Origin of the sequence: Holdemania sp. Marseille-P2844, assembly GCF_900120005.1 — a bacterium.
Taxonomy (GTDB): Bacteria; Bacillota_I; Bacilli_A; order Erysipelotrichales; family Erysipelotrichaceae; genus Holdemania.
In genome coordinates, this window is sequence record NZ_LT635453.1 from 115344 (window position 1) to 173014 (window position 57671).

Below are 57671 nucleotides of genomic sequence, written 5' to 3' on the forward strand. Positions count from 1 at the left end.
CCAGCGACTGGCTGCGGACGTAATAAAGCGTCTTCACGCCTTTCTCCCAAGCCAGAATCATCAGGTTCAACAGATCCCGCAGGGAATAATCGGTCGTAATATAAAGATTGACGGACTGCGCCTGGTCGATATGCCGCTGCCGCACGCCCGCGGCCCGGACAACCCAGGTCTGGTCGATCTGATGAGCTTTCTTGTAATACCAATAGGTTTTTTCATCCAGCTCAGGAGCGACGCGCGCGATGATGCTGCCCTTTTTCTCTTCAAGGAAAAACTTGTTCATGATCGGATCAACGCCCGCGCTGGTGCCGGCAATGACCGAGGTCGAGCTGGTCGGCGCGATTGCGAGCAGCCAGCCGTTGCGTAAACCATCCCGCGCTACTTCTTTAGCCAGCGACTGCCAGGCGTCGGAGGTGTAGCCGCGCTTGGTAAAATAAGCGCCGGTTTGCCAGTCGGAGCCTTCAAAATAGGCATACCGGCCTTTTTCCTGAGCCAGCCGCAGACTGGCACGGATCGCATTGTAATTGATTGCTTCAAACAGAGCGTCGGCCGCTTTCAAATGTTCGTCAGACTCGAAGAAGATCGAACGCTTCGCCAGCCAGTGATGCAGGCCGCTGACGCCCAAGCCGATCGCCCGGCTGAGCTTGGCTGTATGCTGCGCTTGGGGCAGCGGGTAGGCGTTGAGATTGATCACATTGTCAAGCGCCCGCACGGTCACTTCGATGACCGATCGCAGTTCTTCTTCATCTTCGGTATTCAGCCGGCCAAGATTAAGGGAGGCGAGGTTACAGACGACCATCTCTCCAGCTTTCGCCTGTTCGAGGATCACCGTTTCCCCATTGACCTCCGTCAGCCGGGTTTCAATTTCTCCAGCCGGCGCGATGTTCTGTGCGATTTCCGTGCATAAATTGGAACAGTAAATCACACCGCGATGAGGATTGGGATTCATCGCGTTGACAAGATCGCGGTTAAAGACAAATGGCGTGCCGGTTTCAGCAGCTGATTTCAGAATCAGCCTGACGAGGTCCTTTAATAAGATCACGCGTTTTTCGATCCGCGGATCGGCAATGCATTCCTGATAGCGCTGTTCCCACAACTCGCCAGTGCAACCTTCCAGCGCATAGCCTTTCACCTGCTGGATTTGATGCGGGTCGAGCAAATACCAGTTCTGATCCAGATTTTCCTTTGCCATCCGCCAGAACAGATCCGGATAGCACACTGCCGGGAAGACATCGTGCGCCTTCATGCGATCGTCGCCATTGTTGGTTCGGATTTGAAGGAATTCCGGCAGATCCCGATGCCAGCAGTCAAGGTAAACCGCGACGGCCCCCTGACGCACGCCCAGCTGATCGACCGCCACCGCGGTATCATTGACCAGCCGGATCCAGCGCAGCACACCGCCCGCGGCGCCCTGAAATCCCCGGATATCACTGCCGGAAGCGCGGACCTTGCCAAAGTACAGGCCCATGCCGCCGCCCTGCTTGGAAATTTGCGCAAAGCTGTCAAGCGACTTGTAAATTCCCTTCAGAGAATCCGCAACGACGTCGATAAAGCACGAAGCCAGCTGTGCTTTCGGCTTGCGGGCGTTGGCCAGCGTCGGCGTCGCCATCGTGACTTTCAGCTGACTTAAGACATCGTAGATTTTGATCGCCCATTCGACGCGTTTTTTTCCTTCCGGAATCGCCAGATGCATCGCGATCCCCATGAACATCTCCTGCGGCAGTTCCAGAACTTCACCCTGATGATTGCGGATCAGATAGCGTTTGATCAACAATTCCAGACCGCTGGCGTTGAACAGCTGGTCGCGGTCGTAGTCGATCGCCTGTTCCAGACGGTTTAAATCGTTATAGCTGTAATGCTCGGCTAAGCTCGCGTTGATCAAACCCTGCGATTCCAGATATAACAGCTTCTGGGCCAATGTGCGGATCCCCTGTTGCTGCATCCGCTGGCTGACGGAGCGGCGCAGCTTGATCATCATAAACCGGGCCGCGGCCATTTCCCATTGCGGCGTGTGCGGACTGATCAGCTCGATGCAGGCGCGGATCAGATTGTCAAGCTGCTGGGAGCATTTCATCTTCTCCTTGGAAAAAGCCTGGACTTTCTGAATCAAAGCGTCAAGCGACATCGCCGGCTGAGGAAAATCACGCTGCAGCTGACGGCAGGCGGCCAGAATTTCCGGATCCGGAATGATCCGGCGCAGCTGATCAATCTGATCGCGCAGCCTGGCATGTTCCTGACGGTACAGGATATAGTGGCGGGCTTCTTCATAACAATCCTGACGCATTAACGCCTGTTCCACCCAGTCCTGAATTTGTTCGACGCTGACCGGGGCCGTTTCCGCCGCAGTGCAGATCTGGACTTCTACCTGATCGAGAATGGCTTCCTTCTTCATGTCCGGCAGCGGATGGCCCACGCTGTCAAAAGCCGCGCTCACCGCCCGGCTGATTTTCCGGCGATCATAGGCTTGAACGCTTTGATCTCGTTTGATGATCTCCATTTTGATTCTCCTTTTGCATGATCTCTTGTCCCGGTTTCCGTTTCAAATGTTTCCGGGCGTTGGTGTGCTTATTATACAAAAGTTGTCCGCGCAAAGGAAAAGATATGCCCGCGATTTTCGAAGCGGGGCTAAGAGGAAAAACAGAAGGTTGAATCGGAGGCAGGGCCGGGAATCGAAAAAGAAGGTTCTATATCTTGTAATTTCATAAATTTTAACGTCGGTGGAAACCAGTGCCTTTTTTATCGGTTCTATAAATTCTGATGTTGGTGGAAACCAGTGCCTTTTTTATCTTGAACATAAAAAAAGACATAGATAAGAATTCCCGTTACAATAAAGTTACCACACCATACAGAAAGGAAATCTCACTATGTCCGTTACTTATTTTATCTTATCTGCGCAAAAATTAAAAGACCCGTATCTTCATTTCTCGAATGATGGCTTCTTTTCCCAATCCATTCGCAGCGTGGATTCCCCTGTCTTTTCCGGTTCGCTTTTCCAGACTTCACCTCCTTTCTGACCTCACGCTTTCACCAGTGACAACGTAAGGCCCACAGGCACAAAACCGTATTCTTTGGCTTTTTTCGCATGAAAAAAACACCGGGACATTACCCCAGTGTAAATTCAGATTTTTCTCTTGTGATCGCCGATTATTTTGTCTCGATCATCAGTTCCTGAAGATTTTCCAGCTCCTGACTGACCCGCTGCGCATTTTCTGCGGCGGGCTGGAACAGTGAATTGTAGCTGAAGATGGAGAAGCCGGCCACATCCGCATGATCGCGCAGCTCCAGAATCTGCCGTTTCAGGATATCGTTGTGCTGCTGCCACTCAAACTTGCCGTCCTTGGCATAATTGTCCACGGTATTGATCTTATAGGCGGCCAGCCCGACGATCAGTTCGGTCGAAGTGCCCTGAGTAAGGTCTTCCCATTGTTTCAGGCATTGATCAAACGGCAGCGTGCCGTGCTCATAGCCGAAATAGATCTGCGGAAGAATGTAGTCAAGATAGCCGTCGTGGCGGACCCATTCCCGGACATCGCCATAAATGCTTTCCACCGAGTATTCCAGATTGCCAGCCGGACTGATGCCGACCTGAATCGTTTCATCAACCTGTTTCACCGTGGCGTACAGACTGGCCACCATCTCATTGATGTTCTGCCGCCGCCAGTCGCCCAGCGACAGCTCCCCGCCGGTTTGCCGGTATGCCTGATAAGCGGGGTGATCAAAGCTTTCGCTGACACCGTCGGGATAGAAATAATCGTCCAGATGCAAACCGTCGATCGGATAGTTCTGCGCCAGTTCTTTCGCCACCGCGCAGATCAGTTCGCGGACCTCGGGATAGGCTGGATTGAGATACCAGCGCTCGCCTTCCGCAACGATCCGGGTGCCGCGCATCGCGGTGTCGTTAAGCCACTGGCCGATCACGGAGCTGGCAGGAATCTGACTTTCCTGATCTGTGCGGAACGAACGCATCGGATTGATCCATGCCTCGATGTGAAAACCCACTTCATGGGCCTGCTTGACAAACAGCCCGAACGGATCATAATTCACATTCTGTCCGATCTGACCGGCGACATATTGCGCCGCCGGATAGTATTGCGAGGGATAATAGGCATCGGTGAAGGCAGATGCGTGAACGTAGACCGTGTTGAAGTTCATGGTTTTCAAGTTTTCCAGCATTGTCTTGACGCCCTGGATGTACTCAGCTTCACTGCGGTTGTCCAGAATTGATGATAATTCGATGTAGGAAATCCAGGCGGCCCGGACTTCGCCCATTTCTCCGGTTTTTTTGTGCGGATGACAGCCGGCAAAGATCAGCAGGATCACGAAGACGGCGATCAGGATTCGTTTTATGTGCATAAACTCGCTCTCCTTCAACCTTACTTTATGCGCGGCCGGGTATCCTTATGAAACGGTTCAGGCCGTCTTGCCGGTAATGAACTCGCTGTACGGCAGCGTTTCGATCCAGGCGCAGAAGGCCCGCCATTCCGGCAGCCGGTGCGTGCGGCGCTGCAGATAGATCGTTTTGAGCTGACGGTAGTTGGTCGTCATGCGGGCGGTAAGACGGAAGCCGCAGGGATTGGAATAGAGAATCTGCAAGTAGCGTTCGTTCAGCTCCGCCTGCAGCGTCTGCTTTTCCGCCGGATCTTCCGTTTCCTTCATCCGGGCCTGCAGGTCGTTGTAAGCCTGGACTTTTTCCTTCATGATCTGAACCATCCGCGGATCGACGTAATCAATATAGGCGCTGTCCAGATCAAATTTCGTAATCCGGTGCATCGTCGACTGACTCGATACGAAGTCGAGGAAATGGTAGCGCTCGGCTTCCACCCAGGCTTTGTTGGTCAGCGTCAGATCCATCTGCACGATGATGCCGTTCATAAAATTATCGTGGCCTTCGCCCTGCTTGCTGGTGGCGAGCTTGACGACGGTCGGGGTGACGTCCTCGCTGACCTTGCCCAGATCGGTCGCCATCGGGTATTTGCTTCCGCGCACGCTTTCTTCCAAGCCGTAAACGTGGACGCGGGAAATTACTTCTTCATAGTTCATATTTTCTGTTCCTTTCTGTGACGTTGTTCCAGAACCATCGCGAGCATCGCAATGTCGGCCGGCGACACGCCGGAGATGCGGGAAGCCTGGCCCAGAGTGTGCGGCTGGATCGCCTTGAGCTTCTGGCGGCCTTCCAGCGAAAGATGCTGCACCTGATCGTAGTCCAGATCTTCCGGCAGGACCACATGATCCATCGCCATCATCTTCTCCGCTTCCTTGCGGGCTTTGTTGATATAGCCTTCATATTTCAGTTCGATTTCCGTCTGTGCGGCGGCAGCGGCGTCGAATTCAAAATCCAGCGCCGGTTTCAGCATCGCCACGGTGATGTGCGGCCGGCGGACGAGTTCCTCGGCGCTCACCCCATCGGTCAGCGCGGCATAGCCGACCGCTTCTAAAGCATCCTGAATCGGACTTTTCGGCGTCAGCCGGCAGGTCTTCAGCTGTTCCTTGAGTTGTTCGACCTGAGCACGGCGGCGTTGATAATCCTGCCAGCGCTGCTCGCTGATGCTGCCAAGTTTGTAGCCGTAGTGCATCAGGCGCTGATCGGCGTTGTCGTGGCGCAATAGCAGGCGGAATTCGGCCCGGGAGGTCAACAGCCGGTAGGGTTCCTGCGTGCCTTTGGTGACCAGATCGTCGATCATCACGCCGATGTAGGCTTCATCCCGCCGCAGCACCAGCGGCGGTTGATTGCGCAGCTTGAGCACGGCGTTGATTCCGGCCATCAATCCCTGCGCGGCGGCTTCCTCATACCCGGATGTGCCGTTGATCTGACCGGCCGTAAACAAATTCTCCACAACCAGCGTTTCCAACGATGGTTTTAACTGAAGAGGGTCGATTGCGTCATATTCGATTGCGTAGGCGTATTTGCGGATGACAGCGTGTTCCAGTCCCGGCAGTGAATAGACCATCTGTTCCTGCAGATCACGCGGCAGCGAGGTGGAAAAGCCCTGGACATACGTGGTATCCAGCGATTCCGATTCCGGCTCCAGAAAGATCTGATGGCGTGGTTTATCGGAAAACCGCACGAGCTTGTCCTCAATCGAAGGACAATAGCGCGGGCCAACGCCTTTGACGACGCCGGAATACATGCTCGACTTTTTCAGATTCGTCAGAATCAGTTCATGGGTCTGGGGTGTCGTATAGGTCAGATAACAGAGCTTCTGATCTTCCGGCCGGCGGATGGTGCGGGTCGTCGTGGAAAAGGCGACGAACTGATCGGTGCCGGGCTGCGGTGTGGTCTTGGAAAAATCAATGGATTCCGTCAGCACCCGCGGCGGCGTTCCGGTCTTTAACCGGAAGGTTTTTAAGCCGGCCTGACGCAGCGATTCGGAGAGCTTGTTGGTGGTTGGTTCCCCATCCGGACCGCTGGGCGTCACTTCGCTGCTGATCATGACCGAGGAACTCATGTATGTGCCGGTGGTCAGAATAACAGCCCGGGCGTCTATTGTCTGACCGTCCTCCATGGTAATGCCGGTAATTTTCCCGTTTTCAACAAGGATCCCGGTACAGATTCCCAAAATCAGCTGCAGGTGCTCCTGATGCAGAATTTCTTCCTGCATCTGTCGGGCATAAGCAAGCTTATCCGACTGCACCCGCAGCGACTGCACCCCCGGGCCTTTGGTCGTATTTAACATCTTAAACTGCAAGGCTGTCTGATCGGCAGTGATGCCCATCTGACCGCCCAGCGCGTCGATCTCCCGGACGACGATGCCCTTGGCCGGGCCGCCGACGGAGGGATTGCACGGCATCTTGCCGATATTTTCCAAACTTAACGAAATCAGCGCCGTTTCACATCCCAGACGAGCCGCGATCAGCGCCGCTTCAATTCCGGCATGGCCGCCGCCCACAACGATGACATCCAGCATGTTTGATCAAATCCTTTCTTCTCCCTGATTTAAAGCGTCGATTGCCCGCGTAACCTCATCAGGCAGCGGTTCTTCACCGACGATCTCAAAATGCAGCGGAATGTGATATTCACTCCACCGGGAAAACTCCAGCTTCATCAGCGCGCAGTGGCCGATCAGATACTGCAGCTTCCGGTAGAAGTCTTTTGAAGTATAGACGAATGGGATCAGGATTTCAATCCTTTCACCCGTATAACAGACAAGTTCGGTTTTACTGCCCTTGATCAGCTCGATAATCTTTTTTTCTTCCGCTTTCTGATCCATCGTCTGACGGGCTAAGCGGCGCAGCCGCTTTTTCTCACTTTCGGTGTAGAAGGAGTCGCCGGCCTTTTCGATGATCTGCGACAGCTGGTGCTTGATCTGTTCTTCCTCGAGGTCGAAGTTCTGGCCGAGTGTCTCACTCATCGCTGCCATCCACATATCGACGCCGGTTTCCTTGGCTTTGTTCAGCACCTTGGAGGTCGCCTGCGGATCTTCCTTATCCAGATAGATATAGCTCTCCACTTTATTGGAGATGGCGACGCCAATCTCGCTTAAATAAATCGGCGCCTGAAAAAACACAACATCGGTGAGATACAGGCAATTCATCAGTTTTGGCATTTTCTTATTTTTGGAAACCTTGACGATCGCGTCATACAGTTCATCTTCGCTGGCATAGCCGTTTTCTGTGCCATAGACGTTCCACATCTGACGAAAACTGAGGGTATGGGCTTTTTGAAACCTACCGTAGCCCACAATTCCTTTCTCGCGATGACGTCCGCGCTCGCTGCCTTTGGCCAGAAAAAACAACAGGTCGCCCGGTTTGAAATCAGTAAATTTTTTGGAATTGCTGGGACGCCAGAAATTCATCTTCCGGTTTCCGTTCAGGCGATGAAATTCGATCATATTCCGGTCTGTAATGTATGCGATGGATGCCATGAAAACTCACCTCTATGCCTATTATTTTACCATTTTCCTGAGCCTGTGAAAAGAAAACAAAGTTGAACAAGCCCGGAAGTTGCAGGAATTTTTCAACGGTTTTCATATCCAGAAATCACAGATTCCTAAATATCCTGTTTTATTCTCATTTTAATCAATTTATTCGTGCCGCATTGCTTTGTAAAAAAGTTTAGATGAATATTATTCAAGTTCATTTGTTTGTTTTTGATGATCCTGGCAAAAAAAGATGAAGCTATTTTTAACGGCTTCATCTTGATTGAAATTCAATTTTATCCGAGGTTTCCGGTATTTCTGACCGCCTATTTTAAGACTTAGAAAATACCGTAGGAAATACCCTTTTCGTTGATCCCCATGTGCAGTGCTGCCGGATCCTTCGGCAGACCTGGCATCGTCATGATGTTTCCCGTCAAAACAACGACAAAGCCCGCGCCGGCGGAAATCCGCAGTTCCTGAACGTGAATATCAAACCCTGTCGGACGGCCGACGATTTTCGCGTCGTCTGTCAGAGAGTTCGGGGTTTTCGCCATGCAGACCGGCAGCTTATCCCAGCCTGCCCGTTTGTATTCTTCCAGCTGAGCTTTAGCCCGATCGCTGAAGATGACAGACCGCCCGCCGTAAATCTTTCGAACGATCGTGTCGATCTTTTCTTCCAGTGACAGATCGAGATCGTATAACGGTTCAAATTTGGAGTCTTCTTCACACATTCTGACAACTTCCTGCGCCAGATCGACAGCGCCCGCTCCGCCGCTGGCCCAGGCGTCGGATAAGACAACGCGGTGGCCATTGTCTTTGCACCAATTCAGAATCGCATTGACTTCCGCCTGCGTATCGGCGCTGAACTTGTTGATCGCGACGATATACGGCACGCGGTACTGCCTGATGGATTCGATATGCTTTTCCAGATTTTTAATTCCTTCCAGAATTGCCGGAACATTCTCTTCTTTCAGCTGATCTGCCGGCACGCCGCCATGCAGCTTCAGCGCTCTGGCCGTTGCGACAATGACGACGGCGTTCGGTTTCAGTTCGCCGTAGCGGCATTTGATATCAAAGAATTTTTCGGCCCCCAAATCTGCGCCGAAGCCTGCTTCAGTAACAACATAGTCTGAAAGCTTCAGTGCCATGCGGGTCGCGATCAGACTGTTGCATCCATGCGCGATATTCGCAAACGGACCGCCGTGGATGAATACCGGCGTTTTTTCCAGAGTCTGAACCAGATTTGGTTTCAGCGCTTCCTTCATCACCAGCGTGACCGCGCCTTCGACCTTGAGATCGCCGACCGTGACCGGCTGATCGTCATAGGTATAGGCAACGACCGCCCGGCTGACGCGTTTTTCAAAGTCCTGCAGGTCTTTGGACAGACACATGATCGCCATGATCTCCGTTGCCACGGTGATGATGAATCCATCTTTGCGTTCTACGCCGTTTGTTTTTTTATCCTGAGCGATCGTTATGCTGCGCAGCGTCCGATCGTTCATATCCAGACAGCGCTTCCAGACGACCTTCGTCGGATCAATGTTCAATTCGTTCCCCTGATAGATGTGATTATCCAGCACCGCGCTGATCAGATTGTTTGCCGCGGTGATCGCATGCATATCGCCGGTAAAATGCAGGTTGATTTCCTCCATCGGCACCACCTGGGCATATCCGCCGCCGGTCGCACCGCCCTTTAAACCGAAAACCGGGCCCAGAGAAGGCTCACGCAGACAGCCGATGACCATTTTGTTGATCTGAGCCAGACCGTCGACTAAGCCGATCGTCGTTGTCGACTTGCCCTCGCCGGCTTTGGTCGGATTGATCGCCGTGACCAGAATCAGCTTGCCGTTGCGGTTATCCGCAATCTTGTCCATGATTTTCAAATCGATCTTCGCTTTGTTTTTGCCGTACACTTCAAGGTAATCAGAATCAATCTTGGCCTTTCTTGCAATTTTTTCAATATTGTCCATCGTGTTTTCCTGTGCGATTTGTAAATCTGTTTTCATGTTAATCCCTTCTCTCTTATTTAAGACTTTTGCGTCCTTCGAACGCTTTGATCAGCGTCAGTTCGTCGGCATAGTCCAGATGGCCGCCCATCGGCAGACCGTGCGCGATGCGGGTGACAAGCACCCCTTTTCCGGAAAGCAGCTTGTCCAGATACAGCGCTGTGGTTTCACCTTCGATTGTGGCGTTGGTGGCGATGATCACTTCTTCAGTTTCCGGGCTGATTCGCTCCAGCAGCGCGTCGATATTCAGATCTTCCGGCATGATTCCCCTGGATGTGGAAATCAAACCGTTGAGGACATGGTAAACGCCGGCGTATTCCTGCATTTTTTCCATGGCGATCACGTCCTTCGGCGACTGCACGACGCAGATCATCCGCGGATTGCGATTTTCATTCTGACAGATCGGACATTCGTCCTGATCGCTGATGTTGCCGCAGATCCGACAGCGCTTGATGTCATTCTTGCAGCTGATTAACGCCTGAGCGAACAACTCAACTTGTTCCTGCGGCGCATCGAGCATCATAAAGGCGTAGCGTTCGGCTGTCTTGGCGCCGACGCCCGGCAGCAGCTGAAAGCATTCGATCAGTCGTTCAAATGACTTCGGATACATGCAATCAGAAAGCTCCCGGCATCTTGACGCCCTGCGTGATTTTATTCATCCGTTCTTCTTTATCTTTTACCGCGGCGGCCAGGGCTGCGTTCACCGCGATCATCACAGTATCCTGAAGCATCTCTTTGGAGTCTGCGGACAACAGATCTTCGCTGATCTCAATGCCGGTAACTTCCATCTTTCCTGTCAGCGTCACCTTTACCGCATCGCCGCCAGCTGTGGCCGTGTATTCTGTCGCTTCAATCTCTTTTTCTACCTTACCGATCTGATTCTGCATCTGCTGCGCCTGTTTTAATAAATGTTGAATGTTCATTTGTTATTCCTCCTCGATGATTTCGACATTTTCGGCTCCGAACAAATCGCACAGTTTTTCAACCACGTCCTGTTCTGGTTCCGTTTTCTCTGTTTTTCCGACTTCCTCGTCAATTTCTACCGGTGCGACCTGAGCCGGTTCCGGCAGTGTTCCGCTGCGCGAGCGGGCGAGGAAATCGTTCGTTTCTATTTTAAACTGTTCCTGCGTAATCGCAAAGAGTTGTTTTTTGATTTTCAAGCTTTCATAACAGAATTGATTGATCTGCGATTTCATTGCCGGATCGTTGATCTGATTGGCCAGCGCCTGATAGGATACGCAGATCAGGATATAGTTTTCTCCGCATGCAACAATTTTCCCATTGCGCAGCAGATTGGCAATCCGCGCACAGTTGAGATCACGGTCACGGCACTTCTGATCAATCAGTTTCCACTGACTTTCATCTTTCATCCGCATTTCTTTATTCGCGCCGGCCAGAAGCTGCATGACAAATTCATAATCCAGCGGCAGAATTTCGAACTCCGGATGGACCTCCGCCGGTTTTTCCTGAACAACGCTTATGTTTTCTTCCGGCGGCGTCGGTATGGACGGCGCTATTTCTATCGGCGGTGCTTCTTCCGTCAGATCGGCTTCCTCGTCTGTTCCCTCAGGCATGTTCGAAATTTCAATCTGCGGTTTAGCCGGGGACGCCGGCGCCGGAGCGGGTTTTACCGGCGCTGCGGCCGGTTGGGTATAAACGGTCTGAACCGGTGCGGCCGGGCGTTGGCTTGAATCCAGTTCAGCCATCATTTTCAATACCGCGACTTCAAAATACGATGCGGCGCTGCTTGCGGTCCGGTATTTTTCCAGAGTTTCCATCAGAATGTCAATCAGCGCTAATAACTCGCGCGAACTTTTGCCGCTGATGATCGTATTGGCTTCTTCTTCGTTAATCTTATTTAAAAGAGTCACGTCCTGCGTATAGATGAAAATTACGCATTCCTTCAAAATTTCGATGAAATCGGAGGTCAGACGTTTAATATCGACGCCTTTTTCATTAAGCGTGCGGATTTTTTCCAATAACAGCTGAGCTTGATGCTGAAAAATCCATTGCAGCATCTCAATTTTCTCACTCACTGTCGTAATTCCATAGATTTCATTGACATGTGCGGCGGTGATATGATTTTGAGCATAGGCGATACATTGATCCATAATGCTCAAAGCGTCGCGCATTCCGCCGTCAGCCAGTTGGGCAACCAGACGCAGCGCTTCATCGTCGCATTCAATATGTTCCTGTTCCAGAACACTGCGGACACGGGCCATGATTTCATTCTGACTTACTTTTGAAAAATCATAGCGCTGGCAGCGTGAAATAATGGTCGGAAGCACCTTCTGCGGTTCTGTCGTCGCCAGAATGAAGATGACGTGAGACGGAGGTTCTTCCAAAGTTTTTAACAGCGCGTTGAAGGCGCCGGAGGACATCATGTGAACTTCGTCGATAATATAAACTTTATAGCGTCCTTCCAATGGGGCATATTTTACTTTTTCAATGAGTTCCCGGACTTCGTCGACGCCGTTGTTGGATGCAGCGTCAATTTCCACGATATCGGGATGATTTCCCTGTTGGATTGCCAGACAGCTGCGGCATTGATTGCACGGTGCATTCTGTTGATCCTCGCAATTCACCGCTTTGGCCAACAGCTTGGCAATGGTCGTCTTCCCGGTCCCGCGGGGACCGCAGAACAAATATGCATGGGCGATTTTATTTTGCTTTACTGCGTTTTTCAGCGTCGTGACAATGTGCTGCTGACCTACGACTTCTTCAAAGGAGGATGGTCGATAGGTTCGATATAGTGCTTTATAACTCATGCCTGATTCCTCCTTCGCTGACTTACTTATTATAACAAAAATGAGTCGTCATTAAAATGAAAACCCATCTTTTTACGATATTCGTTTCTGTTATTTTCTGGCGTTTTCGCTGGCCTGTTCCGGATGGGAAAAATCTTTTGATTTTTCTTCTTTCAGGCCCTTTTTCTTGGCCCTTTTTTGTTTAAAGAACGTTTTTAACAGGGCTGCGCAATCCTCGCCAAGCACGTCTTTCGTCACTTCGGGATAGTGATTGAATCCTGGGATATCATAAAGGTTAAAACAGGTTCCAACACTGCCGCCTTTGGGATCCGCAGCGCCGTAAACCACCCGGGCAATGCGCGACTGAAGAATGGCTCCGGCACACATCGGACATGGTTCCAGCGTCACATAGAGAATACAGTTTTCCAGCCGCCAGGAATTCATTTTCCGGCAGCCTTTCTCAATAGCGATGATTTCCGCATGAGCCAGCGCAGACTGCTTCTTTTCGCGCAGATTATGTCCCCGGGCAATGATCTTTCCCTCATGGACAAGCACCGCTCCAATGGGAACTTCGTCGATCAACTCTGCTTTTTTTGCTTCTTTGATCGCCTGACGCATGAAATACTCATCATTTTTATCTTGTTTGTTCTCTGCCATGTTTTGAACCTCGATTCAAGAAAATAAAAAGGGTACACACAAACAGAGATTCTTATGGCTGCTACCTTCCGGTCCTGACCAGGTTCAAATATGTTTGTTGTACCGTTTATTATTATACTCAATCCTTGCTTAAACCGCAAGTGACTGTCTGTCTTTTTTGACACAAACTCTTTTCAAGTCTTAATGAGGAAATTATGAATGTTTCACGTGAAACACTCCAGATGAATTCAAAGAAATATCCTGTTGTTTAATAAACCATGACACATCTATCGGCTTCTTATGATTGTTCTTGTTGGGTTTTAGTTTCTTACAACGCGGATGACTTTTCCCAATCCGACAGCTTCTCTTCCTTCCATGATCTGAAACATTTGACCTTTCCTCACCTGATCATAGTGACTGTCCTGAAAAGTGAATTGGATTTTCGCTGTCGACCATGTTTCAAATTCTGATATGGAACAATCAATAAATGTTATACCCCAGTATTCATCCGGATTCTGCCCTTCAAATAAAGCATCAGGCCGATATCCAATGACAGGCAGATGTCGGCGCTTACTGGAATAAAAGAACACTTCTGACAGGATGACTTTGTTATCTTCCATAAGTATACCTTTCCTTTGTTATAAACTAAAAAGTTCGTATTGTTTTTAATTTAACTTTGTTTTACAAAACAATTTACACAGAAAGCGATTGAACAAAGCGCAATCTTTTAAATGTCTTCATCTTTATTTTGAGATTATAAACCAGTTTTTATTGTCTGATAACCCTCTCTTGATGGATTGCCATCGCAAAACTGGATTTTATCATCATTGAGATCATAGATCACAGACCAGACTGTATCTCCGCCGCGTCGACGGTCATATTGACATAAAAATCCTTGTTTTCCTTTTAATACCTCTTTTAAATATTCCATACTCAGCACATTTTGATGTTGAAAAGCTTTCTGACACGTTTTTAATCGCAGCCCTGATTCCATATCATCAATATTTTCTGGATTAGCTGGTTTCATGGCGTCGCTGACAAACTGATTTACTGAATATAAGATGGAATGAGATTGAATAATCTCGATATGCTGCGCACTGCATTCGACAACCGCTTTGTTGCCTGTGCTGTCAGCCATCGTTAAGATCTGAGATGAGCCGATCTTCATCTTCTTTAGCCTGGTAATTGCTTCATTTACGTTTGCACAGTGTTCTAATAAGATCCTGACGATCATTCCGGCGTTTAAACCAAAATGCTTTTGTGCGCTGTATACGAAAGTCAGACCAACTGCGAGTCCTTTTTCATTCATGCCATCTTCCATTTCGACAAAACCTGTTGTGTTTCCTGTAAAAGCATAGCCTGACGCAGGTTTAATTACGCAATGACTATACATTGGCTGCATCGCCGTCAAAAAATCACTGTTTCTTCCTAATAAGAGATGCCTGCGGTGATCTAATCCTGTAATGCAGGTACAGAAATTCATCGCCGTATAAACATACATGCTTAACAAGAATTGAGTCAGTACCTCCGCATCACAGCCATTTCCTTGCGCCACTCCTTCAATTTCTTTCAGAATCGCCGGATAATCAGATTTATACAGGAATTTTACTGATTCACTGTATTCTTTTCGTTCTTTCGTTCCGGGAGGCAACGTTGCGGACAGATTAACGCCCAGTTCCGCAAAATATTTTCCATATTGAAAACCAATCTCTCGTGGAGTTCCGACTAAGTTTAAATTGTTCATCTTCTATTTTCTCCTGATTTCAGGAGCTGGCGCCAACCCCACAATTAGGATAACTGAATAAAAATTACTTGTCTATGCTTAAATTTTATTCTTAATTTTCTTTTTCCTTTTTCAAAGCTCACCTGTTTAATCTTATGTTTCACGTGAAACATTTGATATGACTGTTATTATTTGATGTTACTCAATTACATTCTTTTCCACTGCATAAGAAGCTCGATTTCGCCTGTTTTCTGATCCATAAGCCGTTCACCAATAACAAAGCCTTCCTTAAGATAAAATTGCAACGCTCTTTGATTCTTTTGATATACGCTCAGCGTCAATTCTTCATTTCCGGTCTTAGCCCATTCGATTAAAGAATGTCCAATCCCTCTTGATTGAAAATCAGAACTTACAAATAAACCTTCAATTCTGGTTTCATTCATTCCAATGAAACCGACGATATTTCCATCAATTTCCGCGACTTGAATAAGACTGTGAGGGAGCATTTTTCTCACTTCTTCTTTATTCTCCTTCCAATAATCTGATTCAATAAAAGAATGAGCCTGAATATTGCTTTCCAACCAGATCTTAACAACATAATCAAGATCGTCTGTTCTCATAGTTCTTAACATTTTTCCTCCAAAGTAATGAAAAAGGAGAGTTATCTCCCCTTTTCATACTATTTCTTCTCGATTTTTGTCTTTCCGCCCATATACATTCTTAACGGTTCAGGAATATTCACCGTTCCGTCAGCGTTTAAATTGTTTTCCAGGAAAGCAATCAGCATTCTTGGCGGAGCTACGACTGTGTTATTCAGCGTATGGGCAAAATACTTCCCTTCCTTGCCCTGAACACGAATGCCTAATCGGCGAGCCTGCGCATCGCCCAGATTAGAGCAGCTGCCTACTTCAAAATACTTCTTCTGACGCGGAGACCAGGCTTCTACGTCGCAGCTCTTTACTTTCAGATCTGCCAGGTCGCCAGAGCAGCATTCCAGCGTTCTGACAGGAATATCCAGTGAACGGAAGAAATCGACCGAGTTCTTCCACAGCTGATCATACCAGTATTTTGAGTCTTCCGGCTTGCAGACAACGATCATTTCCTGCTTTTCGAACTGATGAATTCGATAAACGCCGCGTTCTTCAATGCCATGCGCACCCACTTCTTTACGGAAGCATGGGGAATAAGACGTCAGCGTCTGCGGAAGCTGTTCTTCATCAATAATCGTATCAATGAACTTGCCAATCATGGAATGTTCGCTGGTACCAATCAAATACAGGTCTTCCCCTTCAATTTTATACATCATGTTTTCCATTTCCGCAAAGCTCATGACGCCTGTGACCACGTCGCTGCGGATCATAAATGGCGGGATGTAGTAGGTAAAGCCACGGTCGATCATGAAATCCCGCGCATAGGACAAAATTGCAGAATGCAGACGGGCAATATCGCCTTTTAAATAGTAGAAACCATTTCCACTCGTTTTTCTGGCACTGTCCAGATCAATTCCATCAAACGACTCCATGATCTCCGTATGATAAGGAATCTCAAAATCAGGAACGACAGGCTCGCCGAATTTTTCAATTTCCACGTTTTCACTGTCATCTTTGCCAATCGGGACTGTTTCATCAATGATATTCGGCAGCACAAGCATAATCTTTTTGATCTCCGCTGCTAATTCTTCTTCCTTCACTTCCAAATCAGCCAGCTGCCTTGCAATATTGGCAACCTCTTTCTTTGCTTCTTCCGCTTTTTCTTTTAAGCCCTGCTTCATAAAGCCGCCGATCTGCTTACTGATGGCATTCCGCTGTCCCCGCAGACTATCGCCGTCGGTTTTCGCCTTCCGGAACTGACGATCCAATTCGACCACCTTATCGACTAATTCCAATTTTTGATTCTGAAACTTCTTTTTAATGTTTTCTTTGACTACTTCTGGATTTGTACGCAACAAATTGATGTCCAGCATGACTATTTCCTCCTTTTAACATAAAAAAGGCCCGCCCACTCAGGGACGATGCCTCGTGTTGCCACCCTAATTACCAATGTTTCACGTGAAACATCAGTCACTTGAATCGTTAACGGCGATAACCGGAAAGGTTCACTTTCACTCCGAGGTGGATTTCAGCACGGATTGACAACAGTTTTCACCAACCACTGTTTCTCTAAAGAAAATCATGTACTTACTTATCCTCATCTACGTTTTAACACCTTCATTTTAATCAAGCCCCATTTTTTTGTCAATGGATAAAACGAAACCAACGTAATTCCGATTTCATTCCTTCTTCAGTTTGACCCGAAAGAAAGAAAATAAACGAGAAATTGAGATATTGAATCCGCAAAACGAAAATTAATCTGAAAACTTACGAACTGGGCGGATATATTTCCAGCACCGCTCAGGATTAAAATAGAAATAAATTAACCGTCCTGGAGTCGTTGTATCATAACCATATCCAGTGTCTTTGAAATCAAAATCAGCCATCGCCTTCTCAACTTTTTCCTCAACGCTGCGATTTTCCTGTTCATAATCAAACGGGCCATGCTCAAAAACGAGGTATTCGCCCTCAGGAATTTCTGTCAGCTGCATCCCTGTGGGAATTTCTCCTTGATACTCGTTGGGAAGCCGGACTCCGTAACACTCTGTACGGGGGAAGCCCCAGTCGCATAGCCGTCCTGACGGATCATTACGATAAGCCATAATCTGACCTCCGCCGCTGTTCGCTTCGCTTCCGCCCTCATCATCTAATTTTCCTTTGATACTGTCGAGCAATCCGCAAATCGTTGCCTGATCCTGACCTGGAATCTGATTTTGTTTCTGCCAGAAATCCCAGTATCCGTTACTCTCTTTATTTTCAACATACAAAAATTGATGAGCTGGAATCGTAACGAAATAAATTTTTAAAGCTTCTGATGACTTAACCATACCAATCTCTCCTTGTCCAAAAAAGTAGCGATCAAAAGGATTGATTTTCGTACGTAAAATAACTGGCACAGGATGTCTCCGATAATCGCTGGGCGTTATGCCATACAAGTTTTTAAACGCCCGGGTAAAGGCTTCATGGGAAGAAAAGCCATAATCCAGAGCGATTTCCAGGATTCCTTTCTCACTGTCACGGACTTCCTTTAAAGCAAAGGCCAGTTTCCGCCGGCGCAGATAATCCCGAAACACCATTCCCGATATTGCCTTAAATTTTCGCGCTGTATAAAACTCGGAATAGCCCAGCTGATCGGCCAAAGCATTCAAGGTCAGAAATTCGTCCTGATGCGCTTTGATACTCTCGTCAATCACATTAACGACGTACTGAATCTGTTTTTGCCATTCAAGCATAAATCTTTCCTCCTTTCGCTGCTTACTTTGCAATTATAGGCCACCCCCTGCTTCGCCGCTTGATCAGACTTGCCTTTTTCGTTTTTCACTTTCAGGAATTGAAGATCTTGATTTCAGCTTGAATATTATTCTTATTAAAATTGAGAACGCTTTTCTTCTCAGTTACATCCTATTCTTTATCCTGTTCTAAAAATTATTAAAGTGAATGTGAATTCCGAAAAAAAGCTATAATCTTAATCGACTATAGCTTTTTCATTACTTTTTAAAACCAGTTCTATTTCAGTCTATTCCTGAATCTCAGATTCAGATGCGTCCCCTTGAACTTCGCTGCTCTGATCCCCGGTTTCATCCGTTTCTACCGTTGAATTCAGTTCGCTGTTTCCGGCTTCGCCCTCTGTTTCCTCATCGTCTTCCGACTTGTAAACGATGGCAACCGTGGAAACACTCTGGCTGTCTTCTACGGAAATCAACTTTACACCCTGCGTATTCCGGCTGTATACCGAAACCTTTTCCAAACTGATTCGAATGACGATTCCTTCGTTGGTCATAATCAGGCAGTCTTCATCGCCGTTGACCGCGCGTAAGAAGACTAACGGTCCGTTCTTATCGGTAACCTGAACGGTCTTTACCCCCTTGCCGCCGCGGTTGGTCATTCGGTAATCCTCCAGCTTGGATTTCTTACCATACCCCTTTTCCGTAACGGACAGGATATACTGACCTTCAAAGTCGGTCGTCATGCCGATAACCCGGCTGCCGTTGACATTGAAGCCCTTGACGCCGGTTGCGGTCCGGCCCATCGGACGGACGTCGGTTTCATCGAAGCGAATTGCCTGTCCATTCGCCGCCGCAATCAGAATCTGACTGCTGCCGGTCGTCGGTTTCGCGCTGATCAGCTCGTCGCCCTCGCGCAGATTGATCGCAATCTTACCCGATTGCCGGATATTTTCGAATTCTTCAATCGGGACACGTTTGACAATGCCCTGCGCTGTGACAAAGAACAGGAACTTCGCCGGAGAATTCTCGCGTTCTACCGGTACCATTGCCAGTACCTTTTCATCCTTGTCCAGATTCAACAGGTTGACGATTGGAATGCCCTTGGAAGTCCGGGAAGCCAGCGGGACCTGATAGCCCTTGATCCGGTACACCTTGCCCTGATTCGTAAACATCAAAAGGTAATCGTGCGTCATCATCGTCAGGAACTGATCGACGATATCATCCTCATGCATGCTCATGCCCTTGATACCCTTGCCGCCGCGATTCTGCAGCCGGTAGGTATCGACCGGAATCCGCTTGACATAGCCGTTGACCGTCATCGTGATCACGACGTCTTCCTGCGGAATCAGATCTTCATCCTGCATATCAATTTCAGCGTCGATGATTTCGGAACGACGCTTGTCGTTGTACTTTTCTTTAATCTCCGTCAATTCCGAACGGATGATTTCCAAAACGCGGCTGTGATTGTTCAGAATATCCTTTAAATCGGTAATCTGCGCCATCAAACCGTCATACTCTTCTTCAATTTTCTGCCGTTCCAAGCCGGTCAACCGTCTGAACTGCATATCCAGGATCGCCTTCGCCTGAATTTCGCTCAGGCCGAAGTTTTCCATCAACCCGTTCATCGCAATGGATGTGTCCTTGGAACTGCGAATCAGGCTGATGATGGCATCAATGTGATCCAGCGCAATCTTCAAGCCTTCCAAGATATGCGCACGGTCTTCCGCTTTCTTCAATTCAAAGCGTGTCCGGCGCACCGTGACGTCGATCTGGTGATCAAGATAGCATTTTAAAACATCCTTCAATCCCAGCTGCTGCGGGGCGTTGTCGACCAGAACGATCATATTTACGCCGAACGACGTCTGCAGCGAGGTCATGCGGTACAGCTGGTTTAAGATAACGTCGCTCTGGACGTCCTTACGCAGCTCGATCACGATGCGGATGCCTTCCATGTTGGATTCATCGCGCAGATCAGTAATGCCCTCAATAATCTTCTCACGGACCAGACTGGCGATCTTTTCAACCAGCGCCGCCTTGTTGACGACATATGGAATTTCCGTTACGATGATCTGTTTCTTGCCGTTAGGCATATCCTCAACCTTGACCTTAGACCGGATCATGATGGATCCGCGGCCGGTTTCATAGGCCTGCTTGATGCCCGCACGGCCTAAGATATACCCACCTGTCGGGAAATCCGGACCGCTGATGTAATCTTCCATCAGTTCCATGACCGTGATATCCGGGTTCTCCATCAACGCAATGACAGCGTCGATCGTTTCCCCGAGGTTATGCGGCGGAATATTGGTCGCCATGCCGACCGCGATGCCGGTTGTCCCGTTGACTAACAAGTTCGGGAAGCGGCAAGGCAGAACCACCGGTTCGTGTTCCTCGCCGTCGTAGTTATCCATCCAGTCGACAGTATCTTTATTGATATCGCGAAGCAGCTCCATTGAAATCTTGGACATGCGCGCTTCGGTATATCGCATAGCTGCCGCTCCATCGCCATCAACCGAGCCGAAGTTGCCATGGCCGTCGACTAACGGATAACGATAGCTGAAATCCTGAGCCATTCGGACCATCGTTTCATAAACCGCGGTATCCCCATGCGGGTGATATTTACCGATAACTTCACCGACGATACGCGCCGATTTCTTATGCGGCTTATCCGCAACGATGCCCAGATCGTTCATCGCGTACAGAATGCGGCGGTGGACCGGCTTCATTCCATCCCGGACATCCGGCAGCGCTCGCGCCACGATAACGGACATGGAGTAATCCAGAAAGGATGTCCGCATTTCACTGGAAATATTCGTTGTTTTTATATTTCCGTGATTAAAGTTGTTCTCATCCATCGACGATCCTCCTTAAATATCCAAATTCTTCACGAAATGGGCGTTTTCCTGAATAAAGTTGCGGCGCGGTTCGACTTCGTCGCCCATCAGCATCGAGAACACGGCGTCCGCATCCATCGCGTCTTCAATCGTCACCTGAATCAGGGTTCTGACTTCCGGATCCATTGTCGTTTCCCACAGCTGTTCCGGATTCATTTCACCCAAGCCTTTGTAACGCTGAATATTCAGCCGGTCGCCCAGCTCAGCTTTGACATGATTCAATTCGTCGTCCGAGTAGGCATAACGAACCTGTTGGCCCTTCTGAATCTTATACAGCGGCGGCTGCGCAATGTAGACGAATCCGCCTTCAACCACCGGCCGCAAATAACGATACAGGAATGTTAACAGCAGCGTGCGGATATGTGCGCCGTCGACATCGGCATCGGTCATGATGACAATTTTATGATAGCGCAGCTTCGTCACGTCGACTTCCTCGCCGACCCCCGCGCCGAAGGCGGTGATCATCGAACGGATTTCGTTGTTGTCAAAAATACGGTGCAAACGGGCTTTTTCAACGTTTAAAATCTTACCCCGCAGCGGCAGGATCGCCTGAAACTTGGAATTTCTTCCCTGTTTCGCGCTTCCGCCGGCGGAGTCCCCTTCCACCAGGTAAATTTCGCAGATTTCAGCATTCTTACTGGAACAGTCAGCCAGTTTTCCCGGCAGTGAACTGATTTCCAGCGCGCTTTTCCGACGTGTCAGTTCACGGGCTTTTTTCGCCGCCAAACGTGCTTTGGAGGCCAGCTGCGCTTTTTCGATGATCAGCTTCGCGCTGTTCGGATTTTCCAATAAGAACCGTTCCAGCTGTTCGCCCAGAATGTTGGAAACGATCTTGCGCACTTCGACGTTGCCCAGCTTGGTTTTTGTCTGGCCTTCATACTGCGGATCCGGATGCTTGACGGAAATGATCGCGGTCAGCCCTTCGCGCACATCGTCGCTCTGCAGCCCTTCCTCGTCCTTTTTCAACAAGCCCGCCTCTTTGGCGTAGTTGTTTAACGTGCGGTTAAGCGCCAGCTTGAAGCCTTCCTCATGCGTGCCGCCCTCGCCGGTATTGATGTTGTTGCAGAATGAATACACATTAGGCACATAGCCGTCATTGTACTGCATCGCAATTTCAACTTGGATGCCGTCCTGCTCGCCTTCCACGTAAATGATTTCTTCGTGGATCGGCGTCTTGTTTTTATTTAAAAACGCGATGTATTCCTTCAAGCCGCCCTCATACAAAAACGTATGCGTCCGCTTGACTTCATCTTCCATTCTCTCGTCCGTAAATAACAGCTTAATGCCCTTGTTTAAGAAGGCGATCTGGCGCAGCCGGTCATATAACACGTCATGGTTGTAAGCGACGGTTTCCGTAAAGATCGTCGAATCCGCTTTGAAACGGACTAAACTGCCATGCTTATCCGGATCGCAGGTCCCGATCTGCTTCAGCGGCGCAACCGCCTTGCCGCCGTTTTCGAAGCGGATAAAGAAGACCTTGCCTTCCTTGTAGACCGTGACTTCCAGCCATTCGCTCAGCGCGTTGACGACGGAAGCGCCGACGCCGTGCAGACCGCCGGAGACTTTATACGCTCCACCGCCGAACTTGCCGCCGGCGTGCAAAACGGTGAAAATCGTTTCTACCGTTGAAATCCCCGTCTTTTCATGAATTTCAACCGGCATGCCGCGGCCGTTGTCCTCGACCGTGACGATATTTTCAGGATCGACAGTGACTTCAATATCCGTCGCATACCCGGCCAGCGCCTCGTCGATCGAGTTGTCGACGATTTCCCAGACCAGATGATGCAGGCCCTTTTCCGAAGTCGAACCGATATACATGCCAGGCCGTTTTCGGACCGCCTCTAACCCCTCCAGCACTTGAATATCATGCGAGGTATAAGAATGCTCTACTGGTTTTTCCATATTCAATTCATGTCCTCCTTCCAAGGTCGTATCTGACCGCTGTCTATTTCTGCAATTTTAACTTTTCGCGACAGAAACGGAAGCAGATCCGCAATTTCCGTCGTCGTAATAAACGTTTGGATTTCCGGGGAAATCAAAGAAAAAAGGTTTACCCTTTTTTGTTGATCCAGCTCCGACAACACGTCGTCCAAAAGCAATACCGGCAGTTCGTGAAGCTGATCTGCAATGAAGTCGATCAGCGACAGTTTCCACGCCAGTACAATCATTCTCCGCTGACCCTGGGAAGCATAGCTCAACACATCCCGTCCATTGAGCTGAAAGCTCAGATCGTCGCGGTGAACGCCGCTGGACGTCGTCTTCAAAATCCGGTCGCGCTCGCGGTTTTCCAACAATTTGCGGCTGATTTCTTCCCGCATCGCCGCCGGCCCGGTTTGTTCCGTGATCGTATGGTAGGCCGCCCTGACCTGCGCTTCTTCTTCGGCCAGCGTGCTGTACATCCGGCTTAAACTTTCATTCATCCTGGCGATGAATTGCCGCCGCATCGTGATGATCGTCAGCTGCTGCTCGATCATCTGCTGATCCAGAACCTCCAGCATCGCGTTGTCGACGTGTTCACGTTTCAACAGGCTGTTGCGTTCTTTTAAAAGCTTCATCATCGCGCTCAGCGCCTGCATGTACCGCGGCGAAACCTTGCCGATCTCCACGTCCATCAACCGTCTTCGTACCTTCGGCGGCGCTTCAAAAAGCTCCAAATCCGAAGGCGCAAACAGCACCGCGTTGAGCTTGCCGATGAATTCGCTGGATCGGGATATCGGCTTCTGATGGATCATCAGCGTTTTTCCTTTTCCGTGAATCACCGCCGACAGCACCATCTCCGGCTCAGTATCCAGCCGGCATTCCGCCTTGCAGAAGTCCTGGCCTTCCCGGATCATATCCTGATCCCGCACAGCCCGGTGAGATCGTGTCGTCGAAAGCAGTACGATGCTTTCCAGAAGATTGGTTTTGCCCTGCGCGTTTTTCCCGATGATCACATTCATGTGCGGATCCGGGATAAACTGGCAGGAATCATAGTTTCTGAAATTTTTCAGGCGGATCTGATTGATCTTCATCGTTCGATCGTATAACGCTTATCCTCGATCCTGATTTCATCACCGGGATAAAGCTTGCGGCCGCGCCGGTCTTCTTTTTCACCGTTGACCGTAATCTTGAGTTCTTTCACTGCCAGCTTCGCTTCGCCCCCGGAGGAGATCCAGTCCGTCATTTTCAGCAGCTGCCCCAAGGTAATGAATTCCGTATCAATTTTGATCATTGTCAGAGTCCTTTCCTGCCTGTGGCCTATCGTATAGATTATACCACAAAAGCAAGCAAAAAGCACCGTCTGGGTGCTTTTATTTCGTGTTTCAGAAAGATTTAAGAATAGGTTCTGACCGGCAGAACCAGCTGCAGAATCGAGTCGTCGTCAGTGTTGCGGATGACGAAGGGTTTCATCTCGCCGCTGAACAGAATTTTGATCGTCGTTGCGGATAAAACGCGGATCGCTTCAAACACATATTTGCCGCTGAATGAGATTTCAAGCGGATTGCCTTCATAGCCAAGGATGTTTAAATTTTCAACCGATGAACCGACTTCCTGTGATTTGCTGGAAATGACGACTTCCTCGCTGTTGGCGCTCAGCTTGACGATGGAAATGCCTTCATTTTTGATGAACGACGCACGGTCGATCGCATTGAGCATGTCGCGGGAATCCACGGTCAGCTCATGCGCGAATTCTGTCGGAATTAAACGGGCGGTTTCCGGATAGGCGCCGTCGATCAGACGGGTCTGAATCACGGTTTCACCAATCCAGAACTGCGCTTTCTTATCCGAGACGGCGATCAGCACGCTGCTGTCCTGAGCGATCGTCTTGGACACTTCATTTAAGCTCTTGGCCGGGATGGTAATGTTAAAGTTGTTTTCGGAGGTCAGATCGACGATCTTGCGGGCCAAGCGGTAGCTGTCGGTAGCGACGCATTCCAGCCGCTTGCCGCTGCACTTCATGTTGACGCCGGTTAAGACCGGGCGGGTTTCCCGATCACTGGTCGCAAACGTCGTCTGGCTGATGACCTTTAATAAGACGTCGGCATCCATTTCAAACTGCTGACCCGGGCGGGTAAAGTCGATCGCCGGATAGTCCAGGGCGCGCATCCCGTTGATCCGGAATTCTGCCGACATCCCGCTGATCTTGGTCAGCGAACCGTCGACGATTTCCAGTTCGATTTCGTCGGCGTCGATCTTTCTGACGATTTCGAGGATATATTTGGCTTCAATCACAATCGAACCGGTTTCTTTGACGATCAGATTGGTTTCTTCATCGCTGCCATTTAATGTGGTCTGGATGGAGATATCGGAATCACTGCCGGTCAGTACGATGGAATCCTGATTCACTTCAATTTTGATGCCGGATAACGCTGGTAATGGCGAGTTGGAAGAAATCGCTCTGGATACGGTATTGAGGGCAGAGTAGAAAACTCGCTTGGAGATTTTGAAATTCATGGTGTACCTCCCTTGTGTTTTTATTAAGTATTCAAGTTCAACATCATTAGGACTGTGGAAAAGTGGATAACGTTTCAAAAAGCCTTATATTACAGGTCTATTTTATCACTTTTGACGGCGGAAATAAAGTGGAAAGCAGTGGTTAACTATTTGACCTGCATGAGCTTCTCCAGCTCGCCGACTGCCTGCCGGTAGGTCTCGTCGTTCTTTAACCCCTTCTCAACTTTCTCGCAGGCGCTCATCACCGTCGAGTGATCACGCTTGCCGAATTCATCGCCGATTTTCACGTAAGGCATGTCGAGATGCTTGCGGCACAGATACATCGCCATGTGCCGGGCGGTCGCGATGTTTTTCGTGCGCGTTTTGGAGACCAGCTGCAGTTTGGTCAGGCCATAGTAATCGGCGACGCAGCGGATGATCTTGGAGGCGGTCAGATCGTTTTTATCAATCGTCTGGGCCTGGCCGCGGAACGCGGAAACCGCCGTTTTGAAATCGATCCGGGTGCTGTTGGAGAAGTTGATTGAATAGAATAATAAACGGTTGAGCGCGCCTTCCAGCTTGCGCACATCCTGCGAAAAATTCGAAGCGATGTATGCCAGCACATCGTCGTCGATGATCGCCGGATCGACGCTCTGCTTTTCCAGCTTGACCTTTAAGATCGCAACGGACGTTTCAAATTCCGGCGAGTCGACGCCGACGGACAACCCGGAAGAGAAACGGCTGATCAGGCGTTCTTCCAGTCCTTTGATCTCGGTCGGATGGCGGTCGGAGGTCAGGCAGATCTGCTTCTTGTTGTTGACCAGTTCGTTAAAGATGTAGAAGAACGTTTCATGGCTCTTTTCCTTGCCGGCCAGAAACTGGATGTCGTCGACCAACAGGACGTCCAGATCGTTCATTTCTTCTTTGAATTCCTGAATCTGGCCGTTTTTGATGGAATTGACGACGGCGTTGACGAAGTCTTCGCTGGTCGTGTAGTAGACTTTTTTGTCCGGCGCATGGGCGCTGACGTAGTTGCCGATCGCGTTTAACAAATGCGTCTTGCCTAACCCGGAATTGCCGTAGATGAACAGCGGGTTGAAAAACTGTCCGGGATTGTAGGCACAGGCCAGCGCTGCGGAGTGGCTTTCGCGGTTGCTTCCCCCGACTACGAAATTGTCAAAAGTGTAATCCGGGATCAGGTTGGTCGTGTTCAATCCAGTGATCGCCGGCGCTTTCTTTTTCGCCGCCATCGGCCGGATTTTCTGCAGCTGGCTTTCCATGATAATCTCGCAGCTGATCTTCCGTTCCTGAACTTCGCTGATCGCTTCTTCAACGATCTCTTTGTTCTGCATCATAATCGTTTGCTGGATATACCCGGGCACGACGACCAGAGCTTTCTTTTCATCAAGGTCCATCAGCTTGGAATCGGAAAAAAACTGATTAAAGATCAGATTGTCCAGTTTTTCCTGCTGTTTCCCCTTTTCCAAGATCAGCGTCAGGGTTCGTTTCCAGATATCGGATAAGTAAGAATCCATTACTGTCATTTTTTATACAACTCCCATTCGTGGATAAGTTTCCATAGCACTACTAGTTTAGCTAATTTATCAGCATTTTTCCACGATGATTTTCTTCCAAAAAAAGTTTTCCACAGGATAAGTGTCCTTAAATCGGTGTTTATTGTTTGTTTATGCCGGGTTATCCACTGTAATCCACATCTTTTCCATTGTGGAGAAAGTGGGGAAAAGTGGACATGGATAACTTTTTTGGGGAAAATGGGGATAAAACCGGTGGAACATAAAGTTATCAATAGTTTATCCATATCAAAATAGCCTTTTATAAAAGTCTTTTTGACATAATCCACCATTATCCACAACTGTGGATAACTATTGAATGTGGAATGCGGAGAAGGCGTGGATAAAGAATTATCCAACCGCGGGAAAACCCCGAAAATCCGCGGGTTGGACAGAAGCTGCGGTTTTTCCTGTGGATATCTTGGGATTTGCTTACCATTGCCGCGATGGTATAATTACAATACGATAAAGTGAGGATTAAAAAATGATACGTTTGATCTTTTGCGACGTGGACGGAACGCTGGTTCAGGATAACGAGCAGGGGGAATACACGATTTCGGTGGAAAACCTCCGGGAAATCAACAAGACGGTGAACTCCGGCGTGCATTTCGCGCTGGCGACGGGGCGTCCCGCCGACTTTGTTCCGCGGACTTATGGCCGGCAGTTCAGCTTTGATACGGTCGCCTATTCCGGCGCTTACGTCACATCGCGCCAGAAGCTGATTTACGAAAGTGTATTTACGCTGGAAGAAGCGCGGCATGTCCATGCTTTGTTGGAAAATCAGCCGGCGGAACTGTTGTGCATCACGAATCAGAATGATTATTGCTTTGCGGATCGGAAACCGGAATACATCGACGAATTTTCCGATCCGGACAATGTGCCGGACCATCGGGAAATCCTGCCGTGGACACTTGCGGAGCTGAGCCATCGCAAACCTGAAATAACCTTTGTTTCGCTGGTGATTCTTTGCCATCAGCCGGAAACGTTAGCGCTGCTGGCCAGACAGGCTGCGCGATTGGGCTATGATCCGGTCATGACCCGCCATGATGGATACTCGATGATGAAACCCGGCGTCAACAAGGCCAGCGGAATTCAGAAGATCGCCGCGCTCGACCATGTGCCGCTGTATGAGATCGCCGTTTTAGGGGATTCTATCAATGATCTGGAAATGTTTGAATTGATTGAAGAAAGCTACGCGATGGAAAAAAGCAATCCGGAAATCCTGGCGCGGGCTAAATATATTGTGCCCGACGTTGCCGCGGCGCTGCGCCGGATTCAGGAGAAAAACCGCGAAGAACAGGAGATGAGCAAGTGTTGAAAATAACGAAAATACTGATTGCCCTGATGCTGGTCATGACGATCGGCGGTTGTGGAAAAAAGGCAAAGACGCCGGCCGAGGATCATTCTGCCCCTGCCGAAACGACCTCGCCGCAGCCAACTGATGCACCGGAGGAGACTCCGGCGTCGGGCAAGGAGGATGGGGAAGGAGATATTCTTATGGAAGTTCCAGATCTGACCAGTCTTGAAAGCATTACGCTGATCGTCAACAAGCAGCGTCCCTTAGGCAAAGATTATGAACCGGCCGACCTTGTGAAACCAGATGTGCCGCTGGCCAAGTCCTCCGTCACGCTGCGTCAGGAGGCGGCGGACGCGATGAAAATCATGTTTGACGCCGCAAAAGAAGACGGCATTTCTTTAATGATCGGCAGCGGCTACCGTTCTTATGATTATCAGAAAAATCTGTATAACAACTATGTCGCCCGCGACGGCGAGGAAGAAGCCAGCCGCTATTCCGCCAAACCAGGCCAGAGCGAGCACCAGACCGGACTGGCCGCCGATTTATCCGGAACGAACGGCAGCTGTTATCTCAAAGGCTGTTTCAAGGATACCGACGAAGGCGTCTGGCTGAAAGAAAACGCCTGGAAATACGGCTTCATCCTGCGCTATCCGGAAGGCAAGGAAGAAATCACCGGTTATATCTTCGAACCGTGGCATTACCGCTATTTCGGCACGGAAGAAGCGCAGAAAATCTATGAAAGCGGTTTAACCGTAGAAGAATATTACAATTTACTGGATTAGGCTTTTCAATTTCTAATTCATCTTCTATAATGGGGCTGTTTTTGAGCCAATGAAGAAGATGAAGGAGCAGCGATGAAGAAAAAATGTCTCTTTTTTGATATTGACGGTACGCTGGTGGATGAACAGACGCACCAGATTCCGCAAAGTACGATTGAAGCCCTGCACACGGCCCGGCGCAACGGCAGCGTTGTATTTATCAACACCGGCCGGCCCTATTCCCACGTTTCAGCGAGGATCAAAGCTTTGAATTTTGACGGCTACTGCTGCGGCTGCGGTACGGAAATTCTGGTTCAGGGAAAACCCCTCTACCGTCATCAGATTCCACAAACCGTCTGCCAGCAGATCAAGGAAAAAGCCGACGCGTGCCGGATCGACGTATTCGGTGAAAATACGCCGACCTGTTACGTCAGCCTGGGACATGTGGAGAACGGTTTTGTGAAGTCGATGGAGATTCTGCACAGCGAAGGCTTCAACAACATTGTTCCCTGGATTGACCACCGCTCCGAATTCGTAAAGTTCTGCATCGCTTATGATCAGCGCAGCGATCTGGAAGACTTCAAACATTTTTTGAAGCAGAAAGAATTTGCGTTTATCGACCGTTTCGACGGATTCGCGGAGATTGTCCCTCAGGCTTGCAGCAAAGCGACGGCGATTGACGTCGTGCGGGAAAAATACAATGTTGATCTGCAGGACTGCTACGTCTTCGGCGACAGCACGAACGATCTGCCCATGCTCAAACATGTGCCGCACAGCGTTTTAATGGGTAACGGTACGCCTTCCCTGCAGCCTGTCGTTGAAAAGGTCACGGCCCCGATTGATCAGGATGGCATTGCGAAAGCGCTGAAAGAATACGGCTTGATCGGCTGAATTGATATAAAAAAGCAGAAACCTTCCGGCTTGCAAGATGTCGGAAGGTTTTATTCGTGTGCCGGGCATGGCATACATCTAGTTGGTGAAAATCCAACCACGGGTATTTACCGCCAAGTGTAGTGAACCACAAGTCGTTAGCAGTGATGTTAAGGGTGAAGGAAGTGGTGTAGCAAAATCTTCGAGGTTACGAACAGAAACCTGATGAGGCTAAATGGTGGATAAGGTTGCGAAACAAACCAAAGTCCAAAAGGTAAACGTAAAACCAAGACAGTAAATCAGGAACTTGTGAAGATAGGAAAGAGATGTATGTCTTACCCCGGGAGGTCTTGTGAACGATGAAGTCCAATAAACTTTAAAATCAGGGATGGTAGCATCGGTCGAAAAAGGTTTATCACAAGAAGTCAGCTGAGGTCATATTAGTTATCCAGCCTAGATAACGAAGGACTTAATGTATGTATAGTGTGAATCACTATGAGAAAATGTTCAAGCAATCCGAAAATGAGGATACTCTGAAACAATGAATCGTAATCATTGATGAGGAAAGTAGTGGGGATGGTCTTGGATAAATCTACGAGTAGAGGAGGAACAGCGAATGAGATTGATAGAAAAGATGCTAAGTAAAAGAAATATGGAACTGGCGATAAAGAAAGTCAAGAGTAACAAAGGCGCACCGGGTGTTGATAACATGATGGTGGAAGAAATTGACAAATATTTTGAAATACATGGAGAGGAAATTATAACCGCAATCATGAATATGAAATATAAACCAAAGCCAGTAAGGAGAGTCTATATACCAAAAGCAGATGGAAAGCAAAGACCGCTAGGTATACCGACAGTAACAGATAGAGTAATACAACAAGCATTAGCGCAGATACTGAGCGAAATATATGAACCACATTTCAGTGAAAACAGTTATGGGTTTCGCCCCAATAGAAGTGCACATAATGCGATGGAACAAGTATTAGAATATCTAAACGAAGGATACGAATGGGTTATTGACATAGATATAGAAAAATATTTCGATACAGTACATCATGACAAGTTAATCTCAATACTTAGAGAACATGTGAATGAAAGAGAAATACTGCATCTGATACGTTCGTTCTTAAAAGCAGGAGTTATGGAAGATGGACTAGTAAGTCCAAATGAAGCAGGAGTACCACAAGGAGGACCACTCAGTCCAGTACTATCAAATATATATTTAGATAAGCTTGATAAAGAACTTGAAGAGAGAGGGCTGCGCTTTGTGAGGTACGCTGATGATGGTAACATCTTCGTAAAGAGCGAAATGGCAGCAGAAAGAGTAATGAAATCAATCACATGGTGGCTAGAAAGAAAACTATTCTTAAAAGTGAGTGCGACAAAGACCAAAATCGTAAGACCGACGAAAAGTAATTTTCTAGGTTTTACGTTCTGGAAAGGAAGTATGGGATGGAAGTGTAGGCCAAGCGATAACAGGAAAGCGAAGTTATGCATGAAAATCAAAGAAATACTAAAACGGAAACACGCAGTAGCAAGACCATTAGCAGAGACATTTAAAAGAATAAACCAAATTATACGAGGATGGATAAACTATTTCCGTATCGGAAGTATGAAACAATTCTTGGATAAATTCGGACAATGGTTAAGACACAAAATAAGAGTGGTTATTATTAAGCAATGGAAGATACCGAAACGGATTTATATAAATCTGCAAAGACTGAATAAACTGCAAAATTTTTCCTTTACAGAGGAAGACATATTTAAAGTAGCAAATTCAAGACTAGGATGGTATCGAAGATGTGGAATGAATGTGGTAAACTACATCTTAAATCCCAGAATACTAGCCATAAAGAAAAAGGAAAGACAAGGCTTAGTCAATCCTTTAGAGTACTATCTAAGTTATTCGTGACAGCAATACATATGTAGCGCCGTATACGAGATCCGTACGTACGGTGCAATGGGAGGGGCGAAATTTATTTTCCCTCTACCCTATTGAAAAACGCATGAAATTGAAGAAGGTTTCTGGAAAAATAAGTTTTCTGTAGGAGCTTTCGATTTGAACGCGTGATTTCAGCGCTGTTTTAATCCGCAAATCCTGTTTTATTCTGGGCGGTCACAACGACTGCATGCAGGGAAAAACAGGATAGACAAACGATTATAAAATGATTTTCGTCTATCAAATCAATAAAAAAACCGGCCGCAGTGCTTGCAAGTTTGGATAATCGCTGAAAAGCGGGGCCGGAAATTTATGATCAAAAGGATGTCTGAAAAAAGATCGGTGCCCATCCTGCCGCAGTGACTGTCTGATCAGGACGCTAGTGTTGCGCCGGAGGATCTTCCCGATGAACCGGGCGGTCCAGATCCTTTGCCGTTTTAGAATCCACAGGCGAGGTCCGCAGGTAAAAACTGTTTTTCCCCTGCCGTTTTGCCTGATACATTGCTATATCTGCGGCGTCATACAGCTGATCATAAGTCGTGCCGTCGATGGGCGCGTAGGCAATGCCGATGCTGACGGAAAACGTTCCGGCTTTTTCCGCAGCGAGCCGTTTAAGAATATGCGAAGCTTTCTGAACCGCAATCATCGGATCGCGGGTTTGTCCCATGAAAACCATGAATTCATCCCCGCCCAGTCTTCCGATCACGTCGTTCTGGCGAAATTCGGATTTAAGCAGCTCTACGAGGTCAATCAGGATCTGATCGCCGATCCGGTGACCCCGCGTATCGTTAATCTCTTTAAAATTATCAATGTCCAGTAAGAACAAAAAGCCGGTTTCCTCTTCATTCAGATGTTCGGTGATCTGCGCTTTGGTTGCTTCCCGGTTCAAGGCGCCGGTCATCGCGTCAGTGGAAGATTTTTCGATCAATCGTTCCTCCTTGGATTTCTGATCCTGAATGTCGGCGATCTTTCCGATAATGGATAACGGCCGCCCGCCGCGCTCGCGCAGCGTTTGTCCCTGGCAGGAAACCCAGCGGTAATTCCCGGCACGGGTCTGGAAACGAACGTCGATGCGGTATAAGGTATCAACGGCGGCCTGGGACGCTGTTTTCAGCATGGTGATCAAAGTGGTCTGGTCATCCAGATGGATCAAAGGCATGGCCCCCGGGCTGTCCATGGGGTAAAGAATCAGATCAGCCGGCACGTTAAATCGTTCCGCAATGTTGGGCGTAAATGTCAGCCGCTGTGTTTTACAGGAATATTCAAATAAAATGGTATCCGAGAATTGTGCGAGCAGATCGTAGCGCGCCTGATTGTGCAAAATTTTCTTCCGCTGCCAGATAAAAATAGTGATGATCATTCCAGCGAGCAAAATCAGAAAGAGAATCAGCGAAGCAGTTAAAACCGCGGCGTTTTGGCTGATCAGCTTGGAATATCCCTTAAATTCGTAAGGATAAGCGATCGTCAGCAGCAGCCAGTCGTTATAGCCCAGAGCGGAAATCGTGAGATACAACGCGCGGTTTTTCGTGCCTTTGACCAGCAGCATATCGCTTTCGCCCCGGTTCAGCGCCGCTTCCACATGGGCGATCGCATCTTCAGAAACGCCGATGTTCTCCAGTTCCGACTGAAGCTGATAAGGAATTTCCGGCCATCCAAACGGCTCGAGTATAATTTCGCCGTCGCGGCGGATCAGAAAATTCTGGGCATATTCTTCATTTCTGGCATTGGGAACACTGACGAACAGATTGGCGTTAAGAATGCTGTGGAAGGCGCCGATCACCTGACCTTTCTGGATCACCGGGACAGAAACGCTGATCAGGGCGTCCGTCCCGTATTGTTTTTGGCGGAACAGATCCGAAACGTAAGGATGGCCGTCCAGCAAGTTTTGGATCCCCTGCGGATCAGTTCCCGGCACCGGCGTATTGACCATGGATTGCAGCGTCTGAGCGGAAACATATTGAATATCCCGAACCGTATTGAAGTTTTCAATGGCAGTCAGATAGGATTGCGTCCAGGGGCTGTTGGGATCGGTGTCGGACGTCTGGTAAATTGCCGCGATGGCTTCCAGACTGCGCTGGGTATCTTCAATGGCATTGATCGCTTCTAATTCCTGCTGCTGATGAGAAACGCTCAGGATTTCACTGATCAGTTTCTGAAAAACCTCTTCATTGCGCTTTTGATTGATCTGAAGCAGACCGGCAATCACCAAAAGCGACACGATCAGACTGCCGGCGATCAAAAACCAGCTTGTACGGAAAACCGTCTTTTTTTGAGAGAAATTCGTTTTGTGTTTCATGGATCTTCACCCGTTTTCTAAGGAGAAAAAGTCGTCTTCTGACCTTGTGCACGTGAAAAGCAAATATTACCGACGTTTTAATGAAACAAAGAAGAAGAAAAACGGAAAAAGAATTCCGGTTTATATTTCTTCCGGAAATCAGCGTTATTGATTTTCAGGTTTTGTTTTTCTGGTTTGTAATTGCGGAATTATCCCTGGGATAAACTGGTAAAATGATAAATTGAATTCAGGAATAAAGAGTATCTTTATTGTATAGCTTTCAATCGGGAGAATCAAGAACAGGGCTTAAAAAGGTGCGCCAGAAGCGCCGAGAAATTCAGTAAAAGAGATGCTGAGGAAGCGGCCGAAATTGCCTTGATCTGAGTGAAAATAAAAAAAACTTCTTTCATTTTATCAAAAAAGGAGAAATCAGAGGGGGAAGTCGGCGGAGTTTAGTTGACTTTTACAGAAAAACTATTGTATAATGTACCAGCAATTGCTCATTATTGTATAAAAAGAACTGGAGGTGGCTCTTTAATATGAAAAGAACTTATCAACCGAGCAAAAGAAAACACCAAAAAGTCCACGGTTTCAGAGCCCGCATGAAAACGGTCGGAGGACGTAAAGTTTTAGCCCGCCGTCGTGCTAAAGGCAGAAAGATCTTGTCGGCATAAAATAGTCACCCACAGGTGGCTTTTTTAATAAATCAAGATGAAGAAAAAATATCGGATCAAAAAAGCCGGCGAATTTCAAACGATTATTGAGCATCGGAAATTTGTCAGCTGCCCTTCTTTCGTACTGTATGTCAAAGCACGCAAAGAGGAGCACAGCCGGATCGGAATTTCTGTCGGCAAGAAATTGGGCAATGCCGTGGTCAGAAACAAAACCAAGCGTCAGGTGCGGATGATGTTTCAGGAAATTTATGATTTTGATGAAAATTTTGACGGAATTTTAATCGTCAGGAAAAAGTTTCTGGAACAAAGTTATGCAGACAACAAAAAAGACTTGGAAAGCCTTATTAAAAAAGTTAAAATAAAGAAGTACGCATGATTATTCAGTTAAGGAGAGTTCAATGAGAAATCGTAAAAAACAGTTGCTTCTGCTGTTGGTCTTCGTCGCGCTGCTGTTTTTGGCAAGCGGATGCACATCACCAGTAGATCCGGAAACAAAAGAAGTTATTCAAATCACATCAGAGACGACGTTTAAGTATATGATGGCCAATGAAAACTGGTTCAACGCATTCTTCGTCTTCCCGTTATCGAAGTTAATTAACTTCCTGACGCCGTATGTCGGAGTCGCGCTGTCCGTTTCCATCGTCACCCTGCTGGTTCATCTGATCACGCTGATCTTCACGATCAAGTCGACGGTCATGACTCAGAAGATGCAGGTCATCCAGCCGGAAATGAACCGGATCACGAAAAAGTACGAAGGCAAGACCGACGAGCGTTCCCAGATGGCGCAGGCTCAGGAAATGCAGCGCTTATACAAGGAAAACGGCATCAATCCGTTCGGCGCAATTATTTCCTCTTTCATTCAGCTGCCGATCATCATGGCGGTTTACATGTCGGTTCAGCGTGCTGAATCCGTCGTTAACGGCACGATGTGGGGCTTAAGTCTGAAAGAAACGCCGCTGCATGGCATTATGTCGGGACAGTGGCTGTATCTGGTATTGTTTGTCATCATGGCGATCTGCCAGATCGGTTCGATGATGCTGCCGCAGTTCTTAGCGACGCAGAAAGCGAAGAAGGAAGCCGCCGCACATCATAAAAAGTATGAAAAGACCAAGCAGCCAGGCGGCAATATGATGATCTACATGATGGTCTTCATCCTTGTCATCTCCGTTAACTGGCCGGCAGCCATGACGATTTACTGGGCTGTTTCTTCGCTGGTTATGATCTTTAAGACCTTGTTCGTTCAGTTTATCTATATCGATAAGAAATAGAAAAGAAGGGACTTTATGAAGAAATACACAGGAAAAACATTAAATGACGTACTGAATTCCGCAGCGAAAGAAAAAGGCGTGTCCGTCGAGGAACTGACTTATTTCGTTACCGAAGAAAAACAAGGATTCCTGGGAATCGGAGCTTCAGTCACCGCTGAGGTTTATGCTTCCTGTGATGTCAAAGAGTTTCTCTTCAATTATATCGGCGAGTTTTTCACCGGTCTGAATCAGGATGTCGAAATTGAGATCTTTGAGGAAGACGGCGGTTATCGGATCATGCTGAACGCGGAAAACAACGCGGTGATCATCGGCAAGAACGGCCAGACGCTGCAGGCGTTGAATACCGTGGTGCGCGGAGCTGTCAATTCAGCGTTCCGCAAGCGTTTCTCAGTCATGATTGATATCAATCATTACAAAGAAGAACGGTATGAAAAGGTGAAGTCGATTGCCGGACGAATTGCGAAAACGGTGCAGCGCACGAAAGTGGATGCTTCACTGGATCCGATGCCGAATGATGAACGGAAAGTCATCCATCAGTATTTGTCGGACTGGCCATACATCAAGACGGAGAGCGAAGGCGAAGGCAGCCGGCGTCATCTGAAAATCATGTATGACCGCACAAAGACTGCGGGAAAGAAATAAACTGAAGAAAGAGCTGTAACGCAAAAGGCTAAAACCAAGCGTTACAGCTTTTTTTGTGTTCACGGGTTGAAGCGAGAGAACACATTGACATTTGTAAAGGAAATCGTTATGATTATATTGACAAATGTAGAGGTGATAATCATGGGCGGAGAGAAAAGGCTGCCGGACACGGAGCTGGAAGTGATGACGGCGATCTGGCAATGCGAGATTCCGGCAAAAACATCGGAAATTGCCAGACACATTGAACGGGACTGGACAATGTCGACGATTCAGGCGCTGTTGGCGCGTCTGGAAGAGAAAGGGTTTGTACACGTCGCCAAGCAGGGGCGGTTGAAAACCTATGTTCCGTTGATCAGCGAAGAAGAATATCGCGATCAGGAAACAGTTCGATTCTTTGAGCGGTTTCACCGTAAGTCGGTGCGCAGCTTATTTATGACGCTGGTTAAAAATGAAAATCTATCAGAAGCAGATCTGGAAGAACTGGAAGAAATCATTCGGAAAGAAGAAAAAAAGCATGGTTGATTTGTTCGGACAGGTCATTGAAATTTCTCTTTCCATGTCTGTGCTCATTCTGCTTCTGTTTATTTTTTCCAAAGCTTTGCATAAACGCTACCGGGCTTCAGCGGCAGTATTTGCCTGGCTGGCAATCGCTTTGCGGCTGATTCTGCCATGGAATATATCCCTGCCTTCCGCAGCGGTTACGATTCCCATTCCGCAGACCATGGTGCAGCCGCATCCCGTTGCCTCCGTTTTTACCGAAACTTTGCTTACGGAGGTGACCGAGGAGAACGCCGTCCCTCAGATTCCGCAGACTGCGCCTGCGGATAATCCTGAAAAAAACAATGAAGAAAGCCTTTCACCCGCGTCCGGGTTTTCCCTTTCTGCCGTGCAGATTCTGACGGGAATCTGGATCCTTGGCATGGGATTTTCCCTCCTTCGCTTAATTCTTGACTATCATCAGGTAAAAAAACTGTTGATGGCCCGCGGCCGGCGAATTTCCAGGCAAAGTCCGCAAGGCCGTCTGCTGCGCCAGCTGTGCCGGAAAATGCAAATCAGGAAAATACCGCCGCTGATGGTCAGCCGGTCAGCACCGACGCCGATGACAATCGGTTTTTTCAATCCGTCAATCGTTTTGGCGCCGGAATTGTTGGACCATGAAAATCTGGATCTGATTCTGATGCATGAATTAATTCATTTAAAACAAAAGGATTTGTGGAAGAAAGTGCTGCTCAGCGCAGCGCAGACGATCCACTGGTTTAATCCGCTCGTCTGGCTGATGAACAATCAGGCGGAAAATGATATCGAGATGGCGTGCGATCAGTGCCTGTTAAAAGACCAGCCGAAAGAAGTCAGAGCAGTCTATGGCCGGATGATCGTCGATGTCATCCGTCAGACCCGTCTTCCGATGACGGCGTTCTCCACCCGCTTTTCATCAGGAAAACCGCTGAAAAAAAGAATTCAGGCCCTATTTGATTCCTCAAGGAAAAAGAAAGGGACGCTGATCTTAACGTTGATCCTGTTATGTGCTGGCATGGGTTCCATGTTGATTGCCTGCGGCGTTCAGACTCAGCCAGGCCAGCCGGAAGAACAGTTGCTGCGGATCAGCCGCAATGAAGACAACGCGGAACTGATGGTTCAAAGCGAAGATCCGGCTGTTCTGGAAACGATGCAGAAGGTGATTGAGCGCCAGCGAGCGCCTATCAGCGAACCTTATTATTATGATTTGAAAATCCATTTTAACGGGAAAGACTATTTGGCCTGGACCAATCCCCAATGGCTTTATCTCAAGGATCAACAGGGAAAGATCAGTTATACTGACGATCCTTACGCGCTTTATGATTTCTATGCTTTGATCGGTTATGAACAGCCGGAAATCAGGACGGGAGAATTAACGATCAATCCCATTGAAGGCAGAATCAACAAGCTTTCTGTACCTGATATCCGAGAGGATATGCAGCCGGAAAAAGAAGTGAATTGGGCTTGGATTCAGCCCAATCAATATACTTATTTCGATATTTTTTCAAATCTGCATGGCGAGTATGTTGAAATTGGAAAAAATACCTGGATTAGTCAAAATCAAAGCTTGGCGGAGAATCCATTATTTACGTTTATTGTTAATCTGGGAGGTGAACTTATCAATGATGCACATATCTTTCATGATCCTGTGACGGTATGCTTTATTAATGGTGATCTGGCAATACTCAACGGTTGGTTAGTTCAACTGGATCGTGATTATTCCAACTTAATACAGAAACTTTTAATAAATTTAAGCGATACAGGCTCCCATTTTGAAAGTCTTGAAGAAGAAGCACAGTTAAAAAAGCAATATTATACAGAAAGCAATCTTTATTCTCATATTATTGATCCTGTTTTTCAAAATGGAAATACTGTTTATGAAATATCAGGTATGAATTTAAAAATTATTGTTGATCAGGAAGTACCCTCTGATGTCTTTATGATTTATGATCAATTATCAAAAAGCGCAAGTTTTGAATTTATAGAGTGGCCGATTGATCACCTGTATCATTATTTTGAAGGCGGTTGTTATAGCGATGGTTATTATAAGTTTGCTATTCAATCTCAGGAAGATATGAATGATGAAGATTCTGAATCTATTCTTGCGAATGAAGTTTATAGGTTTAATAATGGTGAGATTGTTTACATGTTCTCTGACTTAGATATGATGTTATCGGAAAAATCAATCAATTATATGAAGTCAGTAGGTTTTTATCCGAAAGAATACGGAAAATTGGAATTAATAGATCATCTGACTTTTGAAAAAATTCGATAGCTAAATAAAGTTTATATGTTTTTGATCTGGTTTTTTTGATATTTGACAGAAGAAAGGAAGACATCGAATGAAAAAGTTTGCACTAATTTTGGCCTGTTTCGTATTGGCAAGCTGTGCGGCGCAGGAAATAAAAGAACCTGCCAAAAATCCGTCGGCGGCACTCCCTGCAGAAAGAACGCCGGAAGCCTCGGCAGAGACAGTGCCGACACCTTCTTCGGAAACGATTGTGTTGGCGGAAGGCGTAACTGCGAAGAAACAGGAAGGAAAGTTGATCGTCAGCGCATTTGATGGAGATGTCACGTTTGAAATGACCGACCCGCTGCCTTCCGAGCTGAAATCCAGCTTTCAGATGAGCGAGGATCAAACTACGTTACAAATTGAGCTGGAGTTCAGAGCAGAGGGATGTACAGGAGATGACGAAACCTGCAGGGGTCTCTTTGAATCGTATTCCATTGCCCGGGAAGCCGGAGAAAATCCGATGGGTACGATTAACGGCTATACCGTATCTCAAAACATCATTATGGATTCGCTGCTGACGGAGGAAAATTTAAAACGGTATCGGGAATTACAAGGCTATCCCGAGGGTGAATGGCGCGAAGGCATTGAACCAGTTAACTATTTTCACTGGTCTTTTGATAAAGAATCCTGAACAGACAAATTAAAAGCGACAAAAAAAGAATGGGCGACTGTTCTTTTTTTGAAACCTGAAATTCCAGGAAAAAAGGAAATGTTGCGAAATCTTGAAGAAAAACACAAGTAGAATTTGACAAAACAAAACTACAAATGTAGACTTATATTGGAACTACATTTGTAGACTCTCTGCTTATTCGATCATTTTAGAAACAGATCGAGGTTCAGGGATAGAAGGAGAGAATCGCTATGATCGCAGACGAATATGTTTTTGATGAACATCCCAAACCTCAGGAAATCGAAGATTTTCTGGAAGGCCATCCGCAGAACAATTTACTTCAACATGCCCGCTGGAGCCAGGTCAAGGAAAACTGGTCGATGAAACAAGTCGTCGTCCGCCGCGGCGGAACAATTCGGGCTTATGCGATGATTTTGATTCGTCCGCTGCCGCTGGGGCTGAGTTTGTTTTATATTCCCCGTGGTCCGATTGTCAATTATCAGGATGAACCGTTAATTCGTTTCTTCTTCGCAAAGCTGAAGAAGCTGGCGCGCCGCAGCCATGCGGTCACGATTCGCTTCGATCCGAATCTGATCGACCGGACATACCCCTATGTTCAACGCAATCAGGAACACGGCGAGCATCGTCAGGCTCCCGTTATCCGGCAGCTGACGGAAATGAAATGCCGCCATAAAGGATATACGCTGTACCTGCGTGAAGCCACGCAGCCGCGCTTTCAGGCGGTGATGCTGCGGGAACAAATGGATTGGGCAGCGTTAAGCGCCAAGACCCGGCGAAGTATCCGGCATGCTGAAAAATGCGGCGTGACGATCCATGAAGGCGAAAGCGAGCTGGAACATTTTGCGGAAGTGATGAAACAAACTGAACAGCGGAAAAAAATCCATCTGCGCAATGCGGCCTACTTTAAACGGTTAACAGCCCTGTATGGCGAACGTGCCGTACTGATCACTGCCCGGCTAGATTTGAAGCAACGGCTGGACAGAATCACAAATCAGTTGTCTGAGCTTCAAGGAAAACCGGAAGACTTAAACAAAGCAGAAAAAGAACAGATCATCAATCTGAACCGGGAACAGGAATTTCTGGAGAAAAAAATCAGCGAAGGTTCTTCTGTTGTGACGCTGTGCGGATTATTGGCTTTGATTCAGGATGATCAGATGGAAGTCCTGTACGCGGGCACCCACAGTGAATTTCTCTCCTATCGCGCGCCGTATTCCGCACACTGGCGATTGTTTGAAAAGGCGCGGAAAATGGGCATTCAGCGCTGCAATCTGGGTGGCGTGGAAGGGACGCTGGACGATGGACTCAGCGTCTTTAAAGGAAATTTTCCAATTCAGATTGAAGAGATGATCGGCGAATTTGATCTGCCGGTCATGCCGGTTCTTGCCTGGACGCTGGATCGGGGTATCGCCTTGATCAAAGCGGTGCGGCGATGGAGGGTGAAGACATGTTAAGACTGATCGAACATGAACAGTCCCAGCCCTTCGACGCCTTCGCGGCCAGCGGGAAAATTCCGCACTATACGAAAACCCATTTTTATGGCGAACTTTGTCGCCGAAAGGGGATTGAGGTTCAGCGGGTCTCCGCCCGCAATGAAAAGGATGAAATTGTGGCGACAGCCTTAATCCAATGGGAGAAATGCGGCAGGAAGGAGTATGGTTATCTCTGTTATGGATTCAATCTGGATTATACGAACTCAGAAACCTTGCAATTCTTTGCCAGCGCTTTAACGAAATTGGCAAAGCGGCGCGGTGCCGCGTATTTGCGGATGGAGCTGAACATTCCGCGGATCGAGCATGAAAAAGATGGCCGGATTAAACCGGAGGGATTTAACAACGAATTTGTGACGGCGCAGATGGAAGCCTGCGGTTATCGTCATCTGGGGTATACCTATGGTTACAGCGGCAACCGGATGTCGCGGTTTACCTATTGTCTGAATCTTGATCAGCCGCTGGAAACGATCCGGAAACAGATAAAGCATTACACCGCCTATCAGAAGAAAAATATTCAGCGCGCGGTTTCAGTAAAATTAAGTGATGAGCGAGATCTGTCGATCTTAGTCGAAGCGGAACGGGAGCTGGCGCATAAGCTGCATTTTCTGCCCAAAAAAGAAAAGGATTTCCGGCAGCTGATGGAATGTTTCCCTGATCAGGCCCGTTTGTATGTTGTCAGCGCAAATGTCGATCAGGCTTTGAGTCATCTGAAACTTCTGCGCGAACAGCTTATTTGTCAGCAGGGAAAGTTGATCAATGCTCAACGCCTCGCTGAAAATCAGAAACAGATTGCGGCGCTGGATCAGGAGATTGCGGAACTGATGCGGGATTATCAGGGACTGGGTGAAATCAAACTGGGCGCTAAACTCATCATTCAACAAGGCGAGCATGTCTATAACGTCAATATGTATACAAAGAAAATTCTGCCGAACTTCCGCGCCGCTTTTGCGCTGCACAGCGCGGTGATCGAGGATTGCTGGAAAAGGGGAGCGAAGACCTATGATTTTGAAGGCGTATCCGGCGCGCTGAATCCAAAGGATCCGTACTACGGTATTCATGATTTCAAGAAAAGCTTCGGCGGAGAATTCATTGAGTTCCTCGGTGAGTTCGACTATATCCAAGATCCGCAGGCGTATCAGAGAATTTTAAAGCGGCAGCGCCGGCACAGAAGACTGCGGCGAGGTCTGGCCCGGGTACTTTACCGTTGAGATCGAAAGCATGAGTTGACTTCCAAGGACGAGAAGCGGGAGAAAGCGCAGTATCAAACAAACGACTTCCCGATAAAATAAAAAAATCATAAAGGAACATAAAAATCCACCTTCCTGGCAGGTCTGCGGGCAAAAAACAGAGAGATGGATTTTTTAGGAATTGTTTAAAAGGGGAAATAATCAACTTATCAGGATTTAAAACAAGTCCATCAGAAATTTCGTTTCAACAACGATTTTTGACAAAAAAAGTAGGCATTTTGCTTCATCCTAAATTGTAAGGATAAGCCTTTATATAAAGGCTTATTTGAAGGTTAAATTCATTATAAAACAGCTGTCACAAAAAGACTACATTATGTGACAGGAGGAAAAAAGAATGGATGAAGGCCGCAGAAAAGAACTGGAAAAATTATTTATTATGGATCTGGATGATGCGTGGCGAACGCGGTTGTCGCCCGAGGAAGCTCTGTTGATCGCTCTGTGGGATCGTCAGTTTGCGGAAGCTCAGCTTCGCCTGCAGCAGGGAGAAAATCGGAAAGCTTCCCAACGTGCAAGCACAAAAGAATGCGAATGAGATTTTTCACACGAAAAAACAAGGCGAAGACTTTGTTTTTTTTTGTGTTGACAGAAGTATTAGATAATGTTATTGTATTAGTGTACTAATACAGAGAGGAGAAAACCTATGGCAATCGATTTTGATTCCAACCTTCCGATTTATATCCAGGTCATGGATTATATCAAAAAAGAGATCGTATCCGGACGGTTAAAGCCTGGCGATCGGGTCGATTCCGTACGGGATCTGGCTCTGCATTTCGGCGTCAACCCCAATACCGTGCAGCGCTCGTTATCCGAGCTGGAGCGTGAAGGGCTACTGAAAAGCGAACGAACCGCAGGTCGTTTTATCTGTGAAAATGAGGAACTGATCAGTCTGGTTCGCGAGCAGATGGCGACTTCCTGCATCAGCCGCTATGTGAAAGAGATGGAGAATCTGGGATTTGAGGGGGAAGAAATTCTCACCCAGACCGCTTATTATGTAAAGGAGAGAGACAATGACAACGGAAAACATTAAACCTTTGATTCAGATCCGGGGCTTGACGAAATCTTACAGTCAGACAACGGCGTTAAAAAATGTAGATCTGGATCTGATTCCAGGTCAGATCATCGGGCTGCTGGGCCCCAATGGCAGCGGTAAGACGACCTTAATCAAGATTATGAACGGCCTGCTTCGGGATTACAGCGGCGAGATTCTGATCGACAGGCATAAGCCGGATGCTTATACCAAAAGCATGATTTCCTATCTGCCGGACGAGAGCTATTTCAGCGACTGGATGAAAGCCAGCGATGCGCTGAAGATGTTTGAGGATATGTACGCAGACTTTGACAGTACAAAAGCCCGCCTGTTGATGAAGCGTCTGGATTTGAATGCGAACATGCGGATTAAGTCAATGTCCAAGGGCATGAAGGAGAAATTTCAGCTGTGTCTGGTCATGAGCCGCAAAGCCCGGATCTATGTGCTGGACGAGCCGATCGGCGGAGTCGATCCGGCGGCACGCGAATTGATTCTCGATATTATCCTGAACAACTATGCCGAAGACGCAATCGTTCTGATCTCCACGCATTTGATCAGCGATATCGAAAAAATCTTCGACGATGTTATCTTCTTGAAATATGGAGAGCTGGCCATGCATGAGAATGCGGAGCAGCTCCGGGCGGAAACAGGAAAATCGGTAGACGAAGTTTTCCGGGAGGTCTTCAAATGTTAAAACTCTTAAAATATGAATTGATTCATGAATGGCGCAGCTATGGGATTATCTATCTGGTCTTCATCGCCGCCTGCGGTCTGTCGCCGATCTTATTTAAAGATCAGATTATGATGAATCAGGCGATGGTTCAAACGGACTCGACGATGAACATGCTGGGCATGATTTCCATTCTTGTGATTAGTATTCTGACAATGGCGATCATCATCAGCACAGCGATCAACATTGCACTGAATTACCGGAATTCCATGTTTAAACGCCCGGGTTATCTGACCCTGACGCTGCCGGTCACAACGCATCAGCTGATTTTAAGCAAGGTAGTGGCGGATATTCTGTGGATTTTGATCGCCGGTTTCGTATTGATGTTTGGTTATATGCTCATGGTTCTGGTTGCCGGAATTCTGGTGGGGATGGACTTGCCAAGCTGGTCGGAATGGATGCGCTTATTCTCCCATCTGCATATAGATCTGTCAGATCTGGTAAGATCGATCTTGGCACTGGTTCTGATTTTCTCGGGCATGGCGGAAATGATTCTGTATGTTTATATGGTCATTACGCTGCCGCAGACGAAGTTTACGCCGCGGCATAAGACGGCGATCTCCGTGACGCTGTTCTTCGCAATTTCGATCGTGCTGGGGATGATTCGCGACAGCTTTTCCGGCCCGCTGACTCAGCTGCTGCACGGAATGCCGACCAATGGAATCCTCGCGGTGGAGATTCTGATCGCCTTGCTGACCTGTGCTTTGTTCTACGGCGTCATCTACTTTATTCTTGAAAAGAAATTGGAAGTGGAATAAACAAAAGAAATTCTCATGGGCAGACCGTGGGAATTTTTTATTTAAAACCAAAAGCAGGCAGCGAAAAGTTCGGATTTACGGGATAACTTTTGAAATGTGATTGGCAACCAGCGACTTCTGCTTGCGGAAAGTTCCTGTAAAAGCCAAGGTTGAAATAGAGGGAAGGAAAAAAAATTTGAGGCTCAGAGAGAAAAAAACGCCACGAAGTTTTCCAATTTCTATTTAAAGTTATAAAATGGTTCGAGGCTGGCCATACTAACGACCAGGAGGATCGATGAGATGAAAATGATCAATGGAATTGCCTTGCTTCTGGTCATCGTCGGCGCAGTCAACTGGGGTCTGGTCGGAGCTTTTGAATTCAACCTGGTTTCCTTCCTGTTTGGTCCAGGCACGCTGTTTTCACGGATTATCTACAGTCTGGTAGGGATCAGTGGCCTGATCGCGCTGACCTTCTTCGGAAGACTTGGCGACTGACAGAAACCGGCAATGCTTTTTTTCCTGAGCTAAATCAGGTATAATGTCACCGAAGAGGTGACTTTTTTTATGAGTCTTGTAATTACGATTGTCTGCTTCGCGATTTCAGCGGGCATGTTGATTTCCCTGCTGACGTTGCTGAAGCGTTCCAAGAAAATGAAAAAACTGATTGCCTGCGTCGATCAGATCGGCGATGAAGCCCAATTTTTTCCGGTAATTGATCAGTTTATCACGTCGATTCAGGATCCGGAGTTTGCGGCGAAAGGTGAAATCCTGAAATTGTGGGGATTGATCAAGTTTTATCATGAGTTGTCTGAAATTGAAGCATGCCTGCAGCGTATTGATTTAAGTAAAATCATCATTGATCCGAAGCATCGCCGGCGCAATAAGATCGGCTTAAACGAAGATAGTTTTTATTATCTCTGTTTCGCGTGCAGCTTCAAAGCGTACAGCCAGAACAAGACCGAGCTGTTAAACCGCCTGCATGAAAAGGTGCTGGAAAAGGAAGATTATTTTCAGGATCAGCTGTTCTATCAGTTATACTCCGCCAGCTGGAACTGGTATACGAAGCAGGGCGACCGCGGGGAAGCCGTATTTCTGGATCTGGCGCAGGGCCTGATCAGAAAAATGAAATGTTCCCGGCAGATGCTGGATATTTACCGGAATATCGCCGCGGCTTTCCTGGCGGGAATCGCGCAGGATCGCGGCGATACGGAATTAGCGCAGCGGGTGGAAAAGCCGGTGTCCAGCTGGGCGGCAACGGAAATGGGCGGCAACATCCTGCGGGATCTGGGAATCCGCGAAGTGAGTCCGATGCAGAGCTGGTCGAAAACGGAAGCGGCAGAAGAAGAAAAGCCGGAAAAATAACAAACCGGATTTTGTATTAACCCGAATTTTTTTGAAATCAGGAGAATAAAACATAAAATGTCGCAAAAATGATGGATAAAACTGTTATCCTGCGTAAAGCTGTAAATAGCAGAAGGAAACTTCGTCTGCGAAAAGTTGAAAGTCCCTGGTCTGAAACGGGATTTAAAAATATTTGGCAATCTCAAAAGAGGTTGCCTTTTCATTTGAGAAAAAAGAAAAGACGAAAAATCAAGTCTGCGGATAGGACAACCGGGCAGAATTCTGATATAATGATCGCGCACGAAAAGACCGGGATGAATTGAAATCCGGTCATTTTGCGTCTTGTTGACACGGTGAGCACAAAATGGTGCACCCCTTCAACAAGAGGTTGAACTACGCTTCTATGAAAAGACAGGAGGAATGATTTATGAAGTTAATCGTCGGCTTAGGCAATCCCGGCCGAGAATACGAACATACCCGTCACAACGCCGGTTTCGATGTGCTGGACCGGCTGGCTGATCTGTTGAACACCGGCATCAGCCAGTCCAAGTTCAACGCGCTGATCACAACAGTGCGCACCGGACAGGAAACGATCCTTTTGATGAAACCCCAGACCTACATGAACAATTCCGGGGAAGCGGTGATCCAGGCCGTCCAGTTCTATAAAATCCCGGTCGATCAGATTTTGGTAATTCACGACGACCTCGATCTGCCTGTCGGCAAGATCCGTATCCGCACCTCCGGCAGCGCCGGGGGCCAGAAGGGGATGAAGAACATCATCGACCATCTGCATACTCAGGATATCGCCCGGATCCGCGTCGGAATCGACAAAAATCCTTTGATTCCAATCGTCGATTATGTGCTGGGCAAAGTCCCGGCCGATCAGCGCGAGGACTATCAGGCGGCGATCAACCATGCGGCGGAAGCGGCCAAAGCCAGTATGACGATGCCGATCAGCGACGTCATGAACCGCTTCAACCGCAGCCGATGAATTTCCTGTTAGGCCGGCTGGCAAACAATCCAGCCGTTTTGGCCTGCACGGAGCAACAAGCCTTCCTCTCCGCGTCTTCCCTCACGGAAGAAGCGCTGATTCTGGCCGCCAGCTACGCGCAACATCCGCGGCCGATGTTGATCGTCAAGAATAACTTATATACCGCACAGCGTCTGGCGGAGAAGCTCAAATCCCTGCTTTCTCCGCAGGTCTGCGCGCTTTTCAGCGTGGAAGAATCGCTGCGCGTGGAAGCCATCGCCGCTTCGCCGGAAGCCACGGCGGAAAAAGTCGAAACGCTGAACCGGCTGCTGAACGAGGATCAGCTGATCTGCGTCACCCACGCGTCGGCGTTGGTTCGCTATCTGCCCTCACCGGCCCAGTTTAAGCTCTGTACGATCGTCTTGAAGACCGGTATGGAAGTGTCGATGAACGAGCTGAAACGCACGCTGATCGCGGCCGGTTATCAACAGACCGCCCGCGTCGACCAGCCGCTGTGCTTCGCCAGCCGCGGCGGGATTATCGACATCTACTCCATCAACAGTGAAACCCCGGTGCGGATTGAATTTTTCGATACCGAGATCGAGAGTATCCGCACCTTTGATATCGCCACCCAGCGCACCGTCGAGGTCAAAGCCGAAACTGAAATTGTCCCGGCCTCCGACCTGCTTCTGGATGACGAGCAGATAAGCTTGATTCAGCAGCGCGTCCGCCGCCATCTCGAGTCGCTCAAAAGCCGCTATACCCATGGCGAATACGAACAGATCGAGGGTATCATTGACCTTGATATGGAAACGATGCGCGCTCATCTGCGGGAAAGCCGGCTGTATCCTTATCTGAGCTATCTTGATGACAACAGCTCGCTGATCGACTACTGTCCTAAAGCTCAGGTTTTCCTGTCCCATCCCGATCAGATTAAAACCCATCTTCATCAACTGAGCGAGGAAACGACGGCGTATATTCAGGAAATGACGCTGGAGCTGAAAATGCTGCCGCGCTTCACCGTCCAGCATGAATTAAACACCGTGCTCGCCGGACGCAAGGTTACGGAAATCGACAGCTTCGATTCGCTGCGCAGAGTTCCGCACGCGATGATCCGCGAGGTTGCGCTGCCCAACGAAACGCTGGAAATGAAGCTACAGATCGCCCTGAAGGAAGGCCGCGGACGTCAGCTGTATTTCTTCTTGCAGGAACATGAGCTGAAGGAAATCGTGCCGATCCTCAAAGGCAAGGAAATTCCGTTTCTGCTCAATGATCGTAAGCCGCATGACGAAGGTCTGGTCTTGATCAATCAGTCATTGGACGAAGGGTTTGAGGCGCTTAAGGAAAACATTGTCGTTTACACTTCGCACGAACTATTTAAGAAAAAGACCAAGCTGGGCCGCTACGCCTCCAAGTTCAAGGAAGCCGAAGCACTCAGCAGCTATCAGGATTTACAGCCGGGCGATTTTATCGTTCATTCCCAACACGGCGTCGGGCAATACCTTGGGATCGTGACCCGCGAGTTCAACGGTGTTCATAAGGATTTCCTGCGCGTCGTCTACAAGGGCAACGACGAGCTGTTAGTTCCGCTGGAACAATTCCGTCTGGTGCGTAAATTCGTCTCCCGTGAAGGGGTTGTGCCGAAACTGAATAAGCTGGGCAGCCATGATTGGGAAAAGACCAAGCAGCGCTTGAAAGACAATGTCAACGAGATTGCCGACCGCCTGGTCAAGCTGTATTCCCAACGCGAGGAAAATATCGGCTACGCCTACGGGCCGGATTCTCCGCTCCAACAGGAATTTGAAGACGATTTCGATTACGAGCTGACGCCCGATCAGGCACTGGCCGTGCAGGAGATCAAAAAAGACATGATGCAGTCCAAACCGATGGATCGTCTGTTGTGCGGCGACGTTGGCTTTGGCAAGACCGAGGTCGCGCTGCGGGCTGCGTTCAAGGCGATTACCGAGGGCAAGCAGGTCGCGTTTTTGTGCCCGACCACGATCCTTTCCCTGCAGCACACCGCCACGGCCATGAAGCGCTTTGAAAACTTCCCGATTCACGTCGAGGTCCTCAACCGGTTTGTCGTGGAGTCCAAACAAAAGGAAATTCTGCGCGAACTCAAGGAAGGAAAGGTCGATATGATCATCGGCACGCACCGGATTCTGTCCAAAGACGTGCAGTTTCACGATCTCGGGCTGTTGGTCATTGACGAAGAACAACGCTTCGGGGTTGAACATAAGGAAAAGATCAAGGAAATGAAGGAATCCATCGACGTGCTTTCGCTCTCCGCCACGCCGATTCCGCGCACCTTGCAGATGTCGCTGATCGGCATCCGCTCCTTGTCCCAGCTGGAAACACCGCCGAGCAACCGGATGCCTGTGCAGACCTATGTCATTGAGAAAAACCGGGCGTTGGTCAAGGAAGTCATCGAGCGCGAGCTGGCCCGGCAGGGACAGGTGTTCTACCTGTTCAACAACATCCAGGAAATCTACAATGTCGCCCGTCAGATCAAGCAGGACGTGCCGGAAGCGGAAATCGCCGTCGCTCATGGCAAGATGAGCCGCGATGAAATTGAGGAAGTCATGATGCAGTTCACGGATAACGAAGTGAACGTGCTGATCTGCACGACGATTATCGAAACGGGCATCGACATTCCCAACGCCAACACAATTCTGATCGAAAACGCCGATACCTTCGGTCTGGCACAGCTCTATCAGATCAAAGGCCGGGTCGGCCGCAGCGACCGCATCGCCTATGCCTATCTGATGGTGCGTCCGCGCAAGCAGGTGAACGAGATCGCTCAGAAGCGCTTGCAGGCGATCAAGGAATTCACGGAGCTGGGCAGCGGTTATAAGATCGCGATGCGGGATTTGACGATCCGCGGCGCCGGCGATTTGTTAGGCCCGAGTCAGTCCGGCTTCATCGACACCGTGGGGATTGATATGTATATTGAAATGCTGCAGGAAGCGATCGCCGAGAAGAAAGGCGAAGTCAAGCCGGAGGTCAAAGAACCTGTCCGCGCGCAGGTTCAGGTCGACGGCTACATTCCGAAGCAGTTCGCCCCGCTGGATTTTGAGAAAATCTCGCTTTACCAGCGGATTGATGCAACGGCGGATGAAGCGCAGCTCATGGCGCTGAAAGAAGAAACCCAGGATTATTTTGGCAAAATGCCGAAATCCGTCGGCTTGTTGTTTGAGAAGAAACGACTCGATATCCTGCTGAACGAACCGCGGATCGATTCTTTCCGCGACGTTAAAAACCAGATGGAAATCGTCTTCTCCAAAGCCTTTTCCGATCATATCGACGGCGTGAAATTATTTGAAACCTTCACGACGATCTCCAAGGATATCCAGCTCCGGTATGTGCAGGGCAAGAATATTGTCCGGCTGCCGAAAAAAGGAAATGAACTGGCGCTGGCCATCGAAGTGTTGGATCAAAGTAAGAAACTGGAAGTTTCATAGAATAATCCGGGGCCGGCTGTCCCATACTATTTGTACGTAAAGGAGAGTCGGCATGAAAGCAACAGGTATAGTTAGAAGACTGGATGACTTAGGGCGTTTGGTCATCCCGAAGGAAATCCGTAAAATATATAAGCTCAAGGAAGGGGATTCGATTGAATTCTTCGTCAACGAGGATTCTGAAATCGTATTGAAGAAATTCTCCGTCCTGAGCGATGAAACGGAGTCGATTACGCGGATGTGTCAGACGCTGCAGGAAGTCACGGAACATCCGGTCTTGTTTGTAGAGGACGATCAGATCTTATGCGTCGGTCAGGCGAAGCTGGATGAATGGCGCAGTCAGTCGTTGTCGGTGGAATTTCAGGAGTGCGTGAAGGCGTATCATGTCCGTCCGTTTGATCAGGTGCGCTTATTCGCCGCTAAGCCGGAAACCTTTAAGGGAACGATCTTCCCGGTTGCGGTGTACGGCGACTGGCTGGGAGCGTTTGTCGTGCTGGAAGAGGAGACGCCGCTGCAGCCGCAGCATCTGGATATCGCGCAGGCGTTCAGCCGGCTGCTGATCCGCAATCACGAACATTAACTCGTGTAACGGCATTGAATGAGAAACGGGCGGCGGATGACCAGACGGTATCGAACATAGAATCTTTATTTTTGGCAAACTGCAGTACAGAATCATAAGATCGTCCAATTTAAGCAAAAAATGAAAAAACAGGCGTCTGCCGCTGTCTTCGGGTTTGCGAAGTGCGGAAGACGTCTGTTTTATGTTGGAAAACGGAATAAAAAAACCTTTAATTTATACAAAAATATAGCGAATGTCCATGGAACGATGGCGGATGTAGTCAGATCTGGAATTTTGGCTTTAGAAGGATTCCTTTTACAGAGCCTCAGCCGATAAAAAACGTTTTGCCGTCAAACGTTTCCCGGCGCAGCTTGTCATCCAGCGCCGGCGCTGCTTCCCAATCGGAATCCGAACAGCCATATTTTATCGTGTGCAGCACCGTGCCTTCAAAAAGATAGACATTATGCGGAAGTCCCGGCGGAAGCATAAAGCACTCGTCAGGATCCAGGCGGCGGAAGGTCAGCTGTTCCGACTGCCACAAGGCGATCACAATCCACCCTTGTTCTACAATGTAAAACTCCCGCTTCCGATGATGGATGTGGCTGGACTGCCATCCACTCTGGTTTGTGCCCAGCGTCAGAATATAACTGCTTCCCGTTTCCCGGGTCAGACGAAACCGCAGCTCGCCGTTATTCATTTGATGATGCACAGGCTGGACGCCGAACTCCAGCGCCTGATCGTTCGTCAGTTTTCGCATGGCGATTCCTCATTTCTTTCTGATCAGTATAAACCGGGAATAGATTTATGAACAGAGCCAAACGGATATTTGATTTTGTGAAACTGAATCTTTTAAAATTCTGCAGAAAAAGGAAAACTCCGATTCAGAGGACAGGGGATTGATAAGAATAAGCTATGTGAAAATGTTAAAATGTCTTGACATTACAAAAGCAGAGATTATAATGAAAATGTAAAAAGAGTTTAATATTAAAGAACTCTCAGATAAGGAGGCATCAAGGATGAAAAAGAGAGATGAAATGGATCGGAACATTCAGCTTCGCTCGGAAGCCTGGGGCTACAAAGCCGTCTTGCTTGCTTTGTGTGCAGCAACCTTATGGAATTGCGGACAGACCTGGCTGAACCATAGCCAATATCATCCATGGCCCTCGCTGGTCTTAGGCATGGCCGTCTGTGTCCAGGGATTTTCACAGCTTGCCTTAAAACGGCGGATGATCGCCGGCGACGACGAATATCATGAGCCGAATAAGCTGTTATGGACAGCTGCGGCAGCGTTTGTCATCCTTGTCCTGGCGGTCGCTCTGGGCGTGGGTCTGATGCAGGGATAACCTGAATGCGAAACCGGGTCAAAGAACTGCGCAAGCAGGCGGGACTGCGTCAGGAAGATCTGGCGAAGGAATTAGGCGTCAGCCGCCAGACGATCATCGCGATTGAAAACGATAAATACAATCCGACGCTGGAGCTGGCAATGAAACTGGCGCGGCGGCTGGGCTTGCACGTCGACGAAATATTCTGGCTGGAAGAAGACAGTCCCGGAAGGGCAGAAACGCCGCGAGCTTAAAAAGAGAATCAAACTATGGTATGATAAGAAGCAGAGGTGATGGAATGCGATTGGATAAATATTTAAAGGTGGCCCGGATCTTAAAACGCCGCACGGTTTCAAAGGACCTGGCGGATCATCAGCGCGTGCTGATCAACGGCAAAGTGGCCAAACCGGCCAGCGAAGTCCAGGCTGGCGACCTGATCACCGTGATTTTCGGCCAGCGTCAGCTGACGGTGCGCGTGACGGAAACCACTCAGTACACCCGCAAGGAAGACGCGGCTTCCATGTATGAGGTCGTGGAGGAAAAACGCGTCGAGCTGGAATAAACGAAACCTTCTGTTCATAGGTTGATAGGGAACAGGAGGTTTTCTTTATGAGTGAAAGTCTGTTATCCAATCCCTTGAAATTCGAAACGAATCCCTATCATAACGTGGTGATGAAAGACCGCAAAAGTCTGGATCTGACGGGAGTGAAGCAGATCGACAGCTTCGACAGCAATGAGTTTCTTCTGGAAACCAGCCAGGGCTGGATGCTGGTGCAGGGGAAGGATCTGACATTGGGCAAGCTGGATACGGAACGCGGCGAGGTCAGCATCCGCGGCCTGATCGACCGCCTGGAATATATCGTAAACAAAAAAGGACCGGGCAAGGAATCCTTTTTAGGTAAGCTGCTGAAATGATTCTGCTTCCCCAGCAGTTTCAGGCGCTGGTCTATCATTTTTTCAGCGGCTGGGTATTCGCCCTGACCTGGAGCGGCATGAACCGGCTGACGTGGCACTATCGACGCCATTTTGTGCGCTGGGTGATCGAAACGCTTTACTTTTTTCTTTTCGTCACGCTGATGTACGCCGGCCTGCTGCCGATTACCGGCGGGCAGACGCAGACGTATCTGATCGCCGTCTTCGTGCTGGGCGCCGCAGTTTACCTTAAATTTTACGCGATGACCTTTTCTCCCTTATTTGAAGGGCTTGTGCGCGGTATCGTCAGGCAGCTGACCGGATTTAAGAAACAAAAAGCGAAAAGTCAGGCGGCTTTTAAACATCGCCAGGAAATCCGGCATAAGAAAAGGGACGAAAAGCGGCAGAACAAAAAGTTGAAGCATCAGAAAAAACATCACGAAAAGCAGCTGAAGCGGCAGAAGAAAGAGGAAAAACGGCAGATCAAACGAAGCCGGAAACATCCCGGCCGTGTGCCGCCGAAGGAAGAATCTGACTGAAGTGCGGATTCTTTTCGTATTTTTTCATTTCAAGCGGTTGTAGCCGCAGTCAGTTCACCGGAGTTTCACTTGCGTTTAAATGAATTTTCAGTATAATAAAGATGCACCTAAATTTTTATCATTTTCGCAAGAAAACAGGCGAAGGAGGAATTGAACTTGACAGCTGAAAATAAAAATGAGCCGAAAACCGTCAAACCCAAAGGACGGAAAAAACGGAGCATGCTTGCAAAGTTCATCAGTCTGGTCGTAATCTGTTTTTCCCTGTTTATGCTTTACGGCGTAGTTAAGGAAATCTTAACGACGATGGAATTGAAGCAACAGATCTCCCGAGTTGAGGAAGAACTGAAAACACTCCAGGAAGAAAATAAATATCTGACACTGCAGCGGGATAAACTTGAAGATCCTGCTTACGTACAAAGCTATGCGCGGGGAAGCTTTATGCTTTCCAAGGAAGGCGAACAGATTTTCTATCTGCCGTCGGACGATAAGAAATAGCCAGGAAATACGCAATCACAGCCGGGTCTTGAAGACCCGGTTTTTTTGTTTTCCACCGCCTGGATCCCGTTGCGCCTGAAAGAATGATGTAGGATTACCTGAAAAACAAAGGAAAAATAAGCGATTTCCAGAGGTTAAATCCTTATAAATCAACTATTTTTCATACAACGACACGTTACGCGGGATTTCGACAAACCCCAACCCCTATAATGACGCTGTCAAGGTAAAGAAAGTGAGTGAATAAGGATGAAGGGTCCGGGAATCAACGATTATTTAAGAATACTTCAACAGAAGAAGCAGGAGGCGCATGATCGAGGGGAGAAATGGATAGAAATTAGTTCCAAAGAGCTGCATCAGGAGGTGTCGCCGGAACATGCGACAATGCCGACCTGTTGTCAGGCAATTTACAAACTGTTGTATCAGGGTGATGAAATTCTGCAGCGGCCGAAGGGACAGACCGGTTTTGGTTCGCATTTGCGCGTGCGGTATTACGTCGATAATCTGAATGACCGGGAAGCGATGTTCCCGCCGAAAAAACGCGGCCGGCCAGCCAAGAGCGAGGAACAGAAACGCCGCGACCGAATGCTGAAAAGCAGCCGGAATACGGAAGATCTGCGGCGGATTTTAGCGGCCTGGCTGAATGAACGCGGCTGGCAGACCACAGAGTTTCCCAACAAGATTCAGGCGGAAAAAGACGGAATTACCTGGATTATCGAAGTGCAGGGAACGCATCGCGGCCGCCGGCAGCCTCTGCCGGTGAAGATCAACGCGATTCTGAAAGACATCAGTGAGGATACGGCCAGCTCCGTTCGATACAGCGTCGCTTTTAACGATTCTTCAGTGTACCGCAAGCAATGGAGCGAGATTCCGAAGGTGGTCAAAAACAAACTGAATGTCAGCGTCATTCTGGCGGATAAAAGCGGGAATATTCAGGAAGTCAAATAATCGTCAGTTCAGGACTGAGCGAACCTCCTTTATAACAAAATGAAGAAAGATCCGGGATCAGAAAACGGATCTTTTTTTATGAAATCGAAAAAATTCGTGCATATTTCCAGGAAATGGATGAAAAAGTAGACTTTATGCACCAGTCCTGATTATGTCAAAAATGAGAGGTTTTTCCAGTAATTCTAATTATATTTCAATCGTCAGGTAAAGTCTACTTTTTGAGACAGACAGGGAAAGACAGGTGAATGGCATGGAAGTTTTCGGGATCAACAGCGCGATTGAGCATATTCTGATCTTTTTAAAAAATGAAGTGAACGCCGCGGAGCTGACGGATTTACGAAAACCGGCTTATCAGGAATTGCTGCTTGCGGTGCTGATCGAATGTCCGCTCGGTTTATATCGCCTGGAAACCTGGCAGGAAGTCTTCCGCTGGCTGAACTGGACGTTGGTCTTTTCGGATTATGATGAATTGAAAGCGGCTTTGGAAAGCGCGCAGAGGAAAATGGAAAACTAAGAACTGCGGGCGCGGTTCTTTCTTTTACTTCCTGCGGGAAACCGAAGCGGCAAGCATAAACTGAAACTGACTGTCCAAACGCCAAAGCAATCCAACCGCCAGCGGTCAAACTGATCGGCGTTGTTGGATTGATAAGAAAAGGAGGCTCGCCATGATCATTCAAAACCTGCGTTCAGGCCGGGAAAACGAAATTCTGAGGCTGTATGAAGCTGTCGGCTGGACGGCCTATTTAAGTCAGCCGGAACGGATAAAACCCGCTTTCGATCACTCGCTCTGCGTGCTTGAACTCTGCGATGAACAAGACCGGCTGATGGGGTTTGTGCGGGCGGTGGGCGATGGTGAAACAATCCTCCATATTCAGGATCTGATCGTCGACCCGTCGATTCAGAATCAGGGATGGGGAACTCTGCTTTTAAAAACCATGTCGGACAGATACCCGCAAGTTCGTCAGAAAATCCTGTTGAGCGACGACGTCGCAGAAACGCTGCGCTTTTATCGTCGGCTGGGCTGGCAGCTGGTAACGGAGCTGCATTGTCAGGCTTTGATCAAAATCATTCGTTAGCAGAACGTCGTAAATTCGAAGATTAATAACTCAATAATCCGTTATTAATTTCCTTTCGTTATGAAAGAAAGCTGCGAAGCAACAGGTTTTAGTAAATTGTGTATAATTTGTGAAAAATTTCTTGATTCTCCGGCTTAAATTGATTACTATAAAAACGCAAAAGCATTTGCAAAGGAGAGAATGAAATGAAAAAATTAGTTGCTCTTACTCTTGCCAGCTTGATGCTTCTGGCGGGCTGCTCCAGCACGCCGAAGAACGACGGCAATGAGGCAACACCGACTCCGGAGGCGGCGGCGACAGAAGCTGACGTTATCGTCGTAGGCGCCGGCGGAGCGGGCATGACAGCGGCGATTGAAGCTGTAAACGCAGGCAAGTCGGTTATCGTGATCGAAAAGGCAGCGATGACTGGCGGCAACACCACGCGTTCTACCGGCGGCATGAACGCGGCGAATACACCGGAACAGGATAAGAATGATTTCGCGGAAGACGCGGGCGTCGAAA

Annotated in this window: 55 protein-coding genes, 1 other RNA gene and 1 other annotated feature (2 of these 57 cut by a window edge); of the genes, 32 read left to right on the forward strand and 24 right to left on the reverse strand. The window is 48.2% G+C overall.

Translation table 11 applies throughout. The features are described 5' to 3' along the window. From BQ7364_RS13130 to dnaA, 22 genes are all read right to left on the reverse strand, one after another. Positions 1-2494, reverse strand: the 5' portion of a protein-coding gene (locus tag BQ7364_RS13130) for a ribonucleoside-diphosphate reductase subunit alpha (protein ID WP_072685161.1). Its footprint begins 32 nt before the window's first position; only the first 2494 of its 2526 coding nucleotides appear in the window; it begins with the start codon at positions 2492-2494; its stop codon lies off the left edge, out of view. Between the two features lie 647 nt (positions 2495-3141). Then, positions 3142-4350 (reverse strand): glycoside hydrolase family 10-like protein, encoded by a 1209-nt coding sequence (locus BQ7364_RS13135; RefSeq protein ID WP_072685162.1) that lies wholly within the window; start codon positions 4348-4350, stop codon positions 3142-3144. A 57-nt stretch (positions 4351-4407) separates the two neighbouring features. Next, positions 4408-5037, reverse strand: coding sequence for a hypothetical protein (locus BQ7364_RS13140; protein ID WP_072685163.1), 630 nt, complete (start codon positions 5035-5037; stop codon positions 4408-4410). Continuing rightward, positions 5034-6902, reverse strand: a complete 1869-nt coding sequence (gene mnmG / locus BQ7364_RS13145) for a tRNA uridine-5-carboxymethylaminomethyl(34) synthesis enzyme MnmG (protein WP_072685164.1) — start codon at positions 6900-6902, stop codon at positions 5034-5036. The genes BQ7364_RS13140 and mnmG overlap by 4 nt, the downstream gene beginning before the upstream one ends. A gap of 6 nt (positions 6903-6908) precedes the next feature. Beyond that, a complete protein-coding gene (locus tag BQ7364_RS13150) occupies positions 6909-7859 on the reverse strand; it encodes a hypothetical protein (protein ID WP_072685165.1) in 951 nt (316 codons plus the stop codon). Positions 7860-8191: 332 nt separating this feature from the next. Next, positions 8192-9859 carry a formate--tetrahydrofolate ligase gene (locus BQ7364_RS13155; RefSeq protein ID WP_072685166.1) on the reverse strand — a complete coding sequence of 556 codons (1668 nt, stop codon included), beginning with the start codon at positions 9857-9859 and terminating at the stop codon, positions 8192-8194. A 16-nt stretch (positions 9860-9875) separates the two neighbouring features. Beyond that, positions 9876-10469 (reverse strand): recombination mediator RecR, encoded by a 594-nt coding sequence (recR, locus tag BQ7364_RS13160; protein WP_072685167.1) that lies wholly within the window; start codon positions 10467-10469, stop codon positions 9876-9878. A gap of 4 nt (positions 10470-10473) precedes the next feature. After that, positions 10474-10782, reverse strand: a complete 309-nt coding sequence (locus BQ7364_RS13165; protein ID WP_072685168.1) for a YbaB/EbfC family nucleoid-associated protein — start codon at positions 10780-10782, stop codon at positions 10474-10476. A gap of 3 nt (positions 10783-10785) precedes the next feature. Next, positions 10786-12627, reverse strand: coding sequence for a DNA polymerase III subunit gamma/tau (gene dnaX / locus BQ7364_RS13170; protein WP_072685169.1), 1842 nt, complete (start codon positions 12625-12627; stop codon positions 10786-10788). Positions 12628-12717: 90 nt separating this feature from the next. Beyond that, the gene (tadA, locus tag BQ7364_RS13175) at positions 12718-13263 is read right to left on the reverse strand and encodes a tRNA adenosine(34) deaminase TadA (protein WP_072685170.1); all 546 of its coding nucleotides are present in this window, start codon (positions 13261-13263) and stop codon (positions 12718-12720) included. Between the two features lie 16 nt (positions 13264-13279). Then, positions 13280-13377, reverse strand: an RNA gene (ffs, locus tag BQ7364_RS13180) — signal recognition particle sRNA small type. A 185-nt stretch (positions 13378-13562) separates the two neighbouring features. Beyond that, the gene (locus BQ7364_RS13185) at positions 13563-13862 is read right to left on the reverse strand and encodes a hypothetical protein (RefSeq protein ID WP_072685171.1); all 300 of its coding nucleotides are present in this window, start codon (positions 13860-13862) and stop codon (positions 13563-13565) included. Positions 13863-13996: 134 nt separating this feature from the next. Next, positions 13997-14986 (reverse strand): C45 family autoproteolytic acyltransferase/hydolase, encoded by a 990-nt coding sequence (locus tag BQ7364_RS13190; protein WP_072685172.1) that lies wholly within the window; start codon positions 14984-14986, stop codon positions 13997-13999. A 185-nt stretch (positions 14987-15171) separates the two neighbouring features. Further along, positions 15172-15597 carry a GNAT family N-acetyltransferase gene (locus tag BQ7364_RS13195; RefSeq protein WP_072685173.1) on the reverse strand — a complete coding sequence of 142 codons (426 nt, stop codon included), beginning with the start codon at positions 15595-15597 and terminating at the stop codon, positions 15172-15174. Between the two features lie 47 nt (positions 15598-15644). Beyond that, positions 15645-16928 carry a serine--tRNA ligase gene (gene serS, locus BQ7364_RS13200; protein ID WP_072685174.1) on the reverse strand — a complete coding sequence of 428 codons (1284 nt, stop codon included), beginning with the start codon at positions 16926-16928 and terminating at the stop codon, positions 15645-15647. Positions 16929-16966: 38 nt separating this feature from the next. Further along, positions 16967-17168, reverse strand: a binding site (T-box leader). A gap of 141 nt (positions 17169-17309) precedes the next feature. After that, positions 17310-18287: a helix-turn-helix transcriptional regulator gene (locus tag BQ7364_RS13205; RefSeq protein WP_072685175.1), complete on the reverse strand. Its 978-nt coding sequence runs from the start codon at positions 18285-18287 to the stop codon at positions 17310-17312. 284 nt (positions 18288-18571) lie between these two features. Next, positions 18572-21133: a DNA gyrase subunit A gene (gyrA, locus tag BQ7364_RS13210; protein ID WP_072685176.1), complete on the reverse strand. Its 2562-nt coding sequence runs from the start codon at positions 21131-21133 to the stop codon at positions 18572-18574. Between the two features lie 12 nt (positions 21134-21145). Next, entirely contained in the window at positions 21146-23074 is a 1929-nt protein-coding gene (gene gyrB / locus BQ7364_RS13215) for a DNA topoisomerase (ATP-hydrolyzing) subunit B (RefSeq protein ID WP_072685177.1), read from the reverse strand. A gap of 2 nt (positions 23075-23076) precedes the next feature. Continuing rightward, entirely contained in the window at positions 23077-24183 is a 1107-nt protein-coding gene (recF, locus tag BQ7364_RS13220) for a DNA replication/repair protein RecF (RefSeq protein WP_072685178.1), read from the reverse strand. After that, positions 24180-24383: a S4 domain-containing protein YaaA gene (yaaA, locus tag BQ7364_RS13225; protein WP_072685179.1), complete on the reverse strand. Its 204-nt coding sequence runs from the start codon at positions 24381-24383 to the stop codon at positions 24180-24182. Before yaaA ends, recF begins: the two co-directional genes overlap by 4 nt. Positions 24384-24484: 101 nt before the next feature. Further along, complete coding sequence (gene dnaN, locus BQ7364_RS13230; RefSeq protein WP_072685180.1) at positions 24485-25606, reverse strand: DNA polymerase III subunit beta; 1122 nt, start codon at positions 25604-25606, stop codon at positions 24485-24487. 146 nt (positions 25607-25752) lie between these two features. After that, on the reverse strand, positions 25753-27129 hold the full coding sequence (gene dnaA, locus BQ7364_RS13235; protein ID WP_072685181.1) for a chromosomal replication initiator protein DnaA: 1377 nt from the start codon (positions 27127-27129) through the stop codon (positions 25753-25755). A 511-nt stretch (positions 27130-27640) separates the two neighbouring features. Between dnaA and BQ7364_RS13245 the strand changes: the two genes are divergently transcribed. The 4 genes from BQ7364_RS13245 (at position 27641) to ltrA (ending at position 31996) form a co-directional block, all read left to right on the forward strand. Continuing rightward, entirely contained in the window at positions 27641-28474 is an 834-nt protein-coding gene (locus tag BQ7364_RS13245; RefSeq protein ID WP_072685183.1) for an HAD family hydrolase, read from the forward strand. Continuing rightward, positions 28468-29235 carry a M15 family metallopeptidase gene (locus BQ7364_RS13250; protein WP_083538604.1) on the forward strand — a complete coding sequence of 256 codons (768 nt, stop codon included), beginning with the start codon at positions 28468-28470 and terminating at the stop codon, positions 29233-29235. Before BQ7364_RS13245 ends, BQ7364_RS13250 begins: the two co-directional genes overlap by 7 nt. A gap of 72 nt (positions 29236-29307) precedes the next feature. Beyond that, positions 29308-30102, forward strand: a complete 795-nt coding sequence (locus BQ7364_RS13255; protein ID WP_072685184.1) for an HAD family hydrolase — start codon at positions 29308-29310, stop codon at positions 30100-30102. 595 nt (positions 30103-30697) lie between these two features. Beyond that, positions 30698-31996: a group II intron reverse transcriptase/maturase gene (gene ltrA, locus BQ7364_RS13265; protein WP_072683574.1), complete on the forward strand. Its 1299-nt coding sequence runs from the start codon at positions 30698-30700 to the stop codon at positions 31994-31996. Between the two features lie 406 nt (positions 31997-32402). Here the strand turns inward: ltrA and BQ7364_RS13270 are convergent, their stop codons facing one another. After that, entirely contained in the window at positions 32403-34319 is a 1917-nt protein-coding gene (locus BQ7364_RS13270; RefSeq protein WP_072685185.1) for a GGDEF domain-containing protein, read from the reverse strand. A gap of 518 nt (positions 34320-34837) precedes the next feature. Between BQ7364_RS13270 and rpmH the strand changes: the two genes are divergently transcribed. The 18 genes from rpmH (at position 34838) to BQ7364_RS13370 (ending at position 51902) form a co-directional block, all read left to right on the forward strand. Beyond that, complete coding sequence (rpmH, locus tag BQ7364_RS13275) at positions 34838-34972, forward strand: 50S ribosomal protein L34 (protein WP_072685186.1); 135 nt, start codon at positions 34838-34840, stop codon at positions 34970-34972. A gap of 37 nt (positions 34973-35009) precedes the next feature. Beyond that, complete coding sequence (gene rnpA / locus BQ7364_RS13280; RefSeq protein ID WP_072685187.1) at positions 35010-35348, forward strand: ribonuclease P protein component; 339 nt, start codon at positions 35010-35012, stop codon at positions 35346-35348. Positions 35349-35370: 22 nt separating this feature from the next. Further along, positions 35371-36240 carry a membrane protein insertase YidC gene (yidC, locus tag BQ7364_RS13285; RefSeq protein WP_072685188.1) on the forward strand — a complete coding sequence of 290 codons (870 nt, stop codon included), beginning with the start codon at positions 35371-35373 and terminating at the stop codon, positions 36238-36240. Positions 36241-36255: 15 nt separating this feature from the next. After that, positions 36256-36882, forward strand: a complete 627-nt coding sequence (locus BQ7364_RS13290) for a Jag family protein (protein ID WP_072685189.1) — start codon at positions 36256-36258, stop codon at positions 36880-36882. A 108-nt stretch (positions 36883-36990) separates the two neighbouring features. Next, positions 36991-37404 (forward strand): BlaI/MecI/CopY family transcriptional regulator, encoded by a 414-nt coding sequence (locus tag BQ7364_RS13295; protein ID WP_083538605.1) that lies wholly within the window; start codon positions 36991-36993, stop codon positions 37402-37404. Positions 37405-37438: 34 nt separating this feature from the next. Then, positions 37439-39673: a M56 family metallopeptidase gene (locus BQ7364_RS17560; RefSeq protein WP_159432815.1), complete on the forward strand. Its 2235-nt coding sequence runs from the start codon at positions 37439-37441 to the stop codon at positions 39671-39673. Positions 39674-39740: 67 nt separating this feature from the next. Then, positions 39741-40322 (forward strand): hypothetical protein, encoded by a 582-nt coding sequence (locus tag BQ7364_RS13310; RefSeq protein ID WP_072685191.1) that lies wholly within the window; start codon positions 39741-39743, stop codon positions 40320-40322. A gap of 230 nt (positions 40323-40552) precedes the next feature. Then, positions 40553-41773, forward strand: a complete 1221-nt coding sequence (locus tag BQ7364_RS13315) for a peptidoglycan bridge formation glycyltransferase FemA/FemB family protein (RefSeq protein WP_072685192.1) — start codon at positions 40553-40555, stop codon at positions 41771-41773. Continuing rightward, the gene (locus BQ7364_RS13320; RefSeq protein WP_072685193.1) at positions 41767-43020 is read left to right on the forward strand and encodes a lipid II:glycine glycyltransferase FemX; all 1254 of its coding nucleotides are present in this window, start codon (positions 41767-41769) and stop codon (positions 43018-43020) included. The genes BQ7364_RS13315 and BQ7364_RS13320 overlap by 7 nt, the downstream gene beginning before the upstream one ends. 373 nt (positions 43021-43393) lie before the next feature. Then, entirely contained in the window at positions 43394-43591 is a 198-nt protein-coding gene (locus BQ7364_RS13325) for a hypothetical protein (protein WP_072685194.1), read from the forward strand. A gap of 108 nt (positions 43592-43699) precedes the next feature. Further along, positions 43700-44086: a GntR family transcriptional regulator gene (locus tag BQ7364_RS13330; RefSeq protein WP_072685195.1), complete on the forward strand. Its 387-nt coding sequence runs from the start codon at positions 43700-43702 to the stop codon at positions 44084-44086. Beyond that, positions 44082-44780: an ABC transporter ATP-binding protein gene (locus BQ7364_RS13335; RefSeq protein WP_200798813.1), complete on the forward strand. Its 699-nt coding sequence runs from the start codon at positions 44082-44084 to the stop codon at positions 44778-44780. Before BQ7364_RS13330 ends, BQ7364_RS13335 begins: the two co-directional genes overlap by 5 nt. Then, positions 44774-45574 (forward strand): hypothetical protein, encoded by an 801-nt coding sequence (locus BQ7364_RS13340; protein ID WP_072685197.1) that lies wholly within the window; start codon positions 44774-44776, stop codon positions 45572-45574. Before BQ7364_RS13335 ends, BQ7364_RS13340 begins: the two co-directional genes overlap by 7 nt. A gap of 279 nt (positions 45575-45853) precedes the next feature. Then, positions 45854-46048 carry a DUF378 domain-containing protein gene (locus BQ7364_RS13345; RefSeq protein ID WP_006058322.1) on the forward strand — a complete coding sequence of 65 codons (195 nt, stop codon included), beginning with the start codon at positions 45854-45856 and terminating at the stop codon, positions 46046-46048. A 69-nt stretch (positions 46049-46117) separates the two neighbouring features. Continuing rightward, positions 46118-46915 (forward strand): hypothetical protein, encoded by a 798-nt coding sequence (locus BQ7364_RS13350; RefSeq protein WP_072685198.1) that lies wholly within the window; start codon positions 46118-46120, stop codon positions 46913-46915. A 406-nt stretch (positions 46916-47321) separates the two neighbouring features. Continuing rightward, on the forward strand, positions 47322-47885 hold the full coding sequence (gene pth, locus BQ7364_RS13360) for an aminoacyl-tRNA hydrolase (protein ID WP_006058324.1): 564 nt from the start codon (positions 47322-47324) through the stop codon (positions 47883-47885). Beyond that, positions 47882-51325, forward strand: coding sequence for a transcription-repair coupling factor (mfd, locus tag BQ7364_RS13365; RefSeq protein WP_072685200.1), 3444 nt, complete (start codon positions 47882-47884; stop codon positions 51323-51325). Before pth ends, mfd begins: the two co-directional genes overlap by 4 nt. A gap of 52 nt (positions 51326-51377) precedes the next feature. After that, positions 51378-51902 carry an AbrB/MazE/SpoVT family DNA-binding domain-containing protein gene (locus tag BQ7364_RS13370; protein ID WP_072685201.1) on the forward strand — a complete coding sequence of 175 codons (525 nt, stop codon included), beginning with the start codon at positions 51378-51380 and terminating at the stop codon, positions 51900-51902. Positions 51903-52206: 304 nt separating this feature from the next. On the opposite strand, the gene BQ7364_RS13375 is transcribed toward BQ7364_RS13370, so the two are convergent. Beyond that, positions 52207-52638, reverse strand: coding sequence for a cupin domain-containing protein (locus BQ7364_RS13375; RefSeq protein ID WP_072685202.1), 432 nt, complete (start codon positions 52636-52638; stop codon positions 52207-52209). Positions 52639-52897: 259 nt separating this feature from the next. Here BQ7364_RS13375 and BQ7364_RS13380 point away from each other — a divergent pair, with 259 nt between their 5' ends. The 10 genes from BQ7364_RS13380 to BQ7364_RS13425 form a co-directional block, all read left to right on the forward strand. Beyond that, complete coding sequence (locus tag BQ7364_RS13380) at positions 52898-53224, forward strand: hypothetical protein (RefSeq protein ID WP_072685203.1); 327 nt, start codon at positions 52898-52900, stop codon at positions 53222-53224. Positions 53225-53229: 5 nt separating this feature from the next. After that, complete coding sequence (locus tag BQ7364_RS13385; protein ID WP_072685204.1) at positions 53230-53457, forward strand: helix-turn-helix transcriptional regulator; 228 nt, start codon at positions 53230-53232, stop codon at positions 53455-53457. Between the two features lie 44 nt (positions 53458-53501). After that, positions 53502-53765 carry an RNA-binding S4 domain-containing protein gene (locus tag BQ7364_RS13390; RefSeq protein WP_072685205.1) on the forward strand — a complete coding sequence of 88 codons (264 nt, stop codon included), beginning with the start codon at positions 53502-53504 and terminating at the stop codon, positions 53763-53765. A 47-nt stretch (positions 53766-53812) separates the two neighbouring features. Continuing rightward, a complete protein-coding gene (gene yabP, locus BQ7364_RS13395; RefSeq protein ID WP_072685206.1) occupies positions 53813-54118 on the forward strand; it encodes a sporulation protein YabP in 306 nt (101 codons plus the stop codon). Then, complete coding sequence (yabQ, locus tag BQ7364_RS13400; protein WP_072685207.1) at positions 54115-54654, forward strand: spore cortex biosynthesis protein YabQ; 540 nt, start codon at positions 54115-54117, stop codon at positions 54652-54654. Before yabP ends, yabQ begins: the two co-directional genes overlap by 4 nt. Positions 54655-54810: 156 nt before the next feature. Further along, positions 54811-55149 (forward strand): FtsB family cell division protein, encoded by a 339-nt coding sequence (locus BQ7364_RS13405; RefSeq protein WP_229056725.1) that lies wholly within the window; start codon positions 54811-54813, stop codon positions 55147-55149. 246 nt (positions 55150-55395) lie between these two features. Beyond that, the gene (locus tag BQ7364_RS13410; RefSeq protein ID WP_072685208.1) at positions 55396-56094 is read left to right on the forward strand and encodes an AT hook domain-containing protein; all 699 of its coding nucleotides are present in this window, start codon (positions 55396-55398) and stop codon (positions 56092-56094) included. A 250-nt stretch (positions 56095-56344) separates the two neighbouring features. After that, positions 56345-56608: a hypothetical protein gene (locus tag BQ7364_RS13415; RefSeq protein ID WP_072685209.1), complete on the forward strand. Its 264-nt coding sequence runs from the start codon at positions 56345-56347 to the stop codon at positions 56606-56608. A gap of 151 nt (positions 56609-56759) precedes the next feature. Then, entirely contained in the window at positions 56760-57170 is a 411-nt protein-coding gene (locus BQ7364_RS13420; RefSeq protein WP_072685210.1) for a GNAT family N-acetyltransferase, read from the forward strand. Between the two features lie 185 nt (positions 57171-57355). Then, positions 57356-57671, forward strand: the start of a protein-coding gene (locus BQ7364_RS13425; protein WP_072685211.1) for a flavocytochrome c. The gene runs 1250 nt beyond the window's last position; only the first 316 of its 1566 coding nucleotides appear in the window; its start codon is at positions 57356-57358; the stop codon falls past the right edge of the window.

Coding starts and splice junctions, on each gene's coding strand:
- BQ7364_RS13135 (WP_072685162.1), bottom strand. CDS start 4,350: ATGCACATAAAACGAATCCTGATCGCCGTCTTCGTGATCCTGCTGATC.
- BQ7364_RS13140 (WP_072685163.1), bottom strand. CDS start 5,037: ATGAACTATGAAGAAGTAATTTCCCGCGTCCACGTTTACGGCTTGGAA.
- mnmG (WP_072685164.1), bottom strand. CDS start 6,902: ATGCTGGATGTCATCGTTGTGGGCGGCGGCCATGCCGGAATTGAAGCG.
- BQ7364_RS13150 (WP_072685165.1), bottom strand. CDS start 7,859: ATGGCATCCATCGCATACATTACAGACCGGAATATGATCGAATTTCAT.
- BQ7364_RS13155 (WP_072685166.1), bottom strand. CDS start 9,859: ATGAAAACAGATTTACAAATCGCACAGGAAAACACGATGGACAATATT.
- recR (WP_072685167.1), bottom strand. CDS start 10,469: ATGTATCCGAAGTCATTTGAACGACTGATCGAATGCTTTCAGCTGCTG.
- BQ7364_RS13165 (WP_072685168.1), bottom strand. CDS start 10,782: ATGAACATTCAACATTTATTAAAACAGGCGCAGCAGATGCAGAATCAG.
- dnaX (WP_072685169.1), bottom strand. CDS start 12,627: ATGAGTTATAAAGCACTATATCGAACCTATCGACCATCCTCCTTTGAA.
- tadA (WP_072685170.1), bottom strand. CDS start 13,263: ATGGCAGAGAACAAACAAGATAAAAATGATGAGTATTTCATGCGTCAG.
- BQ7364_RS13185 (WP_072685171.1), bottom strand. CDS start 13,862: ATGGAAGATAACAAAGTCATCCTGTCAGAAGTGTTCTTTTATTCCAGT.
- BQ7364_RS13190 (WP_072685172.1), bottom strand. CDS start 14,986: ATGAACAATTTAAACTTAGTCGGAACTCCACGAGAGATTGGTTTTCAA.
- BQ7364_RS13195 (WP_072685173.1), bottom strand. CDS start 15,597: ATGTTAAGAACTATGAGAACAGACGATCTTGATTATGTTGTTAAGATC.
- serS (WP_072685174.1), bottom strand. CDS start 16,928: ATGCTGGACATCAATTTGTTGCGTACAAATCCAGAAGTAGTCAAAGAA.
- BQ7364_RS13205 (WP_072685175.1), bottom strand. CDS start 18,287: ATGCTTGAATGGCAAAAACAGATTCAGTACGTCGTTAATGTGATTGAC.
- gyrA (WP_072685176.1), bottom strand. CDS start 21,133: ATGGATGAGAACAACTTTAATCACGGAAATATAAAAACAACGAATATT.
- gyrB (WP_072685177.1), bottom strand. CDS start 23,074: ATGGAAAAACCAGTAGAGCATTCTTATACCTCGCATGATATTCAAGTG.
- recF (WP_072685178.1), bottom strand. CDS start 24,183: ATGAAGATCAATCAGATCCGCCTGAAAAATTTCAGAAACTATGATTCC.
- yaaA (WP_072685179.1), bottom strand. CDS start 24,383: ATGATCAAAATTGATACGGAATTCATTACCTTGGGGCAGCTGCTGAAA.
- dnaN (WP_072685180.1), bottom strand. CDS start 25,606: ATGAATTTCAAAATCTCCAAGCGAGTTTTCTACTCTGCCCTCAATACC.
- dnaA (WP_072685181.1), bottom strand. CDS start 27,129: ATGACAGTAATGGATTCTTACTTATCCGATATCTGGAAACGAACCCTG.
- BQ7364_RS13245 (WP_072685183.1), top strand. CDS start 27,641: ATGATACGTTTGATCTTTTGCGACGTGGACGGAACGCTGGTTCAGGAT.
- BQ7364_RS13255 (WP_072685184.1), top strand. CDS start 29,308: ATGAAGAAAAAATGTCTCTTTTTTGATATTGACGGTACGCTGGTGGAT.
- ltrA (WP_072683574.1), top strand. CDS start 30,698: ATGAGATTGATAGAAAAGATGCTAAGTAAAAGAAATATGGAACTGGCG.
- BQ7364_RS13270 (WP_072685185.1), bottom strand. CDS start 34,319: ATGAAACACAAAACGAATTTCTCTCAAAAAAAGACGGTTTTCCGTACA.
- rpmH (WP_072685186.1), top strand. CDS start 34,838: ATGAAAAGAACTTATCAACCGAGCAAAAGAAAACACCAAAAAGTCCAC.
- rnpA (WP_072685187.1), top strand. CDS start 35,010: ATGAAGAAAAAATATCGGATCAAAAAAGCCGGCGAATTTCAAACGATT.
- yidC (WP_072685188.1), top strand. CDS start 35,371: ATGAGAAATCGTAAAAAACAGTTGCTTCTGCTGTTGGTCTTCGTCGCG.
- BQ7364_RS13290 (WP_072685189.1), top strand. CDS start 36,256: ATGAAGAAATACACAGGAAAAACATTAAATGACGTACTGAATTCCGCA.
- BQ7364_RS13295 (WP_083538605.1), top strand. CDS start 36,991: ATGATTATATTGACAAATGTAGAGGTGATAATCATGGGCGGAGAGAAA.
- BQ7364_RS17560 (WP_159432815.1), top strand. CDS start 37,439: ATGTCTGTGCTCATTCTGCTTCTGTTTATTTTTTCCAAAGCTTTGCAT.
- BQ7364_RS13310 (WP_072685191.1), top strand. CDS start 39,741: ATGAAAAAGTTTGCACTAATTTTGGCCTGTTTCGTATTGGCAAGCTGT.
- BQ7364_RS13315 (WP_072685192.1), top strand. CDS start 40,553: ATGATCGCAGACGAATATGTTTTTGATGAACATCCCAAACCTCAGGAA.
- BQ7364_RS13320 (WP_072685193.1), top strand. CDS start 41,767: ATGTTAAGACTGATCGAACATGAACAGTCCCAGCCCTTCGACGCCTTC.
- BQ7364_RS13325 (WP_072685194.1), top strand. CDS start 43,394: ATGGATGAAGGCCGCAGAAAAGAACTGGAAAAATTATTTATTATGGAT.
- BQ7364_RS13330 (WP_072685195.1), top strand. CDS start 43,700: ATGGCAATCGATTTTGATTCCAACCTTCCGATTTATATCCAGGTCATG.
- BQ7364_RS13340 (WP_072685197.1), top strand. CDS start 44,774: ATGTTAAAACTCTTAAAATATGAATTGATTCATGAATGGCGCAGCTAT.
- BQ7364_RS13345 (WP_006058322.1), top strand. CDS start 45,854: ATGAAAATGATCAATGGAATTGCCTTGCTTCTGGTCATCGTCGGCGCA.
- BQ7364_RS13350 (WP_072685198.1), top strand. CDS start 46,118: ATGAGTCTTGTAATTACGATTGTCTGCTTCGCGATTTCAGCGGGCATG.
- pth (WP_006058324.1), top strand. CDS start 47,322: ATGAAGTTAATCGTCGGCTTAGGCAATCCCGGCCGAGAATACGAACAT.
- mfd (WP_072685200.1), top strand. CDS start 47,882: ATGAATTTCCTGTTAGGCCGGCTGGCAAACAATCCAGCCGTTTTGGCC.
- BQ7364_RS13370 (WP_072685201.1), top strand. CDS start 51,378: ATGAAAGCAACAGGTATAGTTAGAAGACTGGATGACTTAGGGCGTTTG.
- BQ7364_RS13375 (WP_072685202.1), bottom strand. CDS start 52,638: ATGCGAAAACTGACGAACGATCAGGCGCTGGAGTTCGGCGTCCAGCCT.
- BQ7364_RS13380 (WP_072685203.1), top strand. CDS start 52,898: ATGAAAAAGAGAGATGAAATGGATCGGAACATTCAGCTTCGCTCGGAA.
- BQ7364_RS13385 (WP_072685204.1), top strand. CDS start 53,230: ATGCGAAACCGGGTCAAAGAACTGCGCAAGCAGGCGGGACTGCGTCAG.
- BQ7364_RS13390 (WP_072685205.1), top strand. CDS start 53,502: ATGCGATTGGATAAATATTTAAAGGTGGCCCGGATCTTAAAACGCCGC.
- yabP (WP_072685206.1), top strand. CDS start 53,813: ATGAGTGAAAGTCTGTTATCCAATCCCTTGAAATTCGAAACGAATCCC.
- yabQ (WP_072685207.1), top strand. CDS start 54,115: ATGATTCTGCTTCCCCAGCAGTTTCAGGCGCTGGTCTATCATTTTTTC.
- BQ7364_RS13410 (WP_072685208.1), top strand. CDS start 55,396: ATGAAGGGTCCGGGAATCAACGATTATTTAAGAATACTTCAACAGAAG.
- BQ7364_RS13415 (WP_072685209.1), top strand. CDS start 56,345: ATGGAAGTTTTCGGGATCAACAGCGCGATTGAGCATATTCTGATCTTT.
- BQ7364_RS13420 (WP_072685210.1), top strand. CDS start 56,760: ATGATCATTCAAAACCTGCGTTCAGGCCGGGAAAACGAAATTCTGAGG.